Source organism: Alkaliphilus serpentinus, assembly GCF_009017255.1.
Lineage (GTDB): Bacteria > Bacillota > Clostridia > Peptostreptococcales > Natronincolaceae > Alkaliphilus_D > Alkaliphilus_D serpentinus.
In genome coordinates this window covers 1-57,671 of sequence record NZ_WBZB01000025.1, presented here as the reverse complement: position 1 = coordinate 57,671, position 57,671 = coordinate 1, and the positions used below count along the sequence as shown (strand labels likewise).

Below are 57,671 nucleotides of genomic sequence, written 5' to 3'. Positions count from 1 at the left end.
GGGATGGAGAAAAGGATGAAGAAACCTTAAAATTGGTGGCTCAACAAATTTATGATTTAGCCACCATCAGCCATAGACCATTATCTCCTGAAGCTATGGAGAGGTTTATAAGGAGAAGTAATGAAATAATGACGAAGTTAATTAATTAGAATAATTAGACTGTTGATAAGTAGATGACCAAATCTCTGATTTGTGTCAGTCACTTAGCTAGGAATTTGATATAAGATTTCATAAACATACTTCCTTATTTTGTATCAAATTAACTAGCATCATATAGTTAAATAAGCTTTGAATTGTGAGATTTCTAACCTCTTTCATCTGAATAATTGTGCTTCAAAAACCAACATCCTCACTTATTACTATATAAGCTCCGGTGTTGGTTTTTCTTGCGCCTCGAATATAAAGGCTTTTGAACAGTCTCAAAACTCCAATGTTTGGTGATTTTACATTTAGGTTACTGGTTAATTTGTCAGTCATTGACCTCAAGGCGTAGAGGAAGATTGTTTATGGATTTTTATTGGGGGCTCATTACTATTACTATTACTCATTACTAATTGTCTCTAATGATCTTTTCTACCCCCTTCACCATCAAGGGAAACAAAGGTAAAAGCAATAGGGTTGTTATTACATTAAACAATGTATGGGTGTGGGCTAGCTGGCGGGCATAATTGGTGGGGGCCATAAAGACAGCCAAGTTATATAGCTGATGTAGAAATGGTAGGATCACTATTACTCCCAAGGTATTGAATAACAAATGAATAACAGCCACTTTTTTACCTGCTCCTCCAAGATGAAGGCTGGCGATGAGGGTTGTAACACAGGTGCCGATATTTTGACCTAGCAGAATCGGTATTGCCGAGGCTACAGCAATGGTATTGTTCATAACCAAGGATTGGAGAATAGCCACTCCAGTACTGCTGCTCTGAATGATGGCAGTTGTAGAAAAACCCATAAGTACCCCTAAAATTGGCCTGTTTCCCAGCTCAGCTAATACATTTTTAAAGGCAAGAAAATCTTTTAGGGGAACTAAGCCCTCCCCTAGAAGATTGATTCCAATAAAAATTAACCCAACTCCTAAAAGCACCTCTCCTAATAATTGAACCTTTTTATTAGCCTTCAAGAGGGTAAGAATTACACCTAGAAGCAATATAATAGCAGCTAGAGGACCAATATTGAAGGCAATTATTTGGGCTGTAATTGTAGTTCCAATATTGGCACCCATAATCATGGGAGTAACCTGGTATATCGATAATAGCCCTGCCTCCACTAAGCCTACCATAATGATGGTGGTGCTACTGCTGGATTGTAGTAGCATGGTGGTGACAGCCCCTATAAACAATCCCAATATGGGGTGAATTGTCAACCCTTTAATTTTATTTTTAATCTGGGAGGATACTAGGTATTTTAAACCAATAGTTAAATATTTCATTCCTAATAGAAATAGGCCTAAACCAGTGATTGCAGTAGTAAAGCTATAGATCATCATAATCCCCCTCTCATCTAAATATACGTCCCTTACAGAGACAATTATGAATTAATGAATAAGTTAATATAAATTAAGAAAACTAAGGTTGACGATATCCATAGAATGGAATATAATAACTATGGAACCAGAGGAAAAAGGAGACTGTTTTATGCTGGATAGAGTTCTTAACAAGTAATTGAATATCAGAGAAGAGATTTTAAGAATCTGCTAAAGGCAGGTTTAGTTGTTGTTGTCTCCTTCTCTGAATAAAATGTTAAGAACACAGGCCCTATAGGAATGAATAGCCGTGTTAATCACGGTTTTTTTGTGTCAATTAAATGGTATATTATACCAATTATTTTGGTTCCGAAAATATATATAGGATAGCCATAGATGATGTGTTCATTTATGGCTTTTTTATTAGGTGAAAATTAGAAGGAGGATGTAACATTGAATAATACAGCTTTAGAACTATTAGAATATAACAAAATTAAGGATATGCTGAAGGAATACACATTATCGGATTTAGGATGTAAATTGGTGGAGGATATGAAACCAGGATTTATAAGGGCTAAAATAGAGAGTAGTCTTAGGGAAACCGCTGAAGCAAAACAAATATTAAATGGACCATCAGCCACCCCCCTATATAGCCTAAATGGTATGGAAAACATTTTAAAAAAGCTAGGGGTTGTAACAGCCCTACAGCCCAGCGAATTGTCATTGATTAAGGATTTTTTGGTATATAGTCAACGAATGAAGACCTTTATGAAAAGGGCTGAGGATATTGCTCCATTGGTGGCCTCCTATGGATTATCCCTTCATGAAATGGATTGGTTAGTGGAGGAAATTGACCGATGTATAAAGGCCAATAGAGTAGATGACAAAGCTTCTTCAGGCCTAGCTAAAATTAGAAAAAAGATCATTATCCTAGAGGATCGTATGAAGAGTAAGCTTGATAGTCTTGTGAAATCCTTAGGTAATAATCAATATCTTCAGGATAATATAGTTTCAGTAAGGGAAGGTAGGTACGTTATACCAGTAAAGAGGGAGTATACAAAGAATATTCATGGTGACGTTCTAGATAGATCCAATACAGGATCAACGGTCTTTATTGAGCCTGAGGAGGTTAAGAACCTTCAAAGACAATTGAGTCAGCTTAGGATGGAGGAAGAGGAGGAGGAGTATAAGATTCTATCCTACCTAACAGCCATGGCAGAGGATCACCATCGGGATATATCAATAAACGTAGAGATTATGGCAAATTATGATTTTATCTTCGCAAGAGCCAAACTAAGCAGACAAATGGATGGTAATGAAGTGCAACTAAGTCATCAGCAAAGGATGGTAATTGTCAATGGAAGGCATCCATTATTGGGTAAAGAAGCCGTGCCCATTAATTTAACCCTTGGATTAGATTATCGGGGCTTAGTGATTACAGGCCCCAACACCGGAGGAAAAACCGTTTCATTAAAGACTGTAGGATTAATGTCCTTAATGGTGCAATCAGGATTGCATGTACCCCTAGAGGAAGGTAGCTCCTTTCCAATATTTAAGGATATACTAGTTGATATCGGAGATAGTCAAAGCATAGAGCAATCCCTTAGTACCTTCTCAGGCCATTTGAAGAATCTCATTTATATTTTAGAAAGGGTTACCCCAGAAAGCTTGGTATTGGTGGATGAATTGGGGGCAGGAACGGACCCGGGTGAGGGGATGGGTTTGGCTACAGCCATCCTTGAAGCTCTGTATAAAAAAGGTGCTATAATTATGGCCACCTCCCATTTCAGTGAGATTAAGGAATTTGCCTTTAAGTCAGAGGGCTTTGAAAATGGTTGCATGGAGTTTGATATTCATACCCTAAAGCCTTTATATCGTTTGAGTATAGGTAAAGCTGGGGAGAGTAATGGATTTTTAATTGCCCTAAGGCTTGGGATGGATAAAAGAATTATAGAAAGGGCCCATAGACTTACCTATAAAGAGGATAAGGATTATAGCCAATTTAAGTTGGAATCCTATACAAAGGAATTGGAGGCTGTTAAACCAGTAGCTTTAGAAACAGAGGTCATAAAATACCATACAGTTAATGACTATAAAAAGGAAAAAGAAAAGAAGGTAGAAATCAATTTCAAGGTGGGAGATTGCGTATTCATAAGGAGTCTGAATCGAACTGGTATTGTTTGTGAAGAGGCCAATCCAAAGGGTGAGGTTGGAGTGATGATAATGAAGAAAAAGCTAAAAATTAATTATAAGCGATTAAGCCTCTATATCGATAAGGAAGAACTGTATCCAGATAATTACGACATGGATATAGTCCTTGAGAGTAAGGAAAATAGGAAGAAAAAGCATGATATGAATCGAAAACATGTGAAGGACCTTGTCATTCATTATGAGAAATAGCTTAGGAGGGAGCCCCTAGAGGTAGATGCAGTAGAAAAAATCTATGAGTGCAACTACTTAGATGCAATATATAACTAAATTCAACTGAAAGGCATAAATGCTAATCAAGAGTAATAGCCTTTATGTCTTTTTGTTTATAGAAATCATGATGAGTGAATAGTTTCCACCCATACATTGTGGTAGCAATAAGTATTCATAAATCTCAATTCCCTGAATACACTTGTATAAAAGGACTTTCCAGGGGGAATTAGAGATGAGGATATGGATTTTAAATAAAAAAACAGTGATGATCATCGGACTTATATTAGTAGTTCTATTATTTGCTATTATATATTACTTCAAGATAGGTACTGAGGTCCTGGATGTTTTTTCTCCACAAAAGAGATTGCCAATATATAGTGTTGATACTGAGGATAAAAAGATCGCTATAAGCTTTGATGCAGCTTGGGGAGATGAATTCACCGATGATATCTTAGATACCCTTGATAAATATCATGTGAAATCTACATTTTTCCTTGTTGCCTTTTGGGTAGATAAGTATCCCGATTGGGTTAAGGAAATCTATGCTAGATGCCATGAAATCGGTAATCATTCCAGCACCCATCCCCATATGTCTAAAATCAGTAAAGCTGAGATTATTCAAGAGCTTAAAGAAACCGGAGATAAAATCTATGACATCATAGGGGTACAACCAACGGTCTTTAGACCACCCTTTGGGGATTATAATAATCAGCTTATAGAAACAGCAGAGGAATTAGGCTATCATACAATTCAATGGGATGTAGATTCCTTGGATTGGAAGGAGTTGGGGACAGGGCCGGTGGTTGATCGGGTTACTAGAAATGTTAAGCCGGGATCCATCGTTTTATTTCACAATAACGCGAAGTATATCACAGAATTTTTACCTTTAGTAATTGAAAAGCTACAGCAACAGGGCTATGAAATCGTACCAATATCTGATCTAATTTATAAAGACAACTACTATATTGATCATGCAGGTCGTCAGAAATTAAAAAATTAAAAAATAAAATTATCATGAATCTCCTAAGGGAGATTTTTTCATGTTATAGGGGTATTTAATATTAATCTAGAGTTTTTACCACCCCCATTGAATAGATTAAAGAGACTTTATACACACTATAATTATCAATTTGACTCTACAAGCTAAGGAATATAAGGAGCTGAGGCAATGAAAATAAATGGAATAGAAATCCAAGGAGTTACCAGCAATTCTAAAAAGGTAAAGGAAGGATATATTTTTGTTGCAATAAAAGGCGAAGAATTTGATGGTAATGCTTATATAGATGAAGCGATAAGTAAAGGGGCAGTGATGATCTATACAGCAGAAAATTTCTTTTGTGAAGGGATTCCTGTTATAAAGGTGGAGGATGCAAGAAAAGCCTTAGCTTCATTATGCAATACCTTTTATGATTATCCTTCAAAAAAGCTGAAAATAATCGGGGTTACAGGAACCAATGGTAAAACCACAACTACTCAGCTGATTTATAAAATGTTGAGAAATCAAGGAATCTCCGCAGGCTTGGTGGGGAGCTTAGATATAAGGATCAATGATGAGGTTTATCAGTGTCAATATACAACTCCAATTGCCGAAGAAATCTATTATTACTTAGCGAAGATGGTTGATAAAGAAGTAGAGATTCTAGTGATGGAGGTATCCTCCCATGGTCTTAAAAATAGAAGAGTTTACGGAATAGAATTTGATATAGCCCTTCATACCAATATTGATAGGGACCATATGAACTTTCACAAAACCCTTGAAGATTATATTAATACAAAGAAGTTGCTATTTGACGGATTAAAAAAAGGAACCTATGCAGTGATAAATTTTGATGATGAACATGGATTGAAGCTATTGGAGGGGAATAAGGATATTTTTGTAATTAGTTATGGATTAAATTCTAAATCAACAATTACTGCCTCCAGCATTGATTACTTCAATGTCACCAGTTTCAATTACTGCCTACAAAGAGGAATAACTACCCTATCAGGGAAAGAGATCGATCTATTTGAATACCCAGTAGTGTTGCCATTATTGGGGAAACACAATGTATATAATGGATTAGCAGCTATTACCTGTGGATTATTGTTGGACATACCCATAGCTTCCATTGCACAGGCATTAAAGGATTGTAGGCCCATCACTAGAAGGCTGGAGACTATATATGATAAGGATTTTAAGATAATTGATGATTACAGCCACAATCCAGCCAGCTATGAGGCAGCATTAACCAGTGTTCAAAGCTTGGAGTACAATAACTTATATATCGTAAACGCAATACGGGGAAATAGGGGAATAGAAATTAATAAGGAAAACGCTGAAGTTTTGAGACAATGGTGTAAGCTATTGGGGGTAGAAAAAGTATTGATTACCTCCAGCAAAGATCATTCTACCTCTAAGGATCAAGTTACCGATGAGGAAAGGAATGCTTATCTGAATATCTTTTCAAATACCTCATTACCCTATGATTATGAAGAAACCCTTAAGGAGGCAATCGAGAAAACAGTTAATCTGTTAAAAGAGGGTGATTTGTTGCTGCTACTAGGTGCCCAAGGTATGGACGGGGGCAGAGAGTTTGCTATGGATATAGTGGCAAAGAGAGAAAGACACTTAATAATTAATCATTAAGAACAGCACAACGGGGACGGTTCTTTTTGTGCATGTAACAACAAAGGCATGCATAGTCGTTTTAAGGATAAAACATCTCATAGCTTGCTTTTATCTATCATAAGATAGCATTTTAAGAATAATCTAGAAATTTATTTATCATGTCGATAAGAAGGGGTTCAAACCCAAAATAATCAGAAGGATGTTTCAGCAAAAAAATAAAAAAAACTTATATATAAAAACATAATCCTCAAGTCCAACGAATAAATATGTTTATAGATTATATTAAAAGAAACATAAGAATAGAAGGGGGCTTGGGGTGAATGTCTAATAACATTATTAACAGCAATGTCGTAACACTTGTTGGAAAGATCGCTGGAGAAAAGGAATTTAGCCACGAGATGTTTGGGGAGGGGTTTTATACCTATAAAATTGAAATACCTCGATTAAGTGAGAACAGTGATTTTTTACCTCTAACAATATCCGAAAGGCTTTTGGTTGATGAGAATATTAGGTCTGGAGCTATGGTTAAGGTGGAGGGTCAACTAAGATCTTATAATAAATATATTGATGGTAGCAATAGATTGGTACTAACAATATTTGTGAGGGATTTGGCCATTTTAGAAGATGAGGGGGATATTAAAAATCCCAATCAAATCTACCTTGAAGGTTATGTTTGTAAATCTCCTGTTTATAGGGAAACTCCCTTCGGTAGAGAAATTACAGATATTTTATTGGCTGTAAACAGGGCCTATAATAAATCTGACTATATACCATGTATAGCTTGGGGTAGAAATGCCAGATTCTCCTCAAAGCTAGATATCGGTGATCATATAAAGAGCTGGGGTAGGATACAAAGCAGAAGCTACCAGAAGAAACTATCTGATGGAAATGTCTTAAATAAAGTAGCCTATGAAGTTTCCATATCTAAAATGGAAAAAGTTGATGAATAACCTGAGGGAGGTAGATCATGGTATCTACCTCCTGCTTAATTATTGGGTTAAAAATTCAATGGTGCCACCACTAGCCTTTATTCCATCTACTATTGTGCTTAGGACAGTTGCATTATTAGTTTGAGTAGGAATTCTAATTATTAAGCAAATTCCACTGGGAGATACTAGTTCTATTATGTTAAAGAGGTTAATCACTGCTCCAGCAGGAACGTTGATTTTAATAAGGGTTCCTGGTAATGTTGGACATGAGGTAGGTGGTGGACACTTTATGTTAGACATATTACTTACCCTCCCTTCATATTTCACTATATATTATGAAGGGAGTAAAAAAAGGTGTTGTAAAAAAAACGAATCGTATTATAATAGTCATGAGGAGGGATTCTATGGAAAAAATTATCGTGCCTATTGTCATACTCTTTATTGTATTAATATCAATTCAGTATTCACTAAATAGAATCATTGTACTGCTAAAGGATATCAAAAGAATTCTTTTAAATCAACATTATGACGACGACTTGCAATAACTATAACAAGTTAACATTAATTATGAAAATAAAAAAATCCTGAAATTATCAGGATTTTATTTCTCTTTTCTAAAATCTTATAATCAGCATATTGGCAATTGATTCCAATAATTCCTGATCATATTCATCAAAGGCTGCTGGAGTATGGCTATCAATATCAATTTCACCCAGCACTACATCATTTTTTATGATGGGTACAACAATTTCAGAAGCCGTTTCGAAGCTACAGGCTAAGTAATTAGATTCCTTTGTAACATCGTCAACAATAAAGGTTTCCTTTCTATCGGCGGCTTGTCCGCAAATACCTTGACCTACTTGTATTTTAACATGATCGGTAGGTTTGCCAACATAATTACCTAAAACCAACTCTCCGTTTTCTATCATATAAAAACCTGTCCAGTCATAATAAGGAATATTTTCATCTAACAATTCAACGATACCCTGAAACACTTTATCAATGTCTGATTCATTTTCAATTAAGTTCTTTGCCTTTAACTCCAGTTCTTTAAATAGTACTCTTTTCTTATCCTTGTCCACCTATGTATTCTCCTTCCTTCATAATAAACTAATATTATTTTACCACAATTTTTCTAAAAAAGAAGTGTAAAGTTCAAAACTATTAAAATCCTCCTTTGAGTTAAAGCAGTTTAATGTTTTCAATAAAGTAAACCTAGCTATTACAGCCTATACCCCTTTGTGATAAGTGTTTAGGGAAATACGCATGAATGCTAGGTTTAGAAGTTATTAATGGTTAATTATAAGAATCATATGAGGATATTATAGGATCCTCTATTTTATAAAGAGCAGTGAATAAAGCATATATCCATAATTGGCAGCTATTCCTGCTGCAATTCCACCAATGGTATGGGAAAAGATTGCCTTATTGGTCAACTGCCTTACATTAAGGGCATCCATCATACCTACGTGGGTACTTAAATAACCACTCCAGCACATCCCCATGGCAGTAAATACTGCTATATCCTTAGGGCCAATTAAGCCGTTATCAATAAAGCTCTTTACAAAGCCCATAGCAGCAGAAACTGCACCCAATGAGGTTATTGGAAGGGCCAAGGCTTCAACACTTTCAAATCCAAAGAGGGGCTTAATAACGGGGAAAATGTATTTCCCTAGCTTAGGTAATAGGGCAACCCCCTCATAGGCTTGGCCTTGATAGACGGATACACCATTTTCAACACCACTTGGCCCGAAGGTTAAAAGCATTACAATTGTACAGATGAATAGTACACCTGGAATGATGGCAAGGCCTAATTCAACTCCGCTTTTACCCCCCTCTAAAATTGCATCTAAGCTTCTTTCAAATACATTTCCTTCTCTAATTTCCCTGGTTGCTCCATAATCAATTATTTGCTTTTTATCTTCAATATCATCGGATCCCTCAATGCCGTAATATTTTTTTGTATGATAGGTCATAATACGAACACTTACTATACTACCAACTATAGCACCTAAGTTTCCAATAAGGGCAGGAATAAAAAATTGCTGTCCTAAGCTCATCATATAGGTGGTTAATACCAAGCCCATGCCAAAGGCAGTACCAAGGTTACATAAGGTAGGTACTTGGTAGTTTTTAAAATATTTTATAAACCCTTTATCCTTAGCCAAAGATATGATAGCAGGATTATCTGATAGATATGTGGTTATTGCTCCTATTGATGCAGCCCCTGGTAATCCATATAAGGGTTTCATAATAGGGGAAATAATCTTATTGATTAAAGCCACCACACCAAACTCTGATAATAATGCAGACAATGATCCTGCCAATACTGAAATTGCTAAAATAAAAAAGACTGTGTTGAGTAATAGGTCGTGGGCAGTTTTCATAATGACATCAAACATTGTGCCGACTCCCATGGTTTTACCCATATACCAGAAGGCCCCTACAACAATGAGTATAAAAATATAGGTTTCCTTCGACACTGATTTCTTGGTTTTAACTGATGACACGGCGGTTGCTTCTGCAAAATCGATGCTTTTCATTAGTACACCTCCTGAAGAATACAATTTATTGTACTATTATTGAGATTCAATATCAACACATATTTGTAACTAAGTCAAAAAATTAACAATTCCTTATTATGGTTAATATATTGAAAAAATCCTATAAAAAAATTTTGACAAGAGAAAATATTTAAATTAGAATAATAATAATAACTAGAAACTATATGGAGGGAAGTCCAATGGATATAGAGAAAAAAGTGTGGGAAATCCTTCTTTCGGAAGAGGATATAAGAAGGAGAACTAAAGAGCTGGGTCAACAGCTTTCAGAAGAGTATGCAAATAAAAAGCTGGTGGTGGTTTCTTTATTAAAGGGTAGTTTTATTTTTACTGCGGATTTAGTTAGACAGTTATCCATTCCTGTAAAGATCGAATTTATGACAACTTCCAGCTATGGACATGGTGAAGAAAGCAGTGGGATTATCAATATTATAAATGATATCAAGAAGGACCTTACTGGTTATGATGTATTGGTTGTAGATGATATAACCGATTCGGGCCTTACTATGAAGTTTGTTATGGAGCATCTTTCCAAAAAGAATGCAGCCAGTGTGAAGTGCTGTGTTTTACTAGATAAACCAGAACGTAGAAAGGTTGATATCGTCCCGGATTACCTTGGCTTTACCATACCAGATAAGTTTGTAGTAGGATATGGCCTAAATTATGGAGATTATTATAGAAACGTCCCCTACGTATTTGTTGTAACGGATAAGGATAGATAAAGAATTTTAGGGTTAAACTCTCAACAGACTGTTCAAAAGTTATTAGATTTACGAAGTAAGAAAAACCAGCACCGGAGCTTATACTATAATAAGTGAGGATGCTGGTTTTTTGATGCGACAAAAAAGATGTTGGGTTTTCAACAGTCTACTTAAAGTCCTCTTAAATCCTCTAATAACTTCACCTTATCCTGGGTTCTTTCATCCTTAACCTTAATGATTTTTGCAGGCATTCCAGCAACCACGGTATTTGGAGGCACATCCCTTGTAACAACGGATCCTGCTGCAATTACCGCACCCTCACCAACTTGTATCCCCTCTAAAACCACTGAATTGGCACCTATAAACACATTATCCTCGATGATTACTGGCTTAATACTGGGAGGCTCCAAAACCCCTGCAATTACAGTTCCTGCTCCAACATGGACATTTCTTCCAATAATACCCCTTGCACCAATTACACAGTTCATATCAATCATAGAGTTTTCTCCAATGACAGCACCAACATTTATGACTGCTCCCATCATGATTACTGCATTTTTACCTATAGCAACACTATCTCTAATGATTGAACCCGGTTCTATTCTAGCCTGAAGTTCTAAGGTTTCCAAAAGAGGAATTGCAGAATTGCGCCTATCATACTCTATATGAAAATGACTAATAAAATTTTGATTTTCATCCAGGATTTTTTTAACTTCAGTATAATCACCAATGATAATTCTAAATTGATCATTGCCAAAGATTAGAAGGTCATTAGAATCTAGATTTGCTAAGTAACCCTGTATATAAACCTTAACTGGAGTACTTTTTTTAGCCTTTTTTATTGATCTTGCGATGGATTCAGCAGAAGTTAAATCAATTTCGGTCTTAATCTTAGTTGATTGACTGCCCATAGTCTTCAGTCCTTTCCATATTATTTATTTGGTTTAATTATTTATCGAAATTTTAGGGAATGCTCTTTTTAATATATATATTTATGATTACTGATAAAAATACTGTTTTTAGCAATTCCATTAAAAAAATGAAAAACTAAAAGCTATATATGGTATTTAACCACAATAACGTGATAAAATGGAAGAGGTTAATCTTATTAAAAACATCTAAAAAACTAAGGGGTGATTAAGTGCTTATAAAAAATGATTTGAAACAGTTAGCTTATAAGATGAAAGAATATAGAAGAGAGCTCCATAGAATACCTGAGCTGGCCTTCCAAGAGGTTAAAACCTCCAAATATATAGCGGACTCGCTAAGGGAAATAGGTGTAGATTTCGAGGAACAGGTTATAGGAACCGGAATCATAGCCCATATTAAAGGAAGAGAAGGGAAAAGAACCCTTGCCTTTAGAGCAGATATGGATGCCCTTGAAATAGAGGAGAAGAACGCATCGGATTATATTTCAAGTCATAGTGGGAAAATGCATGCCTGTGGTCATGATGGACATATGGCTATGCTAATAGGTTTGGCCGCCTATTTAAAAGAAAATATCCATCAATTAAATGATGATGTGGTGCTGATCTTTCAACCAGCAGAAGAGGGTATCGGGGGAGCTCAACCTATTGTAGAAAAAGGTTTTTTGAAAAAGTATCATGTGGATGAGATTTATGGGATACACATATATCCTGGAATAGAAGAGGGGAAAATGGGGGTAAAGCCAGGACCCATGATGTCTCAAACTGGAGAATTTGACATTCTGATCAAGGGCGTAAGCGGACATGGAGCAATGCCCCACACATCAATAGATAGTGTTGTAATTGCTGCACAATTGATTTCTGGTCTTCAGACTATTGTCAGCAGAAGCATTAATCCAATTGAACCTTCTGTGGTTACCATAGGAAGGGTTATAGCTGGTGAAAGAAGAAATGTAATTGCTGGCGAAGCAATATTAGAGGGTACCATTAGGAGCTTTAGTCAGGAGGTTTATGATAAAATTAAACAAGAAATGGAGAACTATACTAAAGGTCTAAGGCTCATCCATAATTGTGAAATCAGCATAATATTTAGAGATATGTACCCAGCTGTTGAGAACGATAAGTATTTAACTGAAGAACTCATAAAGGGTCAAGACCCTGGTGTTATTGAAGAAATTCAACCGGTAATGCTGGCTGAGGACTTTTCATATTATCAAAAATCTGTACCTGGAGTATTTTTATTCTTAGGAAGCGGAAGTAAAGAGTTTAATCATTCTTTACATAACAATCGATTTAACTTTAATGAAGACATTTTGGCCTTCGGCTTAAATGCCTACATAAATATATTAAAGCAACGAGGTGCTTTGGAAAAATAAGGGGTGAATAATTTGAAGGAAAAGGTTTTAAAGGTTATAGATTCAAACATTTTATATTTTATAGGTGCCTATCTTTTTGTAGCCTTTAGTCTGTTTATTGGAGATAAAAGCTTCAGCTATTCTGTTGTCATTATTCAATTGTTGGTAATTCTCCTGCCTCCAATAATTTATATTAAGATAAAGGGTTTAAATCTTAAAAAAACCCTTAGGCTAAATAAGATTAGAGTAAAACATGGGTTTTTAATAATAGCCATAACTTTGTTAATATATCCTCTGGCAGTAGTAGGAAATGCAATTATGATGCTCCTCCTAAGTTTATTGGGTAATTTAAATATTCCTGAATTACCCTCGGCTAACAACACGTCAGAATATCTATTTTTAATGATATTAATGGCAGTAACACCTGGTATTTGTGAAGAGGTTTTCTTTAGGGGCTTTGTGTTATCCGGTTATGAAAGGCTTGGTCAAAAAAAGGCAATCATTTTCTCATCAGTTTTATTTGGTATTTTTCACTTTAATCTATATAATTTGATGGGTCCAATAGTAATTGGAGTAGTGTTTGCCTATCTGGTTACTATAACTGACTCAATATTCGCGGGAATTATTGGACATATAGCCAATAATGGCTTTGCAGTTACTCTAAACTTTCTGCTGAATAAATTGATGAAAATAATGGAGGATATCGATCTAGAAGGGGTAGCCCCAGCTACAGAAGAGGTATCTACCACCATTGCGATGCTAAGCAGTGTTGTAGTATTTGCCATAATTGCAACTGTAACAGTTTTTATTGCCATTTTGCTGATTAAAATCATTAAAAAGGACATGGCAGCTGTTAAAAACAAAGAGTTGGAGTCTGATATTACAATAATAGAGGATGAAGATCCTGAAATTATAGATAAACAACCTAGAGCTATAGAGTATTTTCCCCTCTTACTGGTAACTCCAATATTGATATACATAATCTATTTTCAAATCAGTGAAATCATAAGCTTAGGATAATTAGATAGCGAAAAAAACGTTAACCATAATCTAATGAAAGAGTAAAAGGACATAAGCTGGTTGGGAAAAATCAAAAAACAAAAAAGGACTGGGGTGAGCAGTCCTTTCTTTATCTATTTTTCACGGGGGAGTGAGAAATAAGACTAGGTTTTTTAACCATTTATAATTTATCATTAAAAAATCATACAAGCAACAAGCTAATGTAAATGTGACATAAGTTTAACATTTCCCTTTGTTCTATTACTAAATCGCAATAAAACTTTAGGGAATATAAACCAATGGGTGAAATTACGACTAGAGCTGTATAATTTATGAAATATCCCACCATAATAGATAATGGAGGGATGATCATGAAAGAAGATATTCAAAACAAAGAATTTACACCAGATCTTTTAATGAAATATGAAATTGCAGAAGAGTTAGGCTTAATCGATAAGGTCAAGAAACTTGGTTGGGGAGGTTTAACTGCTAAAGAAACTGGAAGAATCGGTGGGTTGATGACGGTCAGAAAAAAGAAGAGTTCCTATAATAAGGCTGATAAGATATAATATTGATAGATGATCAGTAGTATAGGAGAGAAATTATGGGAAAACAATATGCAGAATTTGCTTATCTATATGACCGCTTGATGGAAGAAGTAGACTATCGGCATTGGTGTAGCTTTATAGAAGAGCTATTGCCCAATATAAAAAAATCCCAAGTAATTTTAGAGCTGGCTTGTGGTACAGGTAATCTAACATTGGCCTTAGCAGAAAGGGGTTATAAAATCATCGGGGTAGATATCTCTGAAGATATGCTGGCTGTAGCTAAGGATAAGCTGTTTGGTTTTGGTTATGACGATATACTGCTAATACAGCAAGACATAGTGAATCTTGAGATCAATGGTTTCTTTGATAATATCCTATGTGCCTGTGATGGAATCAACTATATTATTGATACCAATGACTTAATAAAAATGTTTAAGAAGGTAAAAAACCATCTTTCTGAAGGTGGAACCTTCCTATTTGATATAAGTAGCCTATATAAACTTAAAAATACAATTGGTAATAATACCTTTGGCGAAAACCTAGGGGACTTATGTTATCTATGGGAGAACTACTTTGATGATGAGAACATGTTGGTGGAAATGGATATTGCCTTCTTTATGCAGGAGGGAAGCTTATATAGAAAGTATGAAGAACAGCATATTCAACGGGCCTATAGTGAGAAGGAAATTATGGAAGCTTTAAAGCTTGCTGGTTTTAACAAAGTAATAGTATATGGAGATTTTAAAAAGAAACCTCCAACAAATGAAAGTGAAAGGTTATTTTTTATGTGTAGTGGAGATTGAAGAATATGGAAAAGTAAGAGGCCTGATATAGTTGACACTTTATAGTATATATGTTAAAATTATTTGGAATGAAGGTACATAGACAATTATTGTAGGTATCATCATCTGAATTATTTTTTTAGGAGGAATCATTAGATGGAAAAAGGTACAGTTAAATGGTTTAATGCTGAAAAGGGTTACGGATTTATCTCAAGAGAAAATGGAGAAGACGTGTTTGTTCATTTTTCAGCAATCACAATGGATGGTTTCAAAACTTTACAAGAAGGTCAAAGTGTAATGTTTGAAATCGTTGATGGAGCAAAAGGACCACAAGCTACTAACGTTTCTTTAGCATAATTGCTTAAGATATAATGTAGTTGGATATATAGATCCTTTGTTTTGATCCAGATGAAAACAAGTTGGTTATTCCAGCTTGTTTTTTCGGTTTTTTATATATATTAAATGGGTAATAATAGCATTAAAACACTAGAGGTGAATAGGATGAATAGTAAGGTAATTAGAATAACTGCTGCAAACAATACTATAAGGGGTTTTTTTGCCGATACAACAGCATTAGTTGATAAGGCCAGTAAGCTTCATGTAACATCTCCTGTGGCATCCTCGGCCCTAGGAAGAACCTTAACGGCTACATCTATAATGGGATTAATGCTAAAAGAGGAGCATCATAAAATAACGGTCAAGATAAATGGTGGTGGTGATATTGGCACAATACTGGTTACCGGCGATTCTGAAGGTAACGTAAAGGGTTATGTTGATAATCCCCAGGTTGAATCCACCAATATAAAACCCGGTAAGCTTCATGTAGGAAAAGCTGTAGGTACAAAAGGCAGTATAACCATTATTAAAGATATTGGTTTGAAAGAACCCTATGTAGGAAGCTATCCCCTGGCTACTGGCGAGATAGGTGAAGATGTTGCAGCATACTTTCTTTATTCAGAGCAACAGCCATCGGCAGTGGCTTTAGGAGTATTAATTGATGTTGATCATAGCATTAAGGCGTCAGGCGGTTTTATTATTCAGGTTTTACCAGGAGTGGAACAAGAAACCCTGGATATTCTTGAAGACAAATTAGGACAAATGGAACCCATTACAACTTTAATGGATAAGGGTATGTCTATAGAAGATGTTATTCATCACCTTTTGGGAGATTTTCAACCGAAGGTTTTATATACCTATCCCGTTGATTTTATTTGTGATTGTAACGAGGACCGTCTTGAGAGGGCCCTTATAAGTCTTGGAGATAAGGAATTAAGGGAGATTATCGAGGAAGATCACGGGGCAGAAATGACTTGTCATTTTTGTAATAAAAAATACTACTTTAATGAAGAAAGGCTTGAAGAGTTGGCTAAGCAAGCCAAAAAATAAACCCTTAAAAATCCACTTGAAATACAGTTTGTTTTAATGTTATAATATAATTCGATTTAGGGGAATATAGTATAATTAAAGATGTAATTAAGGCGGCATAGCCAAGTGGTAAGGCAGAGGTCTGCAAAACCTTTATTCCCCAGTTCAAATCTGGGTGTCGCCTCCAATTTTAAAAAGTAGTGATCAACTACTTTTTTCATTTTTTTGAAAAATATTGGTTTAGTGAAAGGAATCATAAACATAGGTAATGATTTATACATATACTAAATAAAGTAAAAGCATCTTTAAGGTATATCACAGGAAAGTAGGGTATAAGAAATATATAAGCAATTTCTTTTAATAAAGGAAATGGTTTTATTTCAAGTTACTGTAACTTGTTGAAGGGAATATGAATCATCTTTGAACATATACTACTAATACAGCAGAAGGGAGTGATTTACTTTGAATTTGCTGTCAATCATAGTAGAGGAAGATTTAGAATTTTTAAAAGAAAAATTAAATAAGCAGATTCAATCCTTTATTAATGAGGATATTCAGCTTGAAGAAAATATAATAAATGTAGATTCAGCTTTTAATATCTCCTATAGTGTGAAGATTGAAAGCATAAAAAACTACCCCGTTAGTGACTTTGTAAATCTATTTAAATATTGTATTGCAAATGCTCTATGGGAATATATTCAACATCATGAAGAACCAAAGCTGATTAAAAAAATTCTAGATGATGAATTTTATTATTTTGAAGTGGCTGAAAGGGCAGAAATTGAGAGGATTGCTATAGATATACTCAATAGTGATAATGATGTGGATGTTGCCATAAATGGTGATAAGTTTTCAAGGAAGGCTAAAATTATAAAGGATCTTCTAGAGTATTTTAGAGACAGCAACGAAATACACCTAAAGGGCTTTATAACCTTCCGCTTAAAGGATTATTTTATAGACTTAGAGGATACCTTAGAAAGGGCAATAGAGGATTTCTTAATGGATCGTGAGTACAATGAGTTCATTAAGCTTTTAAAGTATTTTGTAGATATTCAAGAATCAAAGATTGATTTAGTTCATGTTGTAATGGATGAAGAGGATCACAAATATAAATTGTATGACAATCATAATAAGCCCATAGATAATAACTGTTTCAATGAAATTGCCAAAGAACTAACCGACTATAATCATTTAACCTATGAAGATATCCTAATAAGTACCCTGATTACCATGGCACCTTCAATCATCTACATTCATAAGGTCTCCAGCATTCAGCAACCTGAGATGATTAAAACCATTGCCAAGGTCTTTACTACAAAGGTAAAGCTGTGTAATGGATGTGATTGGTGCAACATAAATTCTAAGGTTAAGAACAATGAATAATAGAATCCTCGTCTAAAAACGAGGTTTCTTTTTGTATAATAGGATTCTCTCTTATTATTTAATCATTCTACGATGGATAAACTAAGAGAAATCTAGTAGTTATATATGATATAATATCACCAGATAAAAATGAGGTGAAAATATGGTAGCATTTAAGATTATTCTACTTTCATTAATTGGTGCATTAATTGGATGGATTACCAATCTTCTTGCCATAAAGCTTTTGTTTAGACCCTTTAATCCTATAAAGCTACCCTTAATCCCCTTTCAGTTTCAGGGCTTAATACCTAAGCGAAAGGAAGAAATGGCTAAAAGCATAGGAGCAACCATTCAGGAAGAACTATTATCCATAGAAGAGATTATAGATAAATTCATCAAGCAGCAAAATCCAAAGGAACTGGTGGAACTTATTAAAATAAAGGTGAATGCAATCATAAAGGACAGGCTACCGATATTTATACCATCATCCCTAAAGGGACGTATTGAAAAATATTTCAATACCATCATTGAAGAAGAAGCTGCAGCTATGATCACCCATACTATGGAGGGCATGATTCATAAAGCTGTTACCAACATTAACTTAGCTGAAATGGTGGAGGAAAGAATAAAAGCCTTTCCGGTGGAAAAGCTAGAAGAGGTAGTGTTGAAAATATCCAAGGAAGAATTAAAGCATATAGAAATACTAGGAGGTATTTTAGGCTTTTCTATAGGCTTGGTTCAAGGAATAATTATTGTATTATTGTAAATTCTAAATAATAATCACTATTAGAGTACCTTGACAAAAGAAGATTAAAGTTTTATAATATTCTAAATTAAATGAAAAATGCTATGAAGAGGAAGAGTAGGCTAAGTCCTATAGAAAGAGAAGAAGCATCCTCGGCTGAAAGTGCTTCTGTATGTGTTTAGCTGAAAACTAACCTTGGAGCTGTTTATTAGTAGTCTACGACAAAAGTTAAACCGGTGACTCCGTTATAGTCATTAGAGGTGGATTTATCAATTTAGGTGGAACCGCGGGAAATATGTCTCTCGTCCTATCAGTAGGATGAGGGATTTTTTGTTTTTGGACCTTAGTAGATTAATCGAATTTAAATATTAAAGAAAAAGGAGGCGTAGAGAATGGAAATGGTAAAAATTACTTTAAAGGATGGTTCTTCTAGGGAGGTAACTAAGGGTACCTCGGTATATGAAGTGGCTAAGGACATAAGCGAAGGCCTTGCCAGAGTAGCCGTTGGCGGTGAATTAGATAACCAGCTGGTGGATTTAAGCTTCAATATAACCAAGGATTGTAATTTAAACATCCTTCGTTTTGACGATGAGGAGGGTAAGGAATTTTTCAGACATACCAGTGCCCATATCCTTGCCCAGGCAGTAAAAAGACTATATCCAGAAACCATATTGGCAATAGGACCGGCAATAGACAATGGCTTCTACTACGATTTTGATTCACCCCATAAATTTACTCCTGAGGATTTAGAGAAAATCGAAGATGAAATGAAGAAGATTGTTAAAGAGGATTTGTCCCTTGAAAGGTTTGAATTGCCAAGGGGTGAAGCCATTGACTTTATGAAAAAGCAGGGAGAAGACTATAAGGTTGAGCTTATTCAAGACCTCCCAGTGGATTCCATAATATCCTTCTATAAACAGGGGGATTTTGTTGACCTTTGTGCAGGCCCCCATCTACCCAGCACTGGAAAGGTTAAGGCATTTAAGCTCCTAAGTGTGGCTGGGGCCTATTGGAGGGGTAATGAAAACAATAAAATGCTTCAGAGGATTTATGGAACTTCCTTTGAAAAGAAAAAGGATCTCGAGGATTATATTCACCGGCTGGAGGAGGCCAAAAAGAGAGATCATAGAAAGCTTGGCAAAGAGCTGGATTTATTCAGTCTTCAAGAGGAGGGTCCAGGTTTCCCCTTCTTCCATCCAAAGGGTATGATTGTACGGAATCAGCTGGAGGACCTATGGAGGAAAGAGCATGTCAAATGGGGGTATGAAGAGATTAAAACTCCAATCATTTTAAATGAACAGCTTTGGAGACAGTCAGGCCACTGGGATCATTATCAGGAGAACATGTACTTTACTAAAATAGATGAAGGAGATTATGCCGTTAAGCCTATGAATTGTCCCGGAGCAATTTTAACCTATAAGCGGAAAATGCATAGCTATAGGGATCTACCCATACGTATGGGAGAGCTAGGCTTGGTTCATCGCCATGAGCTATCTGGAGTTCTTCATGGATTAATGAGGGTGAGATGCTTTACACAGGATGATGCCCATCTATTTATGCTGCCAGAGCAAATCAAGGATGAAATCATAGGGGTGATTAATTTCATCGATTACATGTATAAGCTATTTGGATTTAAGTACCACATTGAGCTTTCAACTAAGCCTGAGAAGGCCATGGGAACCGATGAAGAATGGGATTTGGCAACCAATGCTCTAAAGGAAGCTATGGAATCCAAGGGTCTGCCCTATAAAATCAATGAGGGGGATGGTGCCTTCTATGGTCCTAAGCTAGACTTCCAGCTTGAGGATTGTATTGGTCGTACCTGGCAATGCGGTACTATCCAACTGGACTTCCAGATGCCCCAACGCTTTGACTTAAATTATGTTGGTGCAGATGGGGAAAAACATAGACCAATTATGATCCACAGGGTTCTTTATGGAAGCATTGAAAGATTCATAGGGATTTTAATAGAGCACTTTGCAGGTAAATTTCCAGCCTGGCTGGCACCAGTTCAAGTAAAGGTATTGCCCATAACAGACAAATACAACGATTATGCCAATACCATTAAGGAAAAGCTTCAAGCTAAGGATATACGGGTTGAGGTGGATGCTAGAAATGAAAAGATTGGCTATAAAATCCGGGAAGCCCAGCTACAAAAAGTACCTTATATGCTGGTGGTAGGGGAAAAGGAAGCCGAGGCTGGTACCGTAGCAGTAAGATCCCGTGATAAGGGAGAGCTGGGGGTTGTTAAGATAGATGGCTTTATGAAGGATTTAATTGAAGAGATCGATAAGAAGGTTATTTTAGTATAATGCACAATAGGGACGGTTCTCATTGTGCAAGGATAAAGGTGAAGCTACGGCTTCGCCTTTAGTTTTATTTAAGACCTGTTGAAAGTATTATAAGTGGTAATTTATCAGTAATGATGCAACGAAGAAGTTCAGCCAAGGCACAATGGGGACGGTTCTCGTTGCGCCTTTTATTTACAATAAAAAGAAACGATGTTACAATTAGTATGTATAACCTTATAATGTAAATATTACTAGCGTATTTACAAAACTATCATAGTATGATGTTGCTTACTATAGCATTAAAATCAAATTAAATATTCATAAGGGGGATCATATGCCACGTTTAGCACGAGTAAAAAGCAATACAGGTATTTATCATATAATGGTAAGGGGAGTAAATAAACAAGATATCTTTAAGGATGATGAGGATAGGGAGAGATTCTTAGATACATTATTAAGATTCAAGAAAGAAACTATGTTTAATCTCTATGCCTATTGTCTTATGAATAATCACCTTCATTTATTATTAAAGGAAGATGAGGTTAATATTTCAGATATCATTAAGAAAATAAGTACAAGCTATGTTTATTATTTTAATTCTAAATATGAAAGAGTGGGGCATTTGTTTCAGGATAGATATAAAAGCGAGGTAGTAGAAGATGATAAGTACTTTTATTCAGTAATAAGGTACATTCATCAAAATCCAATAAAGGCAAGAATAGCAAATATAGAAGACTTCAAATGGAGTAGCTATAAAAGTTATATCTATAATGAGGAATTAATAGATACAGATTTCTTTTTAAATATGTTAGCAACTAATAGAGAAAAGGCCATAGTAAGATATATTGATTATATGATGGAAATCAATAATGATAGGTGTATGGAAATAGATGAATTCAGCAGATTAAGTGATGAAAAAGTTAAAAGGCATATTATCCAGCTTGGAAATCTAAAAAATATCGCTGATATCCATAAGTTGGAGAAGATAGAGAGAAATAATTTGTTGCGGAAAGCAAAAGCTTTAGAAAAAGTTTCGATACTTCAGGTATCGCGAATAACAGGAATCAATAGAAGAGCCATAGCCAAGGTGTAGCAATGAGAACCGTCCCCGTTGTGATGGATTTGTAAAAACCATTAAGGACACTTGAAGGTATATATTTGAAATATGGTTTCAAAATTCAGGCTATGAATTTGCTGATGGAAGGGTAGAATTTGAATTCTATGATGAGAGATGCCATTCAGCAACAGATGTTATTATGGAAATATATATTCCAGTTGTAAAAATATAAAATTTAAAGGGGATAGAGTATGAATTTTTACGGAAGCTTGTGTACACAGTTGTATGATTTAGATAAGCCTAAACCTCCTGAAGATGAGTTTGATTTTTATCTAGGATACTTTAAAAATAAGGATATAAAAATATTAGAGGCCATGTGTGGTTCAGGAAGGTTTTTAATCCCCTTCTTAGAGATGGGATATGATATAGAAGGCTTTGATCTATCTGAAGATATGCTGGCTGCATGTAGGAGGAAGGCTAGCAAAAGGAATTTAAACTGTAGAGTGATGAACTCAAAGGCTAAGGATTTTAAGTCTGATATTAAATATGACCTTATTATTACACCGGGAGGCTCCTTTGTCACCATAAAAGAAAGGGAGAAGCTCTTAGAAAGCTTGAAAAGCATGTATAATTGTTTAAAACCTAATGGGAAATTTGTTATAGAGATTCTAACAGATAACATTAAGGGCAGTAATAATAATACTTGGAAACAATCTAAGGCTTTAGAAAGGGAAGATGGTAAGGTTATTGTAGAAAGTAACCAATCTCAATATGACCAAAGCAATAAGCTGATTAAGTATCCTTTGAAGTATGAGCTTATAGATGGAGGAGAAATAATTGAAACAGAATCCATGGATTTGTACATCATGCTTTATGGGATTCATGAATTTAAAGAAATACTAGAAGAGGTAGGTTTTAAGATGTTAAAAACTCTAAGGGCATATACCCAAGAAGCTGCAACTCCAGAGGACAAAACAGTGATATATGAATGTTCAAAAAAGTAAAAAAGAGTGAAGCTTAGGCTTCTCCCTTTCGACATCTATTGAATAAAATGTCAAAGATTGATATAATTTAATCATAGATATTCTCATATTATTTCCTTAAAGAAGGAATAAAAAGGAGGCGGAGATTTGATTATTTCAATAATTGTCACAGCACTTACTATTGCATACTACTTTTTCTTAGACTCCTTATCTCCAGCCATGGTTACAATAACCCAGTATGCCCCCTATGTTATATTCTCCTTTGGTATGCTTATGGCCTTTTGGTTTAACCGAAGTCGAATTTTTTTTATCTAACCTTATCTATTGGCTATATAGCCATTAATACCCTATGGAATAACCCCAATGTAAATATAGCTATTTCTTTTTTTATACCCTTAAATATCCTGATTTTTTCCCTTCTTAAGGAAAGGGGCTACTTTAGCATATGGGGTCTGTTAAGATTTGCCTTTATATTCATACAGACTTTGATTCTAGTCTGGGTTTATTTTAATGGTAGTAATGGAATAATTACTAAACTTTCTACAAATGCATTTCCTTGGTTAAAAACCTCTGTACCTGATTATGCCATACTCTTGTTTTTTATTGTGGGAGGGATATTACTAATGAAGGCCATCCTATATAGGGCTTTTCTAGAGCCATTTCTATTGGGAGTCTTGGCACTGGCCTTTATTTCGCTAAATTTTGTTGAAAATAATCCTCTAATTACCATCTTTTTACTGGTGGAGGGATTATTTTAATTGGTGCAATCATTCAACTTACCTATAATATGTCCTATCTTGATGAGTTAACGGGCTTACCAGGCAGAAGGGCCCTTAAAGAGGCCATGCTAAAACTTAGTGGTAACTATGTTATTGCCATGCTGGATATTGATTTCTTTAAAAAATTCAATGATCGTTATGGCCATGATGTTGGTGATGAGGTCTTAAAAATGGTGGCAGCCAACATAAAGCAGGTTCATGGAAATGGAAAGGCATATCGTTATGGTGGTGAGGAATTTACAATTCTTTTTCCAGGTAAAACAGTATCTGAGGCCTTGCCCCTACTGGAGGAGGTAAGACAAATAATCGAAAAGCGCTCCTTTGTTCTAAGGGGTAAGAATCGCCCAAAGAATAAGCCCAAAACCGTTACTAAGAACAATGGTCAACAAAAGAAATTAAGTATAACCATAAGCATTGGGGTTGCGGAAAAGACCAATGACACAAGATTACCCCAAGATGTTCTCAAAAACGCAGATAAGGCATTGTATCGCGCTAAGAAAAAGGGGAGAAATTGTGTAAGTAAATAACATGTAGTCTAAGGAATATGTCAATATAAAAGGCCATGATGCTACTCATGGCCTTTATCATCATACTGCCGCTAGCTTTTCTTCTTGGGTGTCTCTATCTTCAATTAATAACTCATTCAGCTCATCAAAGCTTAAGGTTTCCCTTTCCATTAGGGCTGTGGCAATGATATCTAACTGATTTTGATTCTTCTTTAAGGTTTCAAGGGTATCCTTATAGCAGCCATCTATTATTTTATTCATTTCCTTATTAATTTCTCTACTTAAGGATTTAATCATAGATGGTTCTTGGCTGATATAGCCTAAATCACTCATACCATACTCACATACCATTTGGGCAGCTAAATCCGTAACCTTTTTCAAATCATCCTTAGCTCCTGTTGACAAGTGGTTAAATACAACCTCCTCCGATGCTCTGCCTCCCAGCATAACCATCATTTTTTTAATTAAGTCATCCTTAGTAAGGATATATCGGTCTTCTTGGGGCATTTGCAGCACATATCCCAACGCCTGTCCCCTGGGAATAATAGAAACCTTTTGGATCATATCGGTTTTTAAAAGCTTACCTATTAGGGCATGACCCGCCTCGTGGTAAGATACAATTTCCTTTTCTTTTAATAAAACATTAGGATTTTTAACCTGCAGACCAGCAACTACCCTTTCAATTGCTAGGTCAAAATGCTTAGAGCTTATAACCTCTTGATTTTCTCTTACGGCGATTATTGCAGCTTCATTGGCTATGTTTGAAAGATGGGCGCCACTCATCCCATGGGTTTTCTTAGCCAAATCCGCTATAGAAACTTCGCTGCTTAGAGGCTTGTTTTTGGTGTGAACCTTTAGAATATCCTCCCTAGCCTTCATGCTGGGATTGCCAATATACATATGACGATCAAAGCGTCCAGGCCTCATCAGGGCTTCATCTAATAGATCTAATCGATTGGTTGCTCCTATAACTACCACCGTCTGATCGGTATTAAAACCATCCAGCTCAACCAACAGCTGATTAAGGGTTTGATCCTTTTCGTTGTTGCTCTCCAAATGCCGCCTTGCCCCAATTGCATCTATTTCATCAATAAAGATCACACTGGGGGCCTCTTTCTTAGCCTTCTCAAATAAGGCTCTTACCCTTTTTGCTCCTACACCTACATATTTTTCCACAAACTCAGACCCACTGGCAGAAAAAAAGGCAGATTTTGTTTCCCCAGCTACAGCTGATGCCAAAAGGGTTTTTCCTGTACCGGGAGGGCCATAAAACAGAATACCCTTGGGGATCTTAGCTCCCATTTTCTTATACTTCTCTGTTTTCTTAATGAAATCAATAACCTCAATAAGCTCCTCCTTAACCTCATCTAAGCCTGCCACATCTTCAAAGGTAATTTTGGGCTTTGTGAAAATCTCAGCATTATGCTGATCCTTTTCCTTTTTATCGTTATTGATTGTTGCGTGGGCATATTGTGGAGAATGATCTAATTTGTTATAATAAAAAAACAGTACAAAGGTTATACCGATTACCAAAATTCTATCGTAGCTGGTGAGCTTGCTTTTTATACCAGTATCACCCCATAAAGGTAACACAGACATTACAGACAAAGCTATAAAGATGCATAGGAGTACAAATATTATTCGTTTTTTCATTACCGCACCACCTTATAATTGTCTCTAATGATATGTTAACCCAAATGAATATAAAAAATTATAGACTTAGGCAATATTAAGACAGGAAAAATTAAGTAGATAATGCAATCTTAATTTGATGTTGAAACTATATCAGTTTTTTACTTGGATAAACCACTTCATTGATAAACCTATGGAAAAATATCAGGAAATGGTGCATACTATAATATAAAATACTATTGACAAATCTTGTGGGAATTGATAACATATTATAGATGACAACAAAGTAGAAGTTTCGCTTCTCACCTTGTGGTTTAAGACCAGCAGGGTTAATAGGATGATTATAGTTGGTTACTTATAATTTTTCTATGATTTTTGAAGCGAATACATTAGTATTTGCTTTTTTTATTGTATAAAATATAAAACAAAATTTAATTGGAGGTGTCAGCTTATTAGGGATTTGAATGAGTTGCAAATTAACGAAGACATTAGAGATCGTGAAGTAAGGGTAATTGATGCTGAAGGAGAGCAGTTGGGAATTATGTCAGGTAAGGAAGCTTATGCCTTAGCTGTTAGTAAAAGCTTAGATCTAGTTAAAATCGCTCCCCAAGCAAAGCCACCCGTTTGCAGAATCATGGACTACGGAAAGTACAAATATGAGCTTGCAAAAAAGGAAAAGGAAGCTAAAAAGAAGCAAAAGATTGTTTCTGTTAAAGAAGTAAGACTTAGCCCAAACATAGAGGAGCATGACTTAAACGTTAAGGCCAATCAAGCTTTGAAATTCCTTAAGAGTGGAGATAAAGTAAAGGTTACTTTAAGGTTCCGAGGTAGAGAATTAAGCAACACCAGCATGGGCCAAAAGGTTATCGCTGAATTTGCCTCTTTGCTTACGGAGGTTTGCACTATAGAGAAAGAAGCAAAACTTGAAGGGAAACAAATGATCATGATTTTAGCACCAAAGAATGCATAATTTGAAGGGAGGAACACACAATGCCAAAAATGAAAACCCATAAAGGAGCAGCAAAAAGACTTAAAAAAACTAAAACAGGTAAAATCAAGCGTTTTAAAGCTTTTAAAAGTCATATTCTAACAAAGAAGTCTGCTAAGAGAAAGAGAAATCTCCGACAAGCAGCAATTGTTTCAAAAGGTGACCAAAAACGTATTCAGCAATTACTACCATAGTAAATTTAGAAAAGGAGGTTTAATACAATGGCTAGAGTAAAAGGTGCTGTAAATGCACGTAAAAAACATAAAAAAATATTAAAGCTTGCTAAAGGCTTTAGAGGAGCAAGAAGTAAACTTTTTAGACCAGCTAATCAGTTTGTTATGAAGGCTTTAAAGTATGCCTACATTGGAAGAAAGCAAAAGAAAAGAGATTTTAGAAAGCTTTGGATCACAAGAATCAATGCAGGAACTCGAGCAAATGGATTGTCTTACTCAAGATTCATTAATGGATTAAAGGCTAGCGGCATTCAAATGAACAGAAAAGTTCTTGCAGATATGGCTGTTAATGATAAAGAGGGATTTGCTCAATTGGTTGAAACAGTAAAGCAAAAATTAAACGCATAAAATCCAGTATGAATAGTTTAACTGTTAAAAAAACAGTTATAGGAAAACCCAGTCATTGGAACGTACACATAAATACGTAAGAATGCTGGGTTTTTATAGTAAAAGGGTTATGGGGCTTTCCATAACTGTGAACTATAAAATTCATCATTTCTGATGGGTCAATAAAAATGGGAATGATATGTTATTCTTTGGCAATACTTTATTTAAGAATTCTTCATATTACTTTCCATATTTTTTCTTTAATGCTATAATAACTATATTATATATATTATGATTTTCTCAAATGAGGGGGATACAGTATGGTGGAAAAATTTAAAGGCAACAAGCTAGACCCTACTCAAGTATTGATTTTGGGATTTGCATCCGTTATTTTTATTGGTGCAATTCTATTAAATCTACCATTCGCTTCAATTACTGGTAAAAGTATTGGCTTCCTAGATGCTTTGTTTACATCTACTTCTGCAGTGTGTGTAACTGGACTGGTGGTTGTAGATACAGGCACCTATTGGACAGCCTTTGGAAAAACCGTAATACTGATACTCATACAAATAGGCGGTTTAGGCTTTATGACCATGGCTACGTTATTTGCCATTGTTTTAGGAAAAAGAACTTCACTAAAGGAAAGGCTCATCATGCAGGAGGCTTTAAATCAAAATACCCTATCGGGATTGGTTCGCTTTACCCAATACATTTTAATTGGTACCCTTGTAATAGAAGGTATTGGAGCCATATTATTATCCACTAGGTTTATACCTCAATTAGGCTTGTCTAAGGGCTTAGCCTTTTCCATCTTCCACTCTATTTCTGCCTTTTGTAATGCCGGTTTTGATATTGTTGGTGGGGGAGTTAGCTTAATTCCCTATGTTTCAGATCCTGTGGTGAATATTACAATAATGCTTTTAATCATATTTGGAGGCTTAGGTTTCCCAGTCATAGTAGAATTGATAAGAACTAGAAACTTCAAAAAAATAAGTCTTCATGCCAAAATCGTACTATTTATGACAGCCCTCCTTATCTCAATGGGGTTCTTTGCCTTTATGGCATTGGAGTGGAATAATCCCAATACTATTGGGGAGTTGGATTTTGGAAGTAAGGTTCTGGCTTCAGCCTTTCAATCTGTAACTCCTAGGACAGCGGGCTTTAATACTATTGAGATGAGTCAGCTTACAAATGCATCTAAGCTTTTGACGATTATACTTATGTATATCGGGGGTTCTCCTGCATCCACAGCTGGGGGTATTAAAACGGTAACCTTCGGAGTGATTCTGTTTACGATTATTTCTGTTATAAAGGGTAAGGAGGATACAGAGCTATTTGGAAGAAGGCTTTCAAGATTTGCAGTTAATCGTGCTTTAACCTTGGGAGTTGTAGGAATGGGACTCATAATTTTTATAACAATGGCCTTAACCATTTCTGACGGAGGCTTTACCTTTATGGAGGTGTTGTTTGAGGGAGTATCAGCCTTAGGAACAGTAGGCTTATCTTTAGGAATAACCTCTAAGCTTAGTGAGTTGGGTAAGGTGATTATTATTATAGCAATGTTTATTGGAAGGCTTGGACCCCTGACAATAGCCTTTGCCCTTGCCACTCAGCAACGAAAAAATAAAGGAACGATAAGATATCCGGAGGAAAAAATTATTGTTGGATAGAGGTGTTTAAAATGAAGCAGTATATTGTAATTGGCTGTGGTCGTTTTGGAAGCAGTGTAGCAAAAACCCTATATAAGATGGGCCATGATGTTTTGGCCATCGATGGAAACGAAGATATAGTTCAGAATATATCAGAGGAGGTTACCCATGCTGTTCAAGCAGATGCCACCGATGAGCATGCCCTTAGATCACTAGGCATACGCAACTTTGATGTTGCAGTTATAACCATTGGCTCCGATATTCAATCTTCAATTATGGCCACATTAATTGTTAAGGAGCTTGGTGTGAAATATGTTGTAGCAAAGGCTCAAAATGAAATGCATGCAAAGGTTCTATATAAAATTGGTGCCGATAGGGTGGTATTTCCAGAAAGGGATATGGGAATGAGAGTTGCCCATAATCTAGTATATACCAATATTTTAGATTACATTGAATTGGCTCCAGAATATAGTATTATGGAGGTTACTGCCCTAGAGGATTGGATAGGGAAAAGTCTTTTAGAGATCAATATAAGATCTAAATATGGTATTAACGTAATGGCCATAAAGCATGAGGGTGACAGAATAAATGTTTCACCTACTGCTAAAGATATTATAAACAAAGATGATGTTCTAGTGGTTATTGGTCATAATAATGATCTTAAGAAGCTAGAGAGGGAATAGGTGATTTAATTGGTAGATCAAATCATCACCAGTGAAGGAAATCCCATAATCAAAAGCATAAATGGCTTAAAGCTTAAAAAGAATCGACAACGGCAACAGCAATTTGTGGTTGAAGGAGTACGAATGTTAGAGGAGGCCATAAGAAATGGCGTAAATCTAGAAATGGTTCTTTATAGCCAGGGGCTATTGAAGGTCAATGGGGGACCACAGCTGTTAACTAGGCTATCGGATAATTTTTTAATCTACAAAGTTGATGATAAGCTTATGGACAAGCTTTCAGATACAGAAAATCCTCAGGGTATATTAGCTGTTGCAAGTATAAAAAGCATTGATATAGAAAAGCTTTTTAACAAAGACAATCTATTTATTGTGACCCTTGATAGAATTCAGGATCCTGGAAATATGGGTACCATTATCAGAACAGCAGAAGGGGCTGGAGCAGATTGTGTTATTCTAACTAAAGGCTCTGTCGATCCCTATAATAGTAAAGCCCTAAGGGCCTCAATGGGTGCCATATTTCATATACCAGTTATTCAATGGGAGGATGACGAAGCAGAGCTGATCTCTACTCTAAAAGAAAAGAAAATAAAGCTCATAGCCAGTGATGTTGATACCAAAACCCTATATCTAGATATAGATTATAGCAATCGGTTTGCAATAGCTATCGGCAATGAAGCCAACGGCATCAGCAAAAGGATTTTAGAGGAAGCCGATGAAAGAATTAAAATCCCTATTTATGGGAAAATTGAATCCTTTAATGCTTCTATAGCTGCAGCAATCTTAATATATAAAGCAGTAGAGGGAAAACAATAAAATGGTAAGAAATTTCAAAAAACTTAAAAACTAACAGCAAAGCTCCTTGTTAAGCCATTTAACCTATGCTATAATAAATCTATAATGGCTAAGGAAGGAGTGTAATATAATGAAAACCTCTGAAATTTTCTGGAGAATTTTTGAACTTACCGGATCCGTAACAGCCTATTTAATCTATAAAGAACTGATTATGAATTAATTATTTTGTGTTGATGAACATATTCATATACTTATTTGCAGAGAAGGAGACAAGTATATTGTAGACTGTTTTTTAGAGAGAAGGTGCCACTGGGCTGAAAGCACCTTTATAACAAGTACAATAGAATTTCACTCCAGAGCTGTAGGATTGAAATGGTAGTAGGTCCTGCCGGGTAATTCCGTTAAATATATTACGAGTGGTGCTATTATGCGCTATTAGGGTGGTACCGCGGAGCATGCCTTCGTCCCTTATGGGATGAAGGCTTTTATATTTTTTGAAAACATTTTTAGAGAGGAGTAGTAGAATGGAAGGAAAATTAAGAGAACTGCAACAAAAGGCCAGTGAAGAGATTCAAAGGGCCCTTTCCACAGAGGAGTTGGAAAAGGCCAGAGTTAAATATCTTGGCAAAAAGGGGGAGCTAACAGAGGTATTAAGAGGCATGGGTAGCCTTTCTGCTGAAGAGAGACCCCTTGTTGGGAAGATTGCCAATGAGGTTAGAGAAACTATTGAAGACCTTCTTTCAAAGGCCAAGGATCAGTTGAAGGAAAAGGAACTTCAACAAAAATTAGAAAAAGAGGCTATTGATGTTACAATGCCAGGAAAGGCTGTAAAAATTGGTAAGAAGCATCCTATCACTCAGGGGATGGATGAGCTCAAGAACATCTTTATCGGAATGGGCTTTAAGGTGGTGGAGGGGCCAGAGGTAGATACCGCCTACTATAACTTTGATGCTTTAAATGCACCTAAAAATCATCCATCAAGGGATATTAGTGATACCTTTTATATAACAGAGGATCTTTTATTAAGAACCCAAACCTCACCAGTACAGGTTAGAACCATGGAGAAAATGAAGCCTCCCATCAGGATTATATCACCAGGAAGATGCTTCAGAAATGATACCCCGGATGCTACCCATTCTCCAATGTTTCACCAATTGGAGGGTTTAGTTGTAGATAAGGGAATAACCCTAGGAGATTTAAAGGGAACTCTGGAGGTATTTGTTAAACACTTCTTTGGTAGCCAAACAAAGGTTAAGTTTAGACCCCACAATTTCCCCTTTACTGAACCCAGTGCTGAGGTTGATGCCAGCTGCTTTAAATGTGCAGGTGAAGGCTGTAGCTTTTGTAAGGGTAGCGGTTGGATAGAGCTATTGGGGTGTGGAATGGTTCACCCCAATGTCCTTAGAAACTGTGGTATAGACCCTGAAATTTACAGCGGTTTTGCCTTTGGTATGGGAATTGACCGCTTAATTATGAATAAATATGAAATTGATGATATTCGTCTGTTGTTTGAGAATGACATGCGTTTCTTAAATCAATTTTAATAGGAGGAATTAAGATGCTAGTACCTGTAAGATGGTTAAAGGATTATGTAAATATAGACATAGATACAAAAGAGTTTGCAGATAAAATGACAATGTCTGGCTCGAAGGTAGAAACCATTGAAAAAATGGGAGAGGGAATTGAAGGGGTTGTTGTGGGAAGAATTGAAAGTATCAATCCCCACCCCAATGCCGACAAGCTGGTTATATGCAAGATCAATATAGGCCAACAATTGCTTCAAGTTGTAACGGGAGCCACCAATATAAAAGAGGGAGATTATATCCCTGTTGCAGTAGATGGTGCAAAGCTGGCGGGTGGATTAAAAATAAAGAAGGGTAAGCTTAGAGGTGAGGCATCAGAAGGGATGCTGTGTTCTCAAGAGGAGATGGGAATTTCTAAGAACCTTATCCCAGAAGCCCTAAAGGATGGTATTTGGATTCTTGATAAGGAATACCCCCTTGGTGTGAATATTATGGAGGCAATCCCCTTTGAGGATGAAATCATAGAATTTGAAATTACATCCAATCGCCCAGATTGCTTGAGTATGCTTGGAATGGCCAGAGAGGCAGCTGCAACATTGGGTACAAAGTTAAAATATCCTGAGATACAGCTAAAGGAAGGTAAGGAAAAGGCAGCTGAGAAAATTAAGGTTAAGATTGAGGATGTAGAGGGTTGTCAAAGATATGTGGCTAAAGTGATTAAAAATGTAAAAATTCAACAATCTCCCCAATGGATGCAACAAAGGCTCATGAAGGCCGGAGTTCGTCCCATTAACAATGTAGTAGATGTAACCAATTATGTGATGCTGGAGTATGGTCAACCCCTCCACGCCTTTGATTTAGAAAAGATCGCAGGGGATACAATCATTATTAGAAAGGCTAAAGATCAGGAGGAATTCAAAACCTTAGATGGAGTTAATCGAATCCTGAATGCTGATATGACTATGATTACCGATTCTGAAAGAAGCCTTGCCATAGGTGGTGTCATGGGTGGAGAGGATTCAGAGATTACAGAGACTACTCAATGGATTTTGCTAGAATCTGCCAACTTCAATAACGATTTAATAAGAAGCACCTCTAAAAGGCTTAACCTAAGAACAGAGGCATCCTCTAGATTTGAAAAGGGTGTGGACCCTAACTTGGCAGATATTGCTGCCGATAGAGTATGCCAGCTAATAACAGACCTTGAAATTGGTGAAGTATTAGAAGGAATGGTGGAGGTCTATCCAACTAAGAAGGAAATCATCCAAACTAGCATAAGACCTAATAGAATCAATCAGTTATTGGGTACAGATTTATCTATAAAGGCCATGGTGGAAATATTAAAGGCCCTTGAAATAGAAGCTGTTGAAGAGGGAGAAGAAATTAAAGTAAATATACCAACCTTCAGGAATGACCTTCAGATGGAGGCAGACTTTGTTGAGGAAATTGGTAGAATTTATGGCTTCGATAAGATTGTTCCGACAATGGCAAGGGGGAATATTGTCGTTGGTGGCAAGACCAATGGTCAATTGATGGAGGAGCTTGCCAAAAGTCAATTGAACTCTATGGGCTTTAATGAGGTTCTTAGCTATTCCTTTGTAAGCCCTAAAAGCGTAGAAAAAATATTGTTGCCAGCAGACAGTATTAAACGAAACTTTGTAAGGCTAATAAACCCACTGGGGGATGAGACCAGTGTCATGAGAACCAGCCTTCTACCTAATATGTTGGATATTTTATCTAGAAATTTTAATCGTAAGAATGAAGAGGTTAGAGCCTTTGAGCTGGGTAGAATATTTATCCCAAAATCAGAGGAAAGTAAAGAGCTACCCTATGAAATTCCAAATCTAGTTCTTGGTGTTTATGGGGAAGGGGAAGACTTCTACACTCTAAAAGGAGTTATTGAAACCCTTTTGGATGGCATGGGTATAAAGGATTACAGCTATGAGGTTGAAAAGCATCATCCAACCTATCACCCAGGTAGATGTGCCAATCTTATGATTCATGATAGGGTTGCCGGAGTTTTGGGGGAATTGCATCCTTCAGTTCTTGAAAATTACGATATCCATAAAAAATGCTATTGTGCCGAATTGGACTTTAGTATTCTAATGGCCCTAACAAGGCTGGATAAACTATATCAACCCCTACCCAAATATCCTGCCATCACCAGAGACTTTGCCATCGTAGTGAAGGAAGATCTCTATGTAAGGGAAATTGAAAAAATCATCAGTGACAAGGGTGGAAAAATCCTTGAAAGCTTTAAGCTATTTGATGTTTATAGGGGTAATCAGGTACCAGCGGGTTGCAAGAGTGTTGCCTACACCTTAACCTATAGACACAAGGAAAGAACCCTAACGGATGAGGATGTTAACAAGGTTCATGAAACAATAGTTGACACCATTACCCAACAGCTTGGTGGTACCCTAAGGGATTAAGCTTTTAAAGGATTAAGGTCCCTTCAGTCTTAATCCTTTAAAAAATTCATAAATCTTGAAGGATATTTAACCTTTTTCAAGAAATAGATAGTTGATGGGAGATAACAAACCATTTAAAGGGGAAGATATTTATGAAGGGAAAAAATAAAATTCTTATCAAAATTAATGGACAAGAATACCCTATTGTTGGATCAGAGCCAAAGGAGTATCTACTTAAGGTTGGCAGCTATGTGGATGATCAAATGGAGGAAATTGCAAGAGGAAATAAGCGGCTAAGTACCGCCATGATTGCAGTTTTAACATCTATTAATATTGCTGACCAATATTTAAAGCTGAAGGATCAAATGAATGGTCTTCAGACGCAGGTTAATGCCCCCTTAAATGAGCTTGAAAAGGCAAAGGAAGATCTAGATGCAGCCAATAGGGTCTTAGAGGACAAGGATGCTGAAATCTTTAAGCTGGAGGAACGGTTGAAGTATCTAATGGCCTTTAAGGATAATCATCAAAATGAAGTGATCAGTTTAAGGGAGAGCCTTAATGAAAAGGAAGTAAACCTTAATAAAGCTGAAGAGATTATCAACGATCTTCAGAATAAGCTCTTCGAGAACCAGATTAAGCTGGTGGAAGCCCGAAAGCAAATTGAGGACTATTTGGAAAACACCAAAAAGTTCTAATTTAATTTATTAGTATGTAAAAGTAGTGATATAATAATATTGCTACTTTTTTTATAGCCATCTATAAAAAAAGAATGATAAATGTTAAATGTTGAATTTATGTAGTAATTTGCTTTTCAAATTACTTTCAAGATATTAAGTAATTCATTAGTTTCATTTTTACATCAAGTATCTAACCGCTTTTTAATGTTTTATCAACTAATTCCTTCGATTTACTCGAAGCTACCTGAATTCAACATTCAACATTCCTCATTCAACATTTGAGTTTATACGAAAGGCAGTTGTTTACTTTGACCATAGAATTATTAGCCCCTGCTGGAAGCTATGAAGCCTTAAAGGCAGCCCTCCAAAGTGGTGCCGATGCCGTATACCTGGGGGGACAAGCCTTTAACGCAAGGGCCTATGCTTCAAATTTTGATCGGGAAACCCTTAAGGAAGCTGTGGAATATGCCCATATCCGGGATATGAAGGTTTATGTAACCATTAATACATTGATTAAGGATTTCGAGATGAATCATCTATTAGACTATGTTGCCTATCTATATAGCATTGATGTAGACGCTCTAATCATTCAAGATATTGGGGTTCTTTCGGTTGTTTCTAAAGCCTTTCCAGACTTTGAGCTTCATGCCAGCACCCAAATGACCCTCCACAACTCTTATGGAGTAGAAATGGTGAAGGAGCTTGGGATTAAAAGGGTGGTTTTGGCTAGGGAGGTTCCTCTGAATGAAATAAAAGAAATTCATCGAAAAACTGGCGTGGAGATAGAGATTTTTGTTCATGGAGCCCTTTGCGTATCCTATTCAGGCCAATGTCTAATGAGTAGCTTTATTGGAGGAAGAAGTGGCAATAGAGGTAGATGTGCCCAACCCTGTAGAAGATCCTATCAGCTACTATCCGCTAAGAAATCAACAGAAAATGCTTATCATTTAAGTATGCGAGACTTAAATACCCTTCAGCAGTTGGATCAATTAATAGACAGTGGAGTTTCATCCTTAAAAATAGAGGGAAGGATGAAGAAGCCTGAATACGTGGCTTCTATTGTAAGGAACTATCGAAGGGCCATAGATGAGTATTTAAAAGTCGGAAGTCTTCATAAAAACCCAAAGGCTGAAGCTGAAATGGAACAAATCTTCAACAGAAAATTTACCAAGGGCTATATATTAGGTAGCTCCTACCAAGAGGTTATCAACACCGAAAAGCCTGGTAATAGAGGGGTTTTCATAGGAAAGGTGAAGGCCCTTAAGGGAAGAAACAGAATTTCCATCCTATTGGAAAAGCCCTTATCAAAGGGAGATGGAATAGAAATCCATGGAGCAGAGAATATCGGTGGCTTAATTTCTGCAATATACATAAATCAAAAACAAGTGGAAGAAGGAAAAGCCGGCGATTTAGTTGATATAGAAATAAAGGGTAACATGAAGATTGGAGATAGGGTATTTAAAACCCACGATGTTCATCTGATAAAGGAGCTTCAGGAAACCTATAGAGATGAAGGGAAGAAAATCAAAATCAGTGGAGAGGCAACCATCACCTTGGATGAAACCATGAAGCTGTACATCTGGGATGATGCTGGTAACACCCTCTATAAAGAATCCAGCTTTATAGTTGAAAGGGCAAAAAATCAACCCATAACTGAAGAAAGGGTGAGGGAAAACCTAAATAAGCTAGGAAATACCCCCTACCTATTTAAAGAACTCAATATTCATCTAGAAGAGGGTGTTGCAGTACCCATATCTGTCATTAACAGCCTCAGAAGAGAAGCAATTGATGAGTTATCTAATATTAGAAAAAACAGAAATAAGAGAAGGAAAGTGGAGGCTGTTGAATTTATATCCCATAAAAGTGAAGGCCTCAGTCTTAAAGCTTCTCCTGATATAGCAGTAAGGGTTGACAATATCGACAAGCTACAGGCTTTACAGGATCATAGAATATCTAGAATCTACTATGGAGATATTAATACCCTACTGCAGGCCAGCAACCATTGTAAGGAGGAGGGGTGGCAGATCTATTATCGAAGCTCCAATATTATGCGGGAGGAAAATAACAAGGAATATATCAATAAGATTAAAAACATAGACATCGATGGGATTATGGCTGGTGATCTAAGTGGAATCTATATTGCTACTAGAATCCTTAAGATACCTGTAGTTGCCGATTATACAATCAATCCCTTCAATAGCCCCTCCTTAGAGGTATTAAAGGCTTGGGGAGTAAAGGGAGTGGTATTATCACCAGAATTAGATTTAAAGGGTTTAGGTAGTATCAGTCTTCCCGATGGAATAGAGGCAGAGGTTATGGCCTACGGCCGACTACCTGTAATGACTGTTGAATATTGTCCCTTGGGGGAAGGAAAGGAATGTAACAACCTTTGCCATAGCTGTAGCATAAAAACCTATAGCTATAATTGGTATCTAAAGGATGAAAAGAAAATCGACTTTCCCTTTGGAAAGGACAGCTGGGGAAGAACCATTATATTAAATTCACAGCCCCTTTATATGCTTGATAAATTAAAGGACCTAAAAAAACTTAAACCAGCTCCCTTAAACCTCAGTATAACCACTGAATCACCTCAGGAAATTGGTCAACTAATGGAAGCAGCCTTTGATAGTAGCGGCGATAAAAAGCCAGCCTTTATTAAGGAATTCACCAGAGGACATTATTATAGGGGAGTGGAATAGAAATAGGAATCAGTGAAGAATAAAGGTTTCAGAAAGTAGAATTATAAGTAGCAATTACCATCTGACATAATCAGATTGTTTTTGGGTTTGGGAGGCATTTTGCCCAGTCTATGGGTTCTTCTACAACTTACCTTAAATTTTTACAAATACAATGTTATAATAATAGAAGGTTACTAATTTAAACTAAGCTATAGCTTAATAGCTTATGGATAAAGTAATTAATTATAGCACAATGAATTATATAAGGAGCAATTTTATGTCAATAAATGAAAAGGTTTTAAAACCAATAATTGAAACCAAATATCTCACTACTGAGAACTCTTGGCGATATAGGAGCATCATACGCACCTTTTACATGCAATACCAAAAAATCAAATATTGGATGTATAAAGAAGAGGTAATGGAAGAGCTGAAACTATACCCTTATTTTAAAGAGTATTCTATGGATCAACTGAAGAATGACCTAGATGCACTGGTGGAGTGGGGAAACCTGATGCCAATGCAGGATACTAAAAAGGCTAAGACTGTTGAAGAATTTAAAAATAAACAGTTCCGATATAAATTATCAGAGTACTCGGTAGAGATAGAGCGCATGACAGTAAAGCTAGAAAACCTCTTTGTTGAGGGAGCCTCTCTAGAGCCCTCCTTGCTAGAACGAATAAAAGAGCATCTTATGAGGATAACTACCCTACTGGAGGCTGATGATTCAGCAGTTGATTTATGGTGGAGAGATTTAAATAGTGATTTTATTAGGCTAAACCAAAACTATCAGGATTATATAAGGGATCTTTACAGCATTAAGGCAGAAGAAATGATGAAAACTAGGGATTTTATGGTGTTTAAGGATAAGTTCATTGCATATTTAAGAGATTTCGTTAAGGGTCTGCAGCAAAACACCTATGGTATTGAGGAAATATTGATGAAGCTAGATGAAGACATGGTAACAAAGCTTCTTAAAAAGGTTTTCCAGTATCGACTGACAATACCAAGAATAGATAATGAAGCTCCTTTAGAGCTCCAGTGGGAAAGTATTCTAGGAAGATGGACCAACCTTAAGAATTGGTTTTTGGGAACTGTAAATGATGTAAGTGAGGCCTCAAAGCTATTCGATATGACCAATGAAATAATAAGAAAAATAACCCGCTATGCCGCTCAGATTGTTGAAAGCAGAAACAGCGCAGCTAACAGAAAGGAAGAATATAAAAAACTTTGTCAGATGTTTTTAAACACAAAAGCTATAGAAGAGGCCCATAATCTATCATCCCTTGCCTTTGGCATATTCCAGAGCAGACATTTCAAGGGGGATATTGAAAGAAAAACAGAAAGCATAAACAGCGGGGTTTTCGATGAAGATCCAATGATTTTAACCATTAAGCCAAGGATAAGACATTATAAAGAAAAGAATTTAAGAAATAGTATTCCTGACAACAGACAGAGGAAAAATCAAATGCTGCAGAGGATGATACAGCTGAGACAGCGGGAAGAGGGAATAATAAAGCTTTACATAAAAAATAATGAAATATGCTTTGAAAACCTACCAGTGATTCCTGCCTATGTAAGAAATACCCTTCTAGCTTGGCTAAGTAAGGGAATTTCAAATAAATCCTTAAGAGGTAAAACAGAAGTAGGAACATCCTATCAAGTAATTAAGCCGAAGGATGATAAGAGATGTATATTAAATTGTGATGATGGTCAGCTGGAAATGCCTGCCTACACCATTAAGTTTTATGATGAGAAATAGATTAAGGATCTTTTTTGCTTTGTTTCTGAACAGCGAAAGGAATTGATAAAAGTGAAAGAATTAGAAACCCTATTGGAAAACTATTGGATAATTAAGGAAGGCAATAAGGAGCTCTACTATCAGCTGAAGGATTCATTGACGGCCATAAAGCCCCTTATTGAAGAAAAGCTTGGTTACCAGTTAATAGTTAATCCCTACTTGATAAAGCTAGAAAAGCTACCGGGGAAACCAGAGCCATGGATGGGGATAGATGCCTTTGACAGTAAGGTTGAGTATGGGTTGTTATGTCTAATGCTGGTTTTTCTAGAGGATAAGGGGGCAGAGGAGCAATTTGTATTATCGGAGATAACTGAATTCTTACAGGGTACTTATCCAGGGGAAGAAAAACTTGATTGGACACTATTTCATCACAGAAAGGCCCTTATAAAGGTAATATCCTTTATAGAAGAGATGGGGTTAATTAGGAAAAATGATGGAGATCAACAGCAGTTCATTAACCAGCAGGATGTAGAGGTGCTATATGAAAGCACAGGGATTTCTAGATATTTTATGAGGCACTTTTCTGGCAACATTCTAAATTACAATTCATGGCAGGATATTGATGAAAAGGAATGGTTGGATTTAGATAAAGAAAGGGGAAGAGTCAGAAGAAATCGTGTTTACAGAAGGTTGATAATGTCTCCTGTTGTATATAATGAAGGGCAAGAGGATTCTGATTACTTATACATTAAAAATTACCGAAATATGCTGCAGCAGGATATAGAAAAATACTTAGACGCTGATTTTCATCTTCATAAAAATGGTGCCCTACTTATTCTTAGACAAAACCAGCACTTCAAAGACACCTTTCCCAACACAAAAACCATTTCCGATATTGTTCTGTTGGTTAACTTTGAAATTGTAGAGAACATAAAGGGTGGAGAGCTTACCATAAAAGAAGATGACAGAATACTTACTTCTGCTTCAGCCTTTGAAGGTCTGGTGGATAGGGTCAGAAGAAAATACAAAGAGGGCTGGAGCAAAATATATCGAGAAATGTCTCCATCAAAGCTATATGATGAAGTAACCAGCTATATGGAAGGCTTTCAAATGATAAAACTAGAAAAGGAAACAAAAGAGGTTATTATTATGCCGATAGTAGGAAAAATGATCGGAAAGTATCCTGACGATTTTCTTAAAGGGCTTGAAATTAGAGAGGATGAAACTGATAATGAACAGATGGATAATGAACCGAATGGGATTAATAAATTTCTGGTACTATGATAAAGAAGAATTCCAGTTTTCCGATGGAAAGCTCCTTCTTAGGGGTGCCAACGGTTCGGGAAAATCTGTAACCATGCAGAGCTTTATCCCTTTATTGTTGGATGGCAACAAAAGTCCAGAAAGGCTTGATCCCTTCGGCTCTAGGGCTAGAAAAATTGAAAACTATCTTTTGGGTGAAGAGGACAATAGAGAAGAGAGAACAGGCTATTTATATCTTGAGTTTAAAAAGGAAGAGTCGGACAACTATCTTACAATAGGCTTAGGGCTAAGGGCAAGAAGGGGAAAGCCCATGGATTCGTGGGGTTTTTCAGTAACAGATGGTAGAAGGATCGGTAAAGATATAGCTCTCTATAAAGAAATGGGAGAGGATATACCTTTAAGCAAAACAGAGCTAAAAAATAAAATAGGCGATGGAGGGGAAGTAAAGGAAGGACAACAGGATTATATGAAGATGGTGAATAGACTCCTTTTTGGTTTTGATCAGGTGGAGGAATATGATGAGCTAATAAAGCTACTAATTCAACTAAGAACCCCCAAGCTATCAAAGGATTTTAAACCAACAGTAATATATGAAATAATGAATAATTCTCTGCAACCTCTATCTGATGATGATTTAAGACCAATCTCAGAGGCAATAGAAAACATGGATCAGGTTAAAAGCCAGCTTGAAACCCTACAGGCCAGCTATAAGGCTGCAGCTAAAATAAAGGATTCCTACGACAAGTATAATCGTTATATGCTGATGGATAAATCAAAGGAATTGGTTAAATCAAAGACCCTTATGGATACCCTTAATACCCAGAATAAAAGGATAATAGAAGATCGCAATAAATTTTATAATCAGTTTATTGAAGCAGATAAGAAAATCAACAGACTTAAAGATGAGTTAGAGCTAACAGAAGAAAAGGAAAATGAGTTAAAAAACCATGACAGCTTTAAATTAAAGGAACAGATTACTGCTATTGACAATCTTTTAATAGAACAGAAGGATGAAAAAGAAAAAAAAGGTAAAATGCTGGATACAAAAAACAGCAGTGAAAGAAGCCTTAATAGAACTCTAAAGGATACCCAAGGGAAAATACAACAACAGGAAGACTCCATTATCAATATTTTAAGCCTAATGGATAGTCTTGCCAAGGAATTTTACTTTGACGAACAGGTCTTCTTCAATGAGGAGTTTACAAAGAGTTTAAAGGATCCCTTTAGCTTTACTTATGTAAAAAATCAGATAAAAAACTACAGCAATAAAGTGATTAATGGCTGCAAGCTCCTACAGGATGAAAAAAATAACATGCAGTTTTATGATGAGGCCTATGGACAGCTGGAAGGCCTAAAGAAAGAAAGGGAAACTATAGTCAATCAATTATATAAGGCAGAAGGTCTTTTAACAGAAACAAGAGATGAATTTGTTGAAAAAATGTATCAATGGGATAAAGAAAACAAAATATTGAAAATGCCAAGGGATATTCTGGTGGAGTTAACCAACAAAATACATTTATATGGAGAAAATGTCAGCTATGATGACATTATAAGTATAGTAAGAAAGCCCTTTAATGAATATGAAGGAAAGCTGAATGTAGAAAAATCCTGCTACATAACAGAGAAAAATCAGCTTAATGAGAATTTGAAGGAGAAAAAATTAGAGCTTGAAGAATGGAAAAACAAGAAGGACCCAGAGCCCCCCAGAGAAATTAAGGTAGTAAGGAACAGAGAAAGGCTTGCAGAAATGGCTATACCCCATATTCCCTTTTACATGGCTATTGATTTCAAAAACCAAGTCCCTGATGAAATAAGGGGAATACTTGAAGAGGCTCTAATGGATATGGGGATATTAGATGCGTTAATAATACCTCAAAGATTCAAAAAAGAAGCCTTAAGTATTAATAAAGACATGGCAGATAAATATATTTTTGCCAATCCCCAATATCTAAAACATGAACTTTCACAATTATTAAAGGCAGAAAAAAATAATACCAATGGAATAACAGAGGCGGAAATTGAAGGAGCTTTAAAAACCATATTACTAGATTCAGAAGAAGAGGGATGCTTTATAAACGAAGAGGGACAGTATGGCATTGGACTATTAAGAGGTAAGGTCACTACCCAGTACATTCCCAAATATATAGGTGCTCATGCAAGAAGACAGCATCAGTTTCAGAAAATAGAAGAAGTTACATTGGAAATTAATGAAATAAATGAAAAAATTCAAGTAGTAAATAGATCTATAGAAAACATTGAAGAATGTTTGAAGCTTCTTACAGAGGAATACAACAATTATCCATCTAAGGAGGATATTGAAACAGCCTTAAATGAGGTAAAGAAGACCCGTCTTCTATTTGAACAAAAGGATGAACAGATTGTAAGGAAGGAAAAGGATGTAGAGAATAAGTATAAAAATTGGCAAAGCAGTAGAGCTGCAGTACGAGAGGCTACTAAAGGGCTGAGTATTCCCTTGAGGCTAGAAGATTATGAGGCTGCAAGGGAGGACTCAGAAGCCTATAAAGAGGAATTAAATGAGTTAATAAATCAGCATATAAGGCTGGTGGAGTTGGTATCCCAAAATAATCTTATAAATCAACAATATGAGGAGATTTTACAAGACATAGAAAATTTACTATATGATTTTAATAATATCGATAGAAGCATTAAAATCAATAAAGAAAGATTGGAAAATTACAATAAACAGCTTAACCTTACCGATTATGAGGAAATAAAGAAGGAAATAGAAGTATGCATCGAAAAATTAAAGAATCTGCCTGTTGAAATAGAAGATCAGATCACTTTAAGAGAAGAAGGAAAGGCTAATTATAAGCAAAAGGAAAATGAGCTGAAGGACATAGAAGAAAAAATAGAGACACAGGAAAGGCTCTATAACATCAATTATATAGGCTTTAAGAAGGAACTGGAGTTGGGATACGTTTATGAGTCAAGGGAAGAGAAGGATTTAAACAGACTAGCAGAAAAAGTTTATGAAGAGCTAAAGTCTATAGATAAAGTAGGTAAAGATAAGGAAGGTTTTTCATCTGATTTGCAGGAAAAGCTTCATATAAATCGACAGTATTTGGTAGAGTATAACATGATGATGGATTACACTAGCACCTCTATCAATAGAGAGCTAGAGGATGAGCTATTATGGCAGGTAACTGGAAAGCAAAGGAGATTAGAAATAAAGGGCAGAATTCAGGGGAAGGAAGTTAGCTTTTATTCCCTTATGAGCTTTATTGAAGAATCTATAGAAGAAAATGAAAAACTACTGAAGGAAAGCGATAGAAACATTTTTGAAGACATTTTAGTAAATACCATAGGTAAAAAGATTAGGGCTAAGATTTATAACAGTAGAGAATGGGTTAACAAGATGAATCAACTCATGGAATCTATGAATACCTCCAGTGGCTTAGCCTTTAATCTAAGCTGGAAGCAGAAAGTTCGAGAAACAGAAGATCAACTGGATACGAGGGAGCTTGTAGAGCTCTTGAAAATGGATGCTAATATGCTACGTTATGAAGATTTAAATAAAATTTCTATTCACTTCCGATCAAAAATCACAGAAGCAAGAAAACGTACCGAAGATTCAGGAAGCCTTCAAACCTTCCACAGCATAATGAAGGATATACTTGATTATAGAAAATGGTTTGAATTTCAGCTCCTCTACAAAAAAACTGGAGAAAATAAAAAGGAGCTTACCAACAACGCCTTTGATAGATTCAGTGGTGGTGAAAAAGCAATGGCAATGTATGTACCGTTATTTTCTTCGGTATATGCTCGCTATGAAGGAGCAAGAAAAGAATCCCCAAGGATCATTTCCTTAGATGAGGCCTTTGCAGGTGTCGATGAAAACAATATTAGGGATATGTTCAGGTTGTTGGAAGAACTAAAGCTTAACTTTATCATCAATTCTCAGATACTATGGGGAGACTATGACACAATATCGTCCCTTGCAATCTGTGAGCTAATAAGGCCTAATAATGCCGACTATGTAACTGTAATACGTTATCACTGGAACGGAAAGGTTCGAGAGTTAATAGTAGAAGAGGATTTATTTGAAGAGGAGCTTGAGGATGGAGATGAAAATATTGCTTAATCAGTGTGTAGATTATTTTAAGAGCAATATAGGGTATAGAAGATTGTTTTATAAAATACGAGACAAATACTATTCCTTAGGATCCATGGGGGGAACGGTGGTACTAACCAATTTAGCCAATGAAGAAAAGGAAGCTCTGTCTAGCCTCTTAAGGAAAGACTTTAGAAAGCAAAAATCAGCATCCATTAAAGTGGAATCCATTCAGAAAGCATTGTCAGGAACAAAATTTGAAGAGCTTAAGCTGCAAGATATAATAGAAGCTTATTTTAATGAAGAATTAATATACAAAAAAGATCAATTTAATAGCTATAAACAAGAAAGAGAAAAATTTTTTGCTGATCTAATTGACAACGTCCAATATTCAGACTTTGCAAAATGGTTGAATAAACAGCTTGCAGAAAAGAAAAATGGATATAGAATTCTCATTTCAAGATACGACTCAGACAAAAGCAAGCTAAAGAAGGATTTGTTGATATTAGCTGAGGCAATAAGGGCTTTACCTGTTTTTACAAATAATAAACAACGCTTGGCCTTTTTTTCATCAAGCATAAGCAAGAATCCCCATACCTTTGATGACGGAACCGACTGCAACAAGCTGTTAACCTACACATTAGCAGATATATTAAAATCAAAGCTACCCAATAATGCTGAGGAAAAGGCTGAGCTTTTTTATGAAGCTGGAATTATAAAGGACGACATATCTAATTTCACCACTTTGAACGGACTCATTGCCTTTACCGATAGCAATATTCATAAGGGATGGGAAGCCTTCTATCAAAGGGGAGAACCAATGCAAATCAATCTCTGGAACTTATCAGAGGTTCAAAAAATAATCAGTCCCTCCGGCAAGGTATTTGTTGTGGAAAATCCAACAGTTTTCAGTGGAATTCTTGACGAATTAAAGGACTGCAGGCCACCAATAATATGTACCTATGGGCAAATAAAGCTTGCATCACTGATGCTTCTAGACATTCTCGTAGAATCAAATACAGAAATCTACTACTCAGGAGACTTTGATCCAGAAGGTCTATTAATTGCAGATAAGCTAAAAAATAGATTCACCAACAATTTACACCTATGGAATTATTCACAAGAAGATTATATAGGCTCGTTATCGAATCATGAAATTAACCAAAATCGTTTAAATAAGATGAAAAAATTAAAGGATAATCAATTACAGAACATCGCCCATAAGATCCAGAAAATAAGAAGGGCTGGATATCAGGAGCTATTGATCCATAAGTTGAAGAGGGATATAATGGTACACTTAATTAAGTAGATATCAATGTAAGGGGTGATTGTAATGTATTATAGAAATCTAGATACACCATGTATAGTGGTAGACTTAGATAAGCTGGAGAAAAATATTAATTACATGCAGAAATTGGCTAATAGCCATAACCTAGAGCTATGGCCCATGATCAAAACCCATAAAAGCCAATATATTGTTGAAGAGCAGCTGAAGGCAGGGGCAAAGGGTATCCTGGTAGCTAAGCTTTCGGAGGCCGAAAAGCTGGTAGCGGCAGGGGTTAAAAGGGTTATGCTGGCCTACCCCATAATTGGAGAAAATAAGCTAGAGAGGCTTTGTAAGTTGGCTAAAGGGGTGGAGGTTTACTGTAGTGTCGATTCTGTTGAGGCTGCAATAATTTTAAATGAAAAAGCAAAGGAAAAGGACTTGGTCTTTAATACCATCATCATTGTTGATAGTGGTCTTAGAAGGCTAGGGATACAACCCCATGAAACAAAGGGGTTTTACAATAGAATTAAAGAGTTGAAAAACATTGAAATAGTGGGGGTGGCCACCCATGGAGGTCATGTCTATGGAGCAACAGATAAAACTCAAGTTGATGCTGCTGCCCAGCAGGAGGTTTCTTCAATAAAAAATGCAGTAAACCAATTGGAGGAGATAGGGGTAAGTTGTAAAGTAGCTGCTATCGGTTCAACACCCACCATAAAGGCCCTAAAGGATTTTGAAGGAATCAAGCAAATAAGGCCTGGAAATTATGTTTTTCATGATACAGTTCAAATGGCCCTAGGAGCTGCCACCGAGGAAAGCTGTAGTTTGTCGGTTCTGGCTACTATTATCAGTATACCTGAAGGAGGTAGGGCTGTGATGGATGCCGGAAGTAAAATATTATGCTTAGATGCTGGGGCCCATGGAAACGATCATATAAAGGGCTTTGGAAGAATCAAGGGATATCCGGATATTGTTATAAAGGGGTTATCAGAGGAGCTGGGGCGTTTGGAGTACAACCCAGAAAGGGTGAAGCTTGAAATAGGTCAGGTTATAGAAATTATACCCAACCATAGCTGCACAGTCGTAAATACTGCCGATAAGCTATATGGCATAAGAAATAATCAACTGGAAAGGGAAATTGAGGTTACTGCACGAGGAATGACATTTTAAGCTGATAGGGGATTAAGATATATGAAGCTAATCATGAGGACAATGTATCAATATGTTGGTGGATATATGATTAAGTGATTGACAATAGCCACATTGTGGCAATAGGGGGAGGTTTGGCAGCTGTAGGATTAAAAAAGTCAATGGAAACTTTAGGCCTTCCCTTGTAATTGCAGGGATGGCATCTAGCCTAACTAGTATCGCATTTGACGAGATTATATATGGTGTCGATAATCCCGATCATTGGCAATTTCAGTCGAACAAAAAATATCGAGCCAATGATAGGAAGTTGGATAGTGATTAGCGGTTTACCCGGATTTCACTAGGAATTTTGTTAAAGTGCACTAATAAATATAAAATAGTTATATATTTTAAATTATATTATTATTTTGTTGTATATTGAAATTTATATTATAATGAAATTAATCTATTTTAACCATAACTTATGATGTATTTAAATTTAATTAATATGAAAATTATTATGATCTTTAACCTCAACATAAGATGTAACAGGAAGAGACTAGAAATTAGTCTCTTCAAATTAATCACCATAATACTCATTAATAATTATTATTATCATTAATTAATATTAAAATTATTAATTAAATAATATTGACATATACTAATTTTAATACTATAATTTTAAATAGATGGGATATTTTACAAAGAGGTGGTGGGAAATTGAAAGTATATGAGCTTACACTGAAAGTATATTTACTTAAGGACATATATCAGGGACAAACTCTAGAGAGAATTACAGAAATAATTGATAGTTCTCTAATTTCTACAGAGAATTTTCGAAATTTTCACAATAGTAAATCTTTTAAACATTATACCTTCAACTCATTCTATAGGCTGGAAGAAGACCAGGTCTATAAGGCAGGAAAAATCTATTCAGTTAAGATTAGGACTGTAGACGAAATGTTGGTTGAGCATTTTAAAAAGAATCTTGCTAATGCATACACAGAATACATTAAAGGGCTGACACTAGATTGTAGGATTCTGGTAAAAAAACATATTGAAAAGCTATATAGCATAACCCCATCTATTATTAAAACAGATCAGGGCTATTGGAAGGGTCACTTATCAATTGAGGATTATGATCGGCGCCTACGAGAGAATTTAATCAAAAAATATAACCATTATTTCAATACCAAGCTTGACGAAGATTTCGAGTTATTTTACAGAATAGAGCTTAATAACCATAAGCCCATAGGTTCATCCTATAAAAACGTTAAGCTTTTGGGAGACAAGCTTACATTATATGTTGCAGAAAATAAAATTGCTCAAAAAATTGCATATTTTTCATTAGCAAGTGGAGTAGGGGAGATGAATTCTCGAGGGTATGGTTTTATTAATTATAAATTTCTTTAGTCAGGGGGTGAGGTATTGTTATTTGATGCAGTTAAGATTTTCGAAAAGGTATATAAAGAACATGGGGACGATTTAATCACGGATTCTTATATACCTGCCGATGGAGAGTACATCATAGTTGATCCCTATCAAGATGATTTCACAATTACTAATCGTATTCATATTAAGCTAAACAAAAAGACAAGGACAATAGACTTTACTATTGATGATATTGAGTTTATACAAAAGGCAGATTATTTAAGTCGATATTTAGATTCTAATAAGGCATTGAGTGATAAAAACATTCATAGTAATAACTATTTAACTTTCTTTGTAAAAAAAGAAAACCTACATAATGGCAAAATGACTAATGAGATTATCGAAAAATACTATGCTACATTAAAAAATCCTTTTATCAAATATTCAAAACCAAAATCGAAGAAACTGTATTTGTCCATTCAAGAAAAAATCGGACAACCTGATATTGAACAAATCGAAAAAATAGAAGCTTGGATCAAAAATAATATTTTTAATCTAACAGATAAAGATACTAAGGATAAAACATATTTAAAGATCTTTTTCAAGTATGATTTATTAACCTATCAAAGAGAAAGTGAAAGGTACATATTGGCTAACATTTATAACAGTACCGATTATAACGAAGTCATTGGCGAGAGAACATATGGTTTACCAAACGACAATATGGGATTGAATGCTAAAAAGCCTTATTTGGAGAATAAAACTAGAAAAATTACAGTACCTTACTTACTTTCTGTTGAGGAAGTTTTGATGCAAAAGAAATTTTTTGACTTTCTAGCCAATCTTGTAGCGGTTAGTAAAACCAATATTTATGTGGATGAAAAGGGAATCAAAGCCTATACAAACGATGAAATCCCTATAGAGGATTTCTGTGGCTACTATTTAAGAGTAAAAAAAGGAAAAGAAATAGAAATACATGATTTTGATACCATTGGGCTTTATAAAGCAATAATTAAGCCATTAGATTTAGAAAATGTACTATGTCTAGAAAAATCAAACCTACAATATAATCGGATTCATAAGCTATCAACACTTAAAAACATAATCAATGAAATATTCTTCAGTAAGTTTTTAACAACAAACTATTTTACAGATGCTAAGGATATAAGAATAAATGATAATATTCTAAAAAGGAACTTATTACTTTCTAGAACCGCTTTATTTACTTGGTTTTATAAGGGGAGTAATCAAAATGCTTGGAAAATCCTTAATAATAGTAGCTTAGAATTGATAAAAGGCTCTATCAAGAATGGATATTTGTTAAAAGCCAGTGATCAATTTAACCTAAGATGTGCTTTAAAAAAATATTTTGAAGGGGGCGATAATATGGGTGATATTTTAATAGATGTGAAAAATAAATTAAGGAGAAAGATTAATCAAAATAGCACTGCAACGATAGAAAATGACAATGAATATAATTTTGCTGTTGGACAACTTACCAGTTATTTTATCTCATTAAGTAGGTCAAAAAACAAGGTACATTCTTTAGCTAACCCAATTATCAATGCAAAGTCGGATGAAAGAATAAAAGAAGAGCTAAAAAAACTTTATAAAAAATACAATTACTCAATCAATACAAGTTCTACTCGTTTTAAAAATTTGTTTGCGATGGTTTCATCTTATGAACCAGAGGATAAAAATAATGAGGATTTAATCATAGCAGGTTATTTGCATAGTAACTTAATTTATGAAAAATCTGACAAGGGGGAAGGGGAAAATGAATAAAAGGGTATATGGTATCCTAGGCATTGTTTCTAGAATGAGCAACTGGAATGCAGACTTTACAGGCTATCCAAAGACAACCTCCAGTGGTGAAGTATTTGGTAGCGATAAAGCATTTAAGTATCCAATTAAAAAAATGTGGGAGCAGCAGGGCAGAAAGGTTTTATATTTAAAGTCTCTAAAATTAAATGAGAGTAAAAAAGGAGAAACAGAACTGATTCCAAGATCTTTAAAGGAAAGGTATGAACATATTTTTGATGTAGAGGACTTAAAGAAAGAAAAGGATAGTAAGGCAGTCTTGAAAAATCTATTTATGGCGATAGACGTTAAAAACTTTGGAGCTACCTTCGCGGAGGAAGGAAACAACATTTCTATAACAGGAGCGGTACAAATTGGACAAGGATTCAACAAGCATTGTGAAACCAATGCAGAAGAACAACAAATCCTTTCGCCCTTTAGAGATGCGTCTAAAAAAGAAGGGAAGGACAATGAAGAAAAAGAAGATGCTAAAGCATCTACAATTGGAACTAAGATTGTTAGTAATGAAGCCCACTATTTTTATCCCTTTGCAATTAATCCAGCCACTTATGATGAGTTTAAAAGCCTAGGAGTAACTGGTGGATATACAGAAGAAGACTACGAAACGTTTAAAGATGCTTCACTTGTGGCAGCTACTTCTTTTAGTACCAATGCTAAAATAGGTTGTGAAAATGAATTTGCATTGTTCGTTGAAACAGATAGAGATATATATCTTCCTGACTTATCTCAATATATAGAATTTCAAAAGGAAGAAGGGAAGAATACTATATTACTAAAATGTGATGAACTACTCAATGATCTACAAGATAAAATTCACAATATTGAAATATACTACAATCCTTATACTACAGTCCTTGAAGGAAAAATTAAAGGGGCTAAGAAAATGAACATTTTTACTAAAAAAGAGGTGTAAGAATGAAGGCTTTAAAATTTACTCTAAGTGGAAAAACAGCTTTTTTTAAAAAACCAGATGTAAATACCTATTATTATTTCACTTATGGTAATATTCACAAAATAGCTTTATTGGGTATTTTAGGTGCTATCCTTGGCTACAAAGGATACAATCAACAAGTAGAGGAGAATAAGGCAGTCTACCCTGAGTTTTATGAAAAACTTAACGATATCAAGCTCAGCATAGCACCTAAAAACGAAAAGGGATATATACCCAAAAAAATGCAGATTTATAATAATTCTGTAGGATATGCTTCGAAGGAACAAGGGGGGAATCTAATTGTGAAAGAACAATGGTTAGAAGAACCTAAATGGGATATATACGTTCTGATTGAAGGAGAAGTTACGGAAGAATTGGCAAAAAGGGTAATAGAGAGGAGGTTTCAATACATACCCTACTTAGGAAAAAATGATCATATGGCTAATATTACCAATATTAAAGTGATAGAAAATATTCAAAAAATGGCTAATGTGAATAAGGTGGACAGCCTGTTTATAAAGGATAAATTTGAAATGCAAACCATTGAAGCGGATATCTTTAACATAGATTTTGATTGTGCACCGATTTTTAAATATCAAGAAATGTTGCCGATTGCTTTAGAAAAAACAACTAATAAATATGAACTCGAAACATTTTTGTATACGAATGCTTCATTAATACCCAAGGGGAATCTACTGGTATATCAATGTGAGGAAAATACATTATACTTTTTTTAAAATCAGGAGGGGCAACCCTCCTATTATTCAATTATAAGGAGGTAAGTATGTATTTTGATGGTGTTGAAAAATTTGATTTAGATCAATTTATTGTAAATAATGAACAAATTTATGCCCATGTAATTGATGACAGAAAGGAAACCTTGAAAGAACATGTTGAATTAACGACTATGTATTTACAAAGAATTATTAAAGAAAAACGCTTGGATAATGTTTTTCTGAACCTTGAAAACCAATTATGTAAAGATTTGAGCAATAGGGGGATAGATGTATACAGAGAAATGTTATTGAACACAATCTATATGCATGATGTTGGAAAAATAAATTGTAATTTTCAATTTATTAAGATGAAAAACATAGCTTTTAAGGAATTCTATGGTATAAACTTTAACAACTCAAATCATTCTATGCTTTCGTCTCTTATTTATATTAATCATTATTTTAGTAAGATACAGCAACATACGATAAAAGAGGATCAAGCAATACTTGTTATATTTATGCTATTAAACGCCTATGTGATTTCGAAGCATCATGGTAAACTTGATAGTTTTGCTGAATTTAAAAGCAAACTCTTAGAGGAGGACGGAGAAGGGTATAGGCTATATACAGAGGAAAACAGAATATATGATGAGATTTATAAGCAGCCAATACTATTTAATGTAGAAAATAATTTTCTAAAGCATATTTTTGTAAATGTTAACAAGAGTTTGAATGATAAAGTAGCACAAGAAGACTCTATGCATTTTTACATATATAATAGGTTTCTGGCTTCTTTATTAATATCCTGTGATTATTACGCAACATCACATTTCAAAAACCAAAAAGAAATAAGTAATTTTAACGGAATTCGAGATATAGACTTTTTCTATCGGGTTTATAAAAACACTGAATTGTATAAGAGTATACGTATGTATGAGATGGAGCATTATCATAAATCAAAAGAATTTTTTGGTGTTACAGATATCAATATATTAAGAAACGAATTATTTCTAGAGACTGAAGAAAATTTACGTAAAAATTATGATAATAACATCTTTTATTTAGAAGCTCCTACTGGTAGCGGAAAAAGTAATGTTAGCATGAACCTAAGTTTTAAACTTGCAGAGTTACATCCATCTTTAAATAAAATATTTTATGTATATCCTTTTAACACACTCATTGAGCAGAATTTGAATACCCTTAATAATATCTTCGGAGAACATTCTGTGCTAGAGGATATTGCTGTTATTAATTCTGTAGTCCCAATAAAAACAAAGAGAAAAGTGGATGGAGAAGATAGCGATGTAATAAAAGATGATTATGAATTATCTCTTTTAGATAGACAATTCCTACACTATCCAATGGTGTTAACTACTCATGTGAGTATATTCAATTATTTATTTGGAACTTCAAAGGAGAACTTATTTCCTCTCTATCAGATGGCAAATAGTATAATCATTTTAGATGAAATACAAAGCTATAAAAATAGTATATGGAAAGAAATTATCACTTTTCTAAATTACTATTCAGAAGCGCTAAACATCAAACTTATTATTATGTCAGCCACATTGCCTAATCTTAACAGACTAATAGATAAAGAAACAGATACCATAAAATTAATTGAAAATAGGGATAAATATTTTAGTAATCCAATATTTAAAGATAGAGTGCAATTAGATTTTTCCTTACTAGACTCTGAAAAGAATTCACAGGAAGAAATACTAAGTCATTTACTGGACAGGTCTAAAAAAACCAAAGGTAATATTTTAGTTGAATTTATAACCAAGAAGAGTGCTATGACATTTTTCAAGAGACTAAAGGAAGAAAATGAACTATTAGAGGGTTGCATTAAAAAAGAAATAGTGCTTATTACAGGAGATGATAATAGCATTGATAGGAACGCAATCATAGCAAAGGTTAAAACAAGTAAAAACATTATCCTCGTAGCCACCCAGGTGATTGAAGCAGGCGTAGATATTGATATGGATATGGGTTATAAAGATATATCAATGCTAGATGCTGAAGAACAATTCCTAGGTAGAATTAACCGATCCTGTAAAAAGAAAAAGTGTAAGGTATACTTCTTCAATATTGACTCTGCTTCGAATGTTTATAAGAATGATATTAGGAAAGATAAAACTATTAGCTTAACCAACCAACATATAAGAGATATTCTTATCAATAAGAACTTTGAATTATTTTATGATGATGTGTTAAAAAGATTAAAAATACAATCAAGTAAATTAAATCAAAATAACTTTCAGAATTTTATCAATGTAAATGTCAGAGGATTAAATTTCCAAAAAGTTGAAGAAAAAATGCAGCTTATAGATGAACATTACAAATATAAAGTATTTCTGAGTAGAATTATTCAATTAGAATATAACAAAGTTCTAGATGGAGAAGAGGTATGGAAAGAGTACGTTTCCTTGCTTAAAAACAACTACTTAAGTTTTGCTGAAAAAAAGGTAAAACTATCTAGAATAACTTCGAATCTCAATTATTTTATCTATCAAGTAAAAAGTGATGATTTTACCTACGAAGAAAGGGTGGGTGATATCTTTTACATTGCTGATGGAGAAAAATATTTTACAGATGGAAAATTTGATAGAGATAATTTTAATAGGGGAATTGGGGACTTTATATAGGAGGGGTTATGAAAGTTAATGGAACGTTGATAAATTATTTTTATCACTGTAAAAGACAGTGCTGGTTGCATGGGAATCGAATTAATTTAGAAGATAATAGCGAAGACGTAAAGATTGGGAAAGCAATTCATGAAGTAAAAAAGCAAAGTAACAAAACCACCGAGATTAGTATTGATAATGTGAAAATAGACAAACTGACCGAAGAATACTTGACAGAGGTCAAAAAGTCCGACGCTGACATAGATGCTGCAAAGTGGCAGACGTTATTATATTTGAAAGTTCTAAGAGACAAAGGAATTGAGAGAAAGGGGAAGCTAGAATTTGTAGAAAAGAATAAGAGTACAAGTACAATTATTGTTGAATTAGATGATAAAAGATTAACAGAACTTCAAGGAGTAATAAAAGAGATTGAAGCGTTATTACTAGAAGAAGAAGCACCAAAGGTAATTAATAAACCAAAATGCAAGAAATGTGCATACTTTGAATATTGCTACATATAGGAGGGTGACATGGGGAGTACGAGATATATAACGTCAATGGGAGAATTAACCAGGAAAGACAATTCTTTATGTTTTAGAAAGAACAATAAAAATGTCTACATACCAGTAGAAAATACAAGAGAAATCTACTGTATGTCTGAGGTAAGCATTAATAGCAAACTTTTAGATTTTATTTCTCAAAACAATATAATTATTCACTTTTTCAATTATTATGAGGGATATAGTGGTACATTTTATCCTAAACAGAAATATAATAGCGGCAAAATACTTATAAAGCAAGTAGAAGCCTATAATACTAAACGTCTTATAGTGGCTAAAGCGATTGTACAAGGTATTGCAAACAATATGTATGAAGTTTTATATCACTACTACAAGCATAATAAAAAAGAGGTTAAAGGTACAATTGACTGGATTAATAAAGATATACAGGGGCTCATAGAAAATGCAGAAAATATTCCTCAGACAATGCAGGTTGAAGGGGAACTATGGCAAAGGTTTTATGGTGAATTTAAACATATTTTATTAGAGGATTTTGTGATGAACAAAAGGGTGAAAAGACCACCTGATAATCCTATCAATGCTTTAGTGTCTTTTGGCAACACATTGCTATATGCAAAAACAATAACCGCTATATTTAATACTCATTTAGATCAAAGAATCAGTTTTTTACATGCCCCCTCAGAAGGTAGATTTTCGCTAAGTTTAGATCTTTGTGAAGTTTTCAAACCAATACTAGTTTTTAAAACAATTTTCGAGTTAGTTAATAATAGAAAAATACAAGTAAGTAAGCACTTTGATAAAAAACTGAACTATTGTTTATTAAATGAAGAGGGAAGAAAACTTTTTATCTCAGCTTTTGAGGAGAGACTTGAAAGTGTATTCTTTCATACCAGGCTTAAGCGTAAAACCAGCTATAAAACAGCTATAAAACTGGACTGCTACAAACTGATTAAATTTATCCTAGAGGATGTAGAATTTAGACCTTTTGATTTAAGGGAGAAAATGTAAATGAAAAAAGATTATAACTACAATTATACATTTCTCTTTTATGATGTTAATGTTAAAAGAGTTAATAAGGTTTTTAAAGTGTGTAAAAAGTATTTGTCACATTTTCAAAAATCTGTATTTAGGGGAGAGATAACCCCCTCTAAATTGATGTTATTAAAGAGAGACTTAAATAAAGTAATAGATCGAAAGGAGGACTTCGTATGTATTATAAAACTTATGAATGACAATGTTTATGGTGAAGAAATATTAGGGAATAAACAAAACGATACTGGAGAAGATTTAATATTATAGTCTAATGAGCAAATAGTATTGTTTTAGTTTTACCAAGTGACTTATTTGATAATATTCTTCAACACAACTATTTCTAAAGATTATAGTGCTTATTTTACGAATTTATTAATTCTATAGATTTACTTGGTAAAAAAGCTGCATATTCTTGTAATTTAAGGGTTAAAGATGAAAACTCCACTAGAAAAATGGCTTCTTTTCAGTAGCTGAACCTCAACATTGGATGTATTTAAATTCTTGCTTAGTATTCTCGTTCTGCGGAAGTCATAGGCTGAACCTCAACATTGGATGTATTTAAATATTTGCTACTTTCCTTAGTACTATCTTATTATACGCTGAACCTCAACATTGGATGTATTTAAATGATTTAAAATCTATACAATCAGATAAATCAACACCGGCTGAACCTCAACATTGGATGTATTTAAATTCCCTAACTTGACATGGTACAGTATCCCATTCCAAGCTGAACCTCAACATTGGATGTATTTAAATCCTTTTTTTATTACAGATATGGCCGCAACAGGTGATGCTGAACCTCAACATTGGATGTATTTAAATACAACTCTAGACGATTACCACAATGCCATATACGGGCTGAACCTCAACATTGGATGTATTTAAATTTCTAATAACCATAAAAAAGAGATAACTTTAATAGTGCTGAACCTCAACATTGGATGTATTTAAATATTTAGTTGTAGACCCTTGGCCACGCATCTTGCTTGCTGAACCTCAACATTGGATGTATTTAAATTATTCCAAGTTTCGACTTGGTAAGAATTTTTTCTCGCTGAACCTCAACATTGGATGTATTTAAATCCCTTTACAACCTCAACAATGCCATAGTAGCTGCCATGCTGAACCTCAACATTGGATGTATTTAAATTTAGATTTGTTCCCCCTTAATCATTTGATTTAACAGCTGAACCTCAACATTGGAT

General features: G+C 35.1%; 52 protein-coding genes, 1 tRNA gene, 1 CRISPR repeat array and 2 other annotated features (1 of these 56 running past the window's edge). Of the genes, 47 read left to right on the top strand and 6 right to left on the bottom strand.

Annotation, left to right across the window (positions count from 1 at the left end; all coding sequences use genetic code 11):
• Nucleotides 1-149: the end of a molecular chaperone HtpG gene (gene htpG / locus F8153_RS08545; protein WP_151865938.1), read on the top strand. Its footprint begins 1,735 nt before the window's first position; 149 of the gene's 1,884 nt are visible here — the last part of the coding sequence; its start codon lies off the left edge, out of view; its stop codon occupies nucleotides 147-149.
• A 401-nt stretch (nucleotides 150-550) separates the two neighbouring features.
• Here the strand turns inward: htpG and F8153_RS08540 are convergent, their stop codons facing one another.
• Nucleotides 551-1,483, bottom strand: a complete 933-nt coding sequence (locus tag F8153_RS08540; RefSeq protein ID WP_151865937.1) for a Na/Pi cotransporter family protein — start codon at nucleotides 1,481-1,483, stop codon at nucleotides 551-553.
• 432 nt (nucleotides 1,484-1,915) lie between these two features.
• Between F8153_RS08540 and F8153_RS08535 the strand changes: the two genes are divergently transcribed.
• From F8153_RS08535 to F8153_RS08520, 4 genes are all read left to right on the top strand, one after another.
• Nucleotides 1,916-3,862 carry an endonuclease MutS2 gene (locus F8153_RS08535; protein WP_207707708.1) on the top strand — a complete coding sequence of 649 codons (1,947 nt, stop codon included), beginning with the start codon at nucleotides 1,916-1,918 and terminating at the stop codon, nucleotides 3,860-3,862.
• Between the two features lie 253 nt (nucleotides 3,863-4,115).
• Nucleotides 4,116-4,883 (top strand): polysaccharide deacetylase family protein, encoded by a 768-nt coding sequence (locus F8153_RS08530; protein WP_151865936.1) that lies wholly within the window; start codon nucleotides 4,116-4,118, stop codon nucleotides 4,881-4,883.
• A gap of 168 nt (nucleotides 4,884-5,051) precedes the next feature.
• Nucleotides 5,052-6,509 carry a Mur ligase family protein gene (locus F8153_RS08525; protein ID WP_151865935.1) on the top strand — a complete coding sequence of 486 codons (1,458 nt, stop codon included), beginning with the start codon at nucleotides 5,052-5,054 and terminating at the stop codon, nucleotides 6,507-6,509.
• Between the two features lie 302 nt (nucleotides 6,510-6,811).
• On the top strand, nucleotides 6,812-7,441 hold the full coding sequence (locus tag F8153_RS08520; RefSeq protein WP_151865934.1) for a single-stranded DNA-binding protein: 630 nt from the start codon (nucleotides 6,812-6,814) through the stop codon (nucleotides 7,439-7,441).
• A 39-nt stretch (nucleotides 7,442-7,480) separates the two neighbouring features.
• On the opposite strand, the gene F8153_RS08515 is transcribed toward F8153_RS08520, so the two are convergent.
• Entirely contained in the window at nucleotides 7,481-7,720 is a 240-nt protein-coding gene (locus tag F8153_RS08515; RefSeq protein ID WP_151865933.1) for a hypothetical protein, read from the bottom strand.
• Between the two features lie 104 nt (nucleotides 7,721-7,824).
• Here F8153_RS08515 and F8153_RS16085 point away from each other — a divergent pair, with 104 nt between their 5' ends.
• Entirely contained in the window at nucleotides 7,825-7,965 is a 141-nt protein-coding gene (locus F8153_RS16085; protein ID WP_192929731.1) for a hypothetical protein, read from the top strand.
• 69 nt (nucleotides 7,966-8,034) lie between these two features.
• Here the strand turns inward: F8153_RS16085 and F8153_RS08510 are convergent, their stop codons facing one another.
• Together F8153_RS08510 and F8153_RS08505 are read right to left on the bottom strand one after the other, a co-directional pair.
• Nucleotides 8,035-8,502 carry a GAF domain-containing protein gene (locus tag F8153_RS08510; RefSeq protein ID WP_151865932.1) on the bottom strand — a complete coding sequence of 156 codons (468 nt, stop codon included), beginning with the start codon at nucleotides 8,500-8,502 and terminating at the stop codon, nucleotides 8,035-8,037.
• A gap of 252 nt (nucleotides 8,503-8,754) precedes the next feature.
• Nucleotides 8,755-9,963 carry a CD0519/CD1768 family membrane protein gene (locus F8153_RS08505; RefSeq protein ID WP_151865931.1) on the bottom strand — a complete coding sequence of 403 codons (1,209 nt, stop codon included), beginning with the start codon at nucleotides 9,961-9,963 and terminating at the stop codon, nucleotides 8,755-8,757.
• 200 nt (nucleotides 9,964-10,163) lie between these two features.
• Between F8153_RS08505 and hpt the strand changes: the two genes are divergently transcribed.
• Nucleotides 10,164-10,703 (top strand): hypoxanthine phosphoribosyltransferase, encoded by a 540-nt coding sequence (hpt, locus tag F8153_RS08500; RefSeq protein ID WP_151865930.1) that lies wholly within the window; start codon nucleotides 10,164-10,166, stop codon nucleotides 10,701-10,703.
• A 149-nt stretch (nucleotides 10,704-10,852) separates the two neighbouring features.
• On the opposite strand, the gene dapD is transcribed toward hpt, so the two are convergent.
• Entirely contained in the window at nucleotides 10,853-11,593 is a 741-nt protein-coding gene (gene dapD / locus F8153_RS08495; RefSeq protein WP_151865929.1) for a 2,3,4,5-tetrahydropyridine-2,6-dicarboxylate N-acetyltransferase, read from the bottom strand.
• A 230-nt stretch (nucleotides 11,594-11,823) separates the two neighbouring features.
• Between dapD and F8153_RS08490 the strand changes: the two genes are divergently transcribed.
• The 16 genes from F8153_RS08490 (at nucleotide 11,824) to F8153_RS08425 (ending at nucleotide 24,401) form a co-directional block, all read left to right on the top strand.
• On the top strand, nucleotides 11,824-12,984 hold the full coding sequence (locus F8153_RS08490; protein WP_151865928.1) for a M20 metallopeptidase family protein: 1,161 nt from the start codon (nucleotides 11,824-11,826) through the stop codon (nucleotides 12,982-12,984).
• A gap of 12 nt (nucleotides 12,985-12,996) precedes the next feature.
• Nucleotides 12,997-13,983, top strand: a complete 987-nt coding sequence (locus tag F8153_RS08485) for a type II CAAX endopeptidase family protein (protein ID WP_151865927.1) — start codon at nucleotides 12,997-12,999, stop codon at nucleotides 13,981-13,983.
• Between the two features lie 350 nt (nucleotides 13,984-14,333).
• A complete protein-coding gene (locus tag F8153_RS08480) occupies nucleotides 14,334-14,531 on the top strand; it encodes a small, acid-soluble spore protein, alpha/beta type (RefSeq protein ID WP_330577769.1) in 198 nt (65 codons plus the stop codon).
• Nucleotides 14,532-14,566: 35 nt separating this feature from the next.
• Complete coding sequence (locus tag F8153_RS08475) at nucleotides 14,567-15,313, top strand: class I SAM-dependent DNA methyltransferase (RefSeq protein WP_151865925.1); 747 nt, start codon at nucleotides 14,567-14,569, stop codon at nucleotides 15,311-15,313.
• Between the two features lie 135 nt (nucleotides 15,314-15,448).
• The gene (locus F8153_RS08470; protein ID WP_151865924.1) at nucleotides 15,449-15,649 is read left to right on the top strand and encodes a cold-shock protein; all 201 of its coding nucleotides are present in this window, start codon (nucleotides 15,449-15,451) and stop codon (nucleotides 15,647-15,649) included.
• Between the two features lie 144 nt (nucleotides 15,650-15,793).
• Nucleotides 15,794-16,678, top strand: a complete 885-nt coding sequence (hslO, locus tag F8153_RS08465; RefSeq protein WP_151865923.1) for an Hsp33 family molecular chaperone HslO — start codon at nucleotides 15,794-15,796, stop codon at nucleotides 16,676-16,678.
• A 91-nt stretch (nucleotides 16,679-16,769) separates the two neighbouring features.
• Nucleotides 16,770-16,844, top strand: a tRNA-Cys gene (locus F8153_RS08460).
• Nucleotides 16,845-17,119: 275 nt separating this feature from the next.
• Nucleotides 17,120-18,040 carry a putative sporulation protein YtxC gene (gene ytxC, locus F8153_RS08455; RefSeq protein ID WP_151865922.1) on the top strand — a complete coding sequence of 307 codons (921 nt, stop codon included), beginning with the start codon at nucleotides 17,120-17,122 and terminating at the stop codon, nucleotides 18,038-18,040.
• A gap of 142 nt (nucleotides 18,041-18,182) precedes the next feature.
• Nucleotides 18,183-18,785, top strand: a complete 603-nt coding sequence (locus tag F8153_RS08450) for a DUF445 domain-containing protein (RefSeq protein ID WP_151865921.1) — start codon at nucleotides 18,183-18,185, stop codon at nucleotides 18,783-18,785.
• A gap of 74 nt (nucleotides 18,786-18,859) precedes the next feature.
• Nucleotides 18,860-19,077, top strand: a binding site (T-box leader).
• 85 nt (nucleotides 19,078-19,162) lie between these two features.
• Nucleotides 19,163-21,076 carry a threonine--tRNA ligase gene (gene thrS / locus F8153_RS08445; RefSeq protein ID WP_151865981.1) on the top strand — a complete coding sequence of 638 codons (1,914 nt, stop codon included), beginning with the start codon at nucleotides 19,163-19,165 and terminating at the stop codon, nucleotides 21,074-21,076.
• Between the two features lie 313 nt (nucleotides 21,077-21,389).
• Nucleotides 21,390-22,148, top strand: a complete 759-nt coding sequence (locus tag F8153_RS08440; protein ID WP_151865920.1) for a transposase — start codon at nucleotides 21,390-21,392, stop codon at nucleotides 22,146-22,148.
• Between the two features lie 61 nt (nucleotides 22,149-22,209).
• Nucleotides 22,210-22,344, top strand: coding sequence for a GyrI-like domain-containing protein (locus F8153_RS16735; RefSeq protein WP_151865980.1), 135 nt, complete (start codon nucleotides 22,210-22,212; stop codon nucleotides 22,342-22,344).
• A gap of 19 nt (nucleotides 22,345-22,363) precedes the next feature.
• Nucleotides 22,364-23,116 carry a class I SAM-dependent methyltransferase gene (locus tag F8153_RS08430; RefSeq protein ID WP_151865919.1) on the top strand — a complete coding sequence of 251 codons (753 nt, stop codon included), beginning with the start codon at nucleotides 22,364-22,366 and terminating at the stop codon, nucleotides 23,114-23,116.
• A gap of 126 nt (nucleotides 23,117-23,242) precedes the next feature.
• Nucleotides 23,243-23,410, top strand: coding sequence for a hypothetical protein (locus tag F8153_RS16080; RefSeq protein ID WP_192929729.1), 168 nt, complete (start codon nucleotides 23,243-23,245; stop codon nucleotides 23,408-23,410).
• Between the two features lie 170 nt (nucleotides 23,411-23,580).
• Entirely contained in the window at nucleotides 23,581-23,853 is a 273-nt protein-coding gene (locus F8153_RS16075) for a hypothetical protein (protein ID WP_192929728.1), read from the top strand.
• Between the two features lie 29 nt (nucleotides 23,854-23,882).
• Complete coding sequence (locus F8153_RS08425) at nucleotides 23,883-24,401, top strand: GGDEF domain-containing protein (protein WP_151865918.1); 519 nt, start codon at nucleotides 23,883-23,885, stop codon at nucleotides 24,399-24,401.
• Nucleotides 24,402-24,461: 60 nt separating this feature from the next.
• Here F8153_RS08425 and F8153_RS08420 read toward each other — a convergent pair whose 3' ends face one another.
• Nucleotides 24,462-26,033 (bottom strand): ATP-dependent metallopeptidase FtsH/Yme1/Tma family protein, encoded by a 1,572-nt coding sequence (locus F8153_RS08420; protein ID WP_151865917.1) that lies wholly within the window; start codon nucleotides 26,031-26,033, stop codon nucleotides 24,462-24,464.
• A gap of 439 nt (nucleotides 26,034-26,472) precedes the next feature.
• Between F8153_RS08420 and infC the strand changes: the two genes are divergently transcribed.
• The 24 genes from infC to cas2 all read left to right on the top strand — a co-directional run bounded on the left by infC (nucleotide 26,473) and on the right by cas2 (nucleotide 56,730).
• Complete coding sequence (gene infC, locus F8153_RS08415) at nucleotides 26,473-26,982, top strand: translation initiation factor IF-3 (RefSeq protein ID WP_151865916.1); 510 nt, start codon at nucleotides 26,473-26,475, stop codon at nucleotides 26,980-26,982.
• A gap of 20 nt (nucleotides 26,983-27,002) precedes the next feature.
• Complete coding sequence (gene rpmI, locus F8153_RS08410) at nucleotides 27,003-27,194, top strand: 50S ribosomal protein L35 (RefSeq protein WP_151865915.1); 192 nt, start codon at nucleotides 27,003-27,005, stop codon at nucleotides 27,192-27,194.
• A gap of 27 nt (nucleotides 27,195-27,221) precedes the next feature.
• Complete coding sequence (rplT, locus tag F8153_RS08405) at nucleotides 27,222-27,581, top strand: 50S ribosomal protein L20 (protein WP_151865914.1); 360 nt, start codon at nucleotides 27,222-27,224, stop codon at nucleotides 27,579-27,581.
• A 299-nt stretch (nucleotides 27,582-27,880) separates the two neighbouring features.
• Complete coding sequence (locus tag F8153_RS08400) at nucleotides 27,881-29,230, top strand: TrkH family potassium uptake protein (RefSeq protein ID WP_151865913.1); 1,350 nt, start codon at nucleotides 27,881-27,883, stop codon at nucleotides 29,228-29,230.
• An 11-nt stretch (nucleotides 29,231-29,241) separates the two neighbouring features.
• Nucleotides 29,242-29,892, top strand: a complete 651-nt coding sequence (locus F8153_RS08395; RefSeq protein ID WP_151865912.1) for a potassium channel family protein — start codon at nucleotides 29,242-29,244, stop codon at nucleotides 29,890-29,892.
• Nucleotides 29,893-29,901: 9 nt separating this feature from the next.
• Nucleotides 29,902-30,705, top strand: coding sequence for a TrmH family RNA methyltransferase (locus F8153_RS08390; RefSeq protein ID WP_151865911.1), 804 nt, complete (start codon nucleotides 29,902-29,904; stop codon nucleotides 30,703-30,705).
• Between the two features lie 109 nt (nucleotides 30,706-30,814).
• Nucleotides 30,815-30,904, top strand: coding sequence for a YqzL family protein (locus F8153_RS08385; protein WP_151865910.1), 90 nt, complete (start codon nucleotides 30,815-30,817; stop codon nucleotides 30,902-30,904).
• A gap of 31 nt (nucleotides 30,905-30,935) precedes the next feature.
• Nucleotides 30,936-31,156, top strand: a binding site (T-box leader).
• 52 nt (nucleotides 31,157-31,208) lie between these two features.
• Nucleotides 31,209-32,228, top strand: coding sequence for a phenylalanine--tRNA ligase subunit alpha (gene pheS, locus F8153_RS08380; protein ID WP_151865909.1), 1,020 nt, complete (start codon nucleotides 31,209-31,211; stop codon nucleotides 32,226-32,228).
• 14 nt (nucleotides 32,229-32,242) lie between these two features.
• Nucleotides 32,243-34,639, top strand: a complete 2,397-nt coding sequence (gene pheT, locus F8153_RS08375; RefSeq protein ID WP_151865908.1) for a phenylalanine--tRNA ligase subunit beta — start codon at nucleotides 32,243-32,245, stop codon at nucleotides 34,637-34,639.
• Between the two features lie 131 nt (nucleotides 34,640-34,770).
• Nucleotides 34,771-35,313, top strand: coding sequence for a cell division protein ZapA (zapA, locus tag F8153_RS08370; protein ID WP_151865907.1), 543 nt, complete (start codon nucleotides 34,771-34,773; stop codon nucleotides 35,311-35,313).
• Between the two features lie 290 nt (nucleotides 35,314-35,603).
• A complete protein-coding gene (locus F8153_RS08365) occupies nucleotides 35,604-37,994 on the top strand; it encodes a U32 family peptidase (protein ID WP_151865906.1) in 2,391 nt (796 codons plus the stop codon).
• Nucleotides 37,995-38,250: 256 nt separating this feature from the next.
• Nucleotides 38,251-39,735 (top strand): TIGR02677 family protein, encoded by a 1,485-nt coding sequence (locus tag F8153_RS08360; RefSeq protein WP_151865905.1) that lies wholly within the window; start codon nucleotides 38,251-38,253, stop codon nucleotides 39,733-39,735.
• A 51-nt stretch (nucleotides 39,736-39,786) separates the two neighbouring features.
• Nucleotides 39,787-40,998, top strand: a complete 1,212-nt coding sequence (locus F8153_RS08355) for a TIGR02678 family protein (protein WP_151865904.1) — start codon at nucleotides 39,787-39,789, stop codon at nucleotides 40,996-40,998.
• The gene (locus F8153_RS08350; RefSeq protein WP_192929727.1) at nucleotides 40,946-45,079 is read left to right on the top strand and encodes a TIGR02680 family protein; all 4,134 of its coding nucleotides are present in this window, start codon (nucleotides 40,946-40,948) and stop codon (nucleotides 45,077-45,079) included. The genes F8153_RS08355 and F8153_RS08350 overlap by 53 nt, the downstream gene beginning before the upstream one ends.
• Nucleotides 45,057-46,358 carry a TIGR02679 family protein gene (locus F8153_RS08345; protein WP_151865902.1) on the top strand — a complete coding sequence of 434 codons (1,302 nt, stop codon included), beginning with the start codon at nucleotides 45,057-45,059 and terminating at the stop codon, nucleotides 46,356-46,358. Before F8153_RS08350 ends, F8153_RS08345 begins: the two co-directional genes overlap by 23 nt.
• A 24-nt stretch (nucleotides 46,359-46,382) precedes the next feature.
• On the top strand, nucleotides 46,383-47,486 hold the full coding sequence (locus F8153_RS08340; protein WP_151865901.1) for an alanine racemase: 1,104 nt from the start codon (nucleotides 46,383-46,385) through the stop codon (nucleotides 47,484-47,486).
• 678 nt (nucleotides 47,487-48,164) lie between these two features.
• A complete protein-coding gene (gene cas6 / locus F8153_RS08335; RefSeq protein ID WP_151865900.1) occupies nucleotides 48,165-48,857 on the top strand; it encodes a CRISPR-associated endoribonuclease Cas6 in 693 nt (230 codons plus the stop codon).
• Between the two features lie 15 nt (nucleotides 48,858-48,872).
• Nucleotides 48,873-50,600: a type I-B CRISPR-associated protein Cas8b/Csh1 gene (cas8b, locus tag F8153_RS08330; RefSeq protein ID WP_151865899.1), complete on the top strand. Its 1,728-nt coding sequence runs from the start codon at nucleotides 48,873-48,875 to the stop codon at nucleotides 50,598-50,600.
• Entirely contained in the window at nucleotides 50,593-51,549 is a 957-nt protein-coding gene (locus F8153_RS08325) for a type I CRISPR-associated protein Cas7 (RefSeq protein WP_151865898.1), read from the top strand. The genes cas8b and F8153_RS08325 overlap by 8 nt, the downstream gene beginning before the upstream one ends.
• Nucleotides 51,550-51,551: 2 nt before the next feature.
• Entirely contained in the window at nucleotides 51,552-52,304 is a 753-nt protein-coding gene (gene cas5b, locus F8153_RS08320; protein WP_151865897.1) for a type I-B CRISPR-associated protein Cas5b, read from the top strand.
• A 47-nt stretch (nucleotides 52,305-52,351) separates the two neighbouring features.
• Nucleotides 52,352-54,931, top strand: a complete 2,580-nt coding sequence (gene cas3 / locus F8153_RS08315; RefSeq protein WP_151865896.1) for a CRISPR-associated helicase Cas3' — start codon at nucleotides 52,352-52,354, stop codon at nucleotides 54,929-54,931.
• Between the two features lie 8 nt (nucleotides 54,932-54,939).
• A complete protein-coding gene (gene cas4 / locus F8153_RS08310; RefSeq protein ID WP_151865895.1) occupies nucleotides 54,940-55,431 on the top strand; it encodes a CRISPR-associated protein Cas4 in 492 nt (163 codons plus the stop codon).
• 9 nt (nucleotides 55,432-55,440) lie between these two features.
• The gene (gene cas1b / locus F8153_RS08305; protein ID WP_151865894.1) at nucleotides 55,441-56,439 is read left to right on the top strand and encodes a type I-B CRISPR-associated endonuclease Cas1b; all 999 of its coding nucleotides are present in this window, start codon (nucleotides 55,441-55,443) and stop codon (nucleotides 56,437-56,439) included.
• Nucleotides 56,440-56,730, top strand: coding sequence for a CRISPR-associated endonuclease Cas2 (cas2, locus tag F8153_RS08300; protein ID WP_151865893.1), 291 nt, complete (start codon nucleotides 56,440-56,442; stop codon nucleotides 56,728-56,730).
• 202 nt (nucleotides 56,731-56,932) lie between these two features.
• A CRISPR array of direct repeats spans nucleotides 56,933-57,616; the repeat unit is 30 nt; unit sequence GCTGAACCTCAACATTGGATGTATTTAAAT.
• Nucleotides 57,617-57,671 lie beyond the last annotated feature (55 nt).

What these genes read in the sequence shown, in the direction of transcription:
- F8153_RS08480 (WP_330577769.1), top strand. Translation starts at nt 14,334, where the DNA reads ATGAAAGAAGATATTCAAAACAAAGAATTTACACCAGATCTTTTAATG.
- pheS (WP_151865909.1), top strand. Translation starts at nt 31,209, where the DNA reads ATGGAAGGAAAATTAAGAGAACTGCAACAAAAGGCCAGTGAAGAGATT.
- F8153_RS08515 (WP_151865933.1), bottom strand. Translation starts at nt 7,720, where the DNA reads ATGTCTAACATAAAGTGTCCACCACCTACCTCATGTCCAACATTACCA.
- F8153_RS08345 (WP_151865902.1), top strand. Translation starts at nt 45,057, where the DNA reads ATGGAGATGAAAATATTGCTTAATCAGTGTGTAGATTATTTTAAGAGC.
- F8153_RS08540 (WP_151865937.1), bottom strand. Translation starts at nt 1,483, where the DNA reads ATGATCTATAGCTTTACTACTGCAATCACTGGTTTAGGCCTATTTCTA.
- F8153_RS08505 (WP_151865931.1), bottom strand. Translation starts at nt 9,963, where the DNA reads ATGAAAAGCATCGATTTTGCAGAAGCAACCGCCGTGTCATCAGTTAAA.
- F8153_RS08420 (WP_151865917.1), bottom strand. Translation starts at nt 26,033, where the DNA reads ATGAAAAAACGAATAATATTTGTACTCCTATGCATCTTTATAGCTTTG.
- F8153_RS08400 (WP_151865913.1), top strand. Translation starts at nt 27,881, where the DNA reads ATGGTGGAAAAATTTAAAGGCAACAAGCTAGACCCTACTCAAGTATTG.
- F8153_RS08430 (WP_151865919.1), top strand. Translation starts at nt 22,364, where the DNA reads ATGAATTTTTACGGAAGCTTGTGTACACAGTTGTATGATTTAGATAAG.
- F8153_RS08530 (WP_151865936.1), top strand. Translation starts at nt 4,116, where the DNA reads ATGAGGATATGGATTTTAAATAAAAAAACAGTGATGATCATCGGACTT.
- zapA (WP_151865907.1), top strand. Translation starts at nt 34,771, where the DNA reads ATGAAGGGAAAAAATAAAATTCTTATCAAAATTAATGGACAAGAATAC.
- cas4 (WP_151865895.1), top strand. Translation starts at nt 54,940, where the DNA reads ATGAAAGTTAATGGAACGTTGATAAATTATTTTTATCACTGTAAAAGA.
- F8153_RS08450 (WP_151865921.1), top strand. Translation starts at nt 18,183, where the DNA reads ATGGTAGCATTTAAGATTATTCTACTTTCATTAATTGGTGCATTAATT.
- F8153_RS08470 (WP_151865924.1), top strand. Translation starts at nt 15,449, where the DNA reads ATGGAAAAAGGTACAGTTAAATGGTTTAATGCTGAAAAGGGTTACGGA.
- cas1b (WP_151865894.1), top strand. Translation starts at nt 55,441, where the DNA reads ATGGGGAGTACGAGATATATAACGTCAATGGGAGAATTAACCAGGAAA.
- F8153_RS08325 (WP_151865898.1), top strand. Translation starts at nt 50,593, where the DNA reads ATGAATAAAAGGGTATATGGTATCCTAGGCATTGTTTCTAGAATGAGC.
- F8153_RS16085 (WP_192929731.1), top strand. Translation starts at nt 7,825, where the DNA reads ATGGAAAAAATTATCGTGCCTATTGTCATACTCTTTATTGTATTAATA.
- F8153_RS08395 (WP_151865912.1), top strand. Translation starts at nt 29,242, where the DNA reads ATGAAGCAGTATATTGTAATTGGCTGTGGTCGTTTTGGAAGCAGTGTA.
- thrS (WP_151865981.1), top strand. Translation starts at nt 19,163, where the DNA reads ATGGTAAAAATTACTTTAAAGGATGGTTCTTCTAGGGAGGTAACTAAG.
- dapD (WP_151865929.1), bottom strand. Translation starts at nt 11,593, where the DNA reads ATGGGCAGTCAATCAACTAAGATTAAGACCGAAATTGATTTAACTTCT.
- cas5b (WP_151865897.1), top strand. Translation starts at nt 51,552, where the DNA reads ATGAAGGCTTTAAAATTTACTCTAAGTGGAAAAACAGCTTTTTTTAAA.
- rpmI (WP_151865915.1), top strand. Translation starts at nt 27,003, where the DNA reads ATGCCAAAAATGAAAACCCATAAAGGAGCAGCAAAAAGACTTAAAAAA.
- pheT (WP_151865908.1), top strand. Translation starts at nt 32,243, where the DNA reads ATGCTAGTACCTGTAAGATGGTTAAAGGATTATGTAAATATAGACATA.
- rplT (WP_151865914.1), top strand. Translation starts at nt 27,222, where the DNA reads ATGGCTAGAGTAAAAGGTGCTGTAAATGCACGTAAAAAACATAAAAAA.
- F8153_RS08440 (WP_151865920.1), top strand. Translation starts at nt 21,390, where the DNA reads ATGCCACGTTTAGCACGAGTAAAAAGCAATACAGGTATTTATCATATA.
- F8153_RS08360 (WP_151865905.1), top strand. Translation starts at nt 38,251, where the DNA reads ATGTCAATAAATGAAAAGGTTTTAAAACCAATAATTGAAACCAAATAT.
- F8153_RS08350 (WP_192929727.1), top strand. Translation starts at nt 40,946, where the DNA reads ATGAACAGATGGATAATGAACCGAATGGGATTAATAAATTTCTGGTAC.
- F8153_RS08340 (WP_151865901.1), top strand. Translation starts at nt 46,383, where the DNA reads ATGTATTATAGAAATCTAGATACACCATGTATAGTGGTAGACTTAGAT.
- F8153_RS08475 (WP_151865925.1), top strand. Translation starts at nt 14,567, where the DNA reads ATGGGAAAACAATATGCAGAATTTGCTTATCTATATGACCGCTTGATG.
- hpt (WP_151865930.1), top strand. Translation starts at nt 10,164, where the DNA reads ATGGATATAGAGAAAAAAGTGTGGGAAATCCTTCTTTCGGAAGAGGAT.
- F8153_RS08425 (WP_151865918.1), top strand. Translation starts at nt 23,883, where the DNA reads ATGTCCTATCTTGATGAGTTAACGGGCTTACCAGGCAGAAGGGCCCTT.
- cas2 (WP_151865893.1), top strand. Translation starts at nt 56,440, where the DNA reads ATGAAAAAAGATTATAACTACAATTATACATTTCTCTTTTATGATGTT.
- F8153_RS08520 (WP_151865934.1), top strand. Translation starts at nt 6,812, where the DNA reads ATGTCTAATAACATTATTAACAGCAATGTCGTAACACTTGTTGGAAAG.
- F8153_RS08525 (WP_151865935.1), top strand. Translation starts at nt 5,052, where the DNA reads ATGAAAATAAATGGAATAGAAATCCAAGGAGTTACCAGCAATTCTAAA.
- hslO (WP_151865923.1), top strand. Translation starts at nt 15,794, where the DNA reads ATGAATAGTAAGGTAATTAGAATAACTGCTGCAAACAATACTATAAGG.
- F8153_RS08385 (WP_151865910.1), top strand. Translation starts at nt 30,815, where the DNA reads ATGAAAACCTCTGAAATTTTCTGGAGAATTTTTGAACTTACCGGATCC.
- cas3 (WP_151865896.1), top strand. Translation starts at nt 52,352, where the DNA reads ATGTATTTTGATGGTGTTGAAAAATTTGATTTAGATCAATTTATTGTA.